We start from the raw sequence: 57671 nt of genomic DNA, 5'->3' as shown, positions 1-57671 counted from the left end.
CCTTCGTCGGTTGGCAGCGTGCGCCAGTAGTCGACGGCTTCGTCCCACAGGTCGCCCTGTGGTGCGTGCGGACGACCCTTGAGGTACTCGAATGTCGTCTCGTCGGGCGCGACCATACCGGCGCGTGCACCCGCTTCAATCGACATATTGCAAATGGTCATGCGTCCCTCCATCGAGAGGGAACGAATTGCGGAGCCGCGGTATTCCAGCACGTAGCCGGCACCGCCACCGGTGCCAATCTTGGCGATGACCGCAAGAATGATGTCCTTGGCCGTAACGCCTTCGCGCAGCGTGCCCTCAACATTGACCGCCATGGTCTTGAAGGGCTTCAACGGTAGCGTCGACGTGGCCAGCACGTGCTCAACTTCACTGGTACCGATACCGAACGCCATAGCGCCGAACGCGCCGTGCGTCGAAGTGTGCGAGTCACCGCAGACAACGGTGATGCCCGGCATGGTCAGGCCGAGCTGCGGGCCCACGACGTGCACGATGCCCTGTTCGCGGTCGCCGAGCGAGTGCAGTCGCACACCAAACTCCTTGGCGTTGCGGCGCAGCGTGTCAATCTGCGTGCGCGAGGTTTCGTCGGCGATGGTGTTGAGGATGTTCACCGTCGGAGTGTTGTGGTCCTCGGTCGCGATCGTCTGCTCGAGGCGGCGCACCTGGCGTCCTGCCTGACGAAGCCCGTCAAACGCCTGCGGGCTGGTGACCTCATGCATGATGTGGAGGTCGATGTAGAGCAGGTCGGGATTTCCGCTCTCGCCACGGGTGACGACGTGTGCATCCCACACTTTTTCGGCCAACGTTTTCGGCGCTGCAGCCGCTGGTTGTTCAGTAGTCATTCGAGGTCTTCCTACACATTGTCGGTGTCCGTCATGGTACCAACGTGCATCCCGCTACTGACGGGGCGGAGCCTCTACCCCTTCGGCAGCCTGCACGCTGGATTCAACGATGACGACGCTGATGTTGTCGCGTCCGCCACGGGAGATGGCTTCGTTGACGAGTTCTTGCGCGAGCGAGACTTCGGGTGCAGATTCGGCCAGATATTCGCGAATGATCGCAGCGATATCGGCATCGACGAGTTCTTTGTTAAGACCGTCGGAGCACACGAGAAACAGCTGGTGGCCTTGGACCGGCATGAGCCAAAGATCCGTCTCAACGCTTGGCTCTGATCCTACCGCGCGGGTGATGACGTTGCGGTCGGGGTGCTGTTCCGCTTCGTCTGGGGTGATGATCCCGAGGGCAACCAGTTCTTGTACTGCCGAGTGGTCGACCGTGATCTGCACGAGGTCGCGGCCGTTCCATCCGTAGACGCGCGAGTCACCGACGTTGTAGATCATCCAGTGCGGCGCACTCGACTCGCCATCAGCCGGTGCAACATCGACCAGCGCCATACCGGTGAGCGTAGTGCCAGCAACGGCGCCCGGGCCGTCGGCTTCATTAACGAGTTCTTGGATGCGCTGGTTCGCGACGTCGATGGCGCCGAGCACAGCTTCGGGCTCTGCCAGCGTTTCGTCGGCGAAGGCCTCCGCAAAGGTCTCGACCACGGTTTGGCTGGCGCGGTCACCGTAGGAGTGACCACCCATACCGTCGGCCACAAGGAAGATTGGGGATTGGGCGAGAACTGCATCTTCGTTGACGGCGCGTACATTGCCGACGTCGGTTACCGCATCCGCGCGAATGGCAATTTCACCAGCGCTGGTTTCTACCAGACTCGTCAACTTATCCCCCGATTCCGAAATACGCCGCAAAACGGCGCCCCCAAACTGTATCGCCTTTGCCTGGTCGGACGCACGCATTTAGCTGCAGTTTGCGTAGTCCTTTCGCGGGATTTTCGCCGCGCATTTCTTGCGCGCCGGAACCCTAGTGCAATGCAGGACAGCTTGCGACCACCCGGAACGCGCACGACGACATAGCTGAAATGCGAAACACCCCCGCCGAAGCGAGGGTGTTTCGTGTTGTTCGTGGTGACCCCAGCGGGATTTGAACCCGCGCTGCCGCCGTGAGAGGGCGGTGTCCTAGGCCGCTAAACGATGGGGCCGCGATGACAACTCACCTAGTCTGCCACAAGCATTTTCTTGTTGTCAACTCATCCACGATATTTTTTGCGATGCAGCCTGACCCGGCGCGCTTATTGCTCACCGTCTTCGAGGTCGAGCGGGTGCGCCACGGTCGGAATCATGCCGGTGATGGGGCGCCCCTCCTTCTCGAGGGTGCGCTTACGCAGCTGCCACAGCACCGTCAGCACAACGAACCAGATCGGTGCGCACAGGAACGCCATTCGCGTGCCCTCTGCTGACACCAATAGCACGGCAATGAACACAAAGAACGCCAGTACGAGCCAGGGTGCGACCGCCGCAATTGGCGTCTTGAATCCCGAGTTTGCGTGCTTTTCGGGGTGCTTGCGCAGGTAACAGATGAACGAAACGCAGATCATGCCCCAGGTGAACAGCACCAGGGTGGCGCAGATCGACGAAACGAAGATGAATCCCTGAATGACCGAGTCACCTGCGAGCAGCACCGGAATCGACAGGAACAGGAACGCACACGTGAACAGCACCGCCTTGCGTGGAATACCGTTCTCGGCAAGGTCCCCCATCCGCTTTGGTGCATGGCCGTCGTGCGCGAGCGCAAAGAGCATGCGGGTGTCTGAGTACAGACCCGAGTTTGCACTCGATGCCGCCGAAGTCAGCACAACCAGGTTGATCACGGCAGCCGCAATACCGAACCCGGCAAGCGAGAGCGTCGAAACGAACGGGCTGGTTTCGGGGTCAATATCGACCCACGGCGTCACCATCATGATGACCAGCAGCGCACCGATGTAGAAGATCAGGATGCGGACCACGATCGAGTTGATCGCCTTCGGCAGGGTCTTGCGCGGGTTCTCAGTTTCTGCAGCCGCGGTGCCAACGAGCTCAACGCCAATGAACGAGAAGATGCCCATCTGGAAACCGAGCAGCAGGCCACTGATTCCCATTGGCAGGAATCCACCGTATTCCCAAAGGTTTGAGACCTTTGCCTGCACGCCATCAGGGTTCGTGAACCCGGTGATCACCAGGTAGATACCCACGGCGATGAGCCCCAGAATGGCCACGATCTTGATGATCGCGAACCAGAATTCGGCTTCACCGAACCACTTCACTGGCAGCAGGTTGAGGCCGGTGAGCACGAGGCACGAAATCAGCGCCGGAATCCAAACTGGCACGTCGGCGTTGAAGAACTTGACGTATCCGGTGATCGCGATGATGTCTGCAATACAGGCCACGACCCAGCTGAACCAGTAGTTCCACGAAACAAAGAACCCGGCCCAGGGCCCGACCTGGTGTTTGGCGACGTCGCCGAAGGTCTTGTAGTGCAGGTTCGAGAGCAGCAGCTCACCGAGCATCCGCATGATCAAGAATACGAACAGGCCAATTGCCAGGTACACCAGCACGATTCCGGGGCCGGCGTTCTTGATGAGTTCACCAGAACCCATGAATAGACCGGTACCGATCGAGCCACCGATAGCAATGAGTTGCAGGTGGCGATTCTTGATGCCGCGTTCCATCTGCGGTGGTTCCGTGGTGACCGAATCAACGGCACCAGCTAATTGTGGCGACAAGACTTCACTCCTTTGTGACAAAACAGGTTTGTGATCATCAGCCGTGCTCGTACCTGACGGATACAAGCACGGCTACGAACGCCGAGCGCAATGGCTGGTAGCGAGGCAGTCGGCGCTCGAAGTACTACCGCAGCACGCGGAAGGTGTCGAGCTTTGGGTCGTTTGCCCCGCGCACATAGCCCGATGGCGCAGCACCGGCAGAACGCAGAAAATCAACGACTTCCTGCGTCAGTCGCTCTCCAGGAATCACATTGGGCACACCCGGAGGATACGCCGCCAGCGAGTCGGCAGACACCCGTCCGACCGCCTCAGCCGCCGAAACGATCTCAATCGGCGCAAAGAATGCATCCGACGGCTTCAACACGCGCTCCCCCTGGGCTGGGATCGGGCGCATCGTGGATGCATCCGTACAGTTCGTCCGGGGCAACGCATGGAGCGCGCGCAATACTCGCTCCGAGTCAATCGGCGAAGTTGCACCCACGAGCAGGATGATGGCACTCGCGGTTGCGAGCTCGATCACGACGCCGTGGTCGCGAGTCAGCAGATAGTGCGCTTCAGTTCCAGTGATACCCGAGTTGCGCATGTCGATGACGATCTTAAACGGGTCGTGATCAACCGCATCCGCCAAACCGCGGATTGCTGGCGTCGCGTCACCGAAGCGTCCCTGCTCACGAATGCCGCGACGGACAGCCTCAGCTGATTCCAACGCAAGCGTGATCCGCTCGTGCCCCGAGGTCATGAGGTTGCGTCGCGCCTCGTCGATCGAAGCCAGCAAGAGCGATGAGCAGCTCGTTGACTGGTAGGAGCGCACGACGCGGTCAACCAGGGACTCCATCTGTTTCGCCAGCGGACCGTGGCCAAGCTGCAGCATGGCGGTCTGGGTGAGCGAGCCGGCAGCCTTGTGCGTCGACGAGATCACCAGGTCGGCGCCAAGCCGAACCGCATTGGTGGGCAGCCCTTCGTGAAACCCAAAATGCGATCCCCAGGCTTCATCAACAATAAGCGGCACACCGTGATCGTGCGCGACCCGCGCAATGCTCGAAACATCGGCAACAGCCCCGAAGTAGCTTGGCGTGACAATAAACACCGCACTTGCCTGCGGGTTTTCGCGCAGGGCCTGTTCGATTTGGGCGGCGGTCACACCATTGGCGGCACCGAGTCCAGTGTCGACGGAGCCTTGCACAAATACCGGGTCAAGACCGACATGAATCATGCCGTCAATAACACTTGAGTGCACGCTTCGCTGCGCAATAAATTCCTCGCCCAAACCACGGATGACGTTGGTCGCAATGTGATTACAGCCGGATGCACCATTGGTTACGAACCAGGTGCGGCTGGCTCCCCACGCATCGGCCGCAAGGTATTGAGCCTGCTCGAGCGGTGTCTTTTGTCCGGGGCCTACACTGCGCCAAGTGTGCTGGTCGATCCCGCTGAACAGCATCGGAAAATCCAAGCGGAGGGCTTCTTCTCCAACGATGTCAACCAGTCCAGGCACGTTTTCCGGGTTGGCCTGGTGACCTGGAACGTGCAGTCGCTGCCAATTACGGGCGGCGAGCGAGCGAAGCGCCTCTGCATACGGCGCAACACTGTGGGGATTTCCCACCGAACGCTGTGCTTCATCGCACAGCGCATTTACTGAAGTAACACGCATATCTAGCACGGTAATCCCGAGCCGCGCGCTGCGGAATATCAAGTATTCGAGCACAGCGGCATAGCCAGTATTCCACTCGCAACGACCGAGCAATTTAATTACAGCTATTCATTTTCAGATGAATTGTATTCATTTGTCGTGCGATATCGCGCGCAATCATGCAGGTGATTCCATGCCAGACTGACAGCGTGCTCACGATTCAACAATTACGCGTCCTGACCGCCGTCGCTGACCACGGAAGCCTCGCCCGTGCTGCCGAGGCGCTCAATTACGGAACGCCGACCATGACTCACCACTTGAACGCACTCGAACGCGAGCTCGAGGTTCAACTTGTGGAGCGCACACCCCGCGGTGTCAGACTCACCGAAATGGGAAACGTCGTGCTCCAAGAAGCACACGGAATTCTTGGTCGCGCCCAGCACCTGCACAAATCAGTCGCCCAGTTAAAAGATGCGGGAGTCGCGACCCTACGAATCGGCACATTTGCGTCAAGCGGCTCACGACTACTGCCTTCGGCAATCCGCCAATTGCAATCACAATTCCAAGTGCAGGTTGAAGTAATCGAGGCAGAACCGACCACCGTTGTTTCGATGCTGCAGCGACAAGAAATCCACGCCGGACTCATTTACGACTTCGCTGACGATCCCTCTTTTTCTGCTACTGGGCTGCAATTGACGCACTTACAACGCGAGCCATACCAAGTCCTCATTGCCAAGAATCATCCGCTGGCACAGCGCAGCCAACTCGATTTCACGCAGTTGCGCGATGTGAGCTGGATTTGCGCTCGCCACGAAGACGAATCGCCCGGACGAGCACTACAGCGCGCTTGCCGCGGCGCTGGGTTCATCCCAAAAGAGCTCATTCGCACCGATGATCTCCTCATGATCCACGGGCTGGTCGCGGCCGGGTTGGGGATGGCCGTCATCACCGAATCCGCCACGGTTCCGCAGCTTGAGGTCACGCTCCGACCCGCAATCCAGCCCCTCGGAGAGCGCCTGGTTGCCCTCGCATCCCACCCCGAGCACACGCCGCCGGCGGTGCACGAGCTGGCCCGCATCCTCACCCAATTGAGCGCCCGATAGCGGGGTGCAGCGTCGAATTGCTGCCCCGGTGCGCGCCTCTGCCCGACATCGTTAGGCATCCGTTAGCGCGTTTCGCGCACCCGTATGGATTCCGTTAGGACGGGCACACAGCCCTGTCGCGCTCGACTTCACTCGAGACATGCGTCAACCGACGCTCGACGAAGGATCCCTCGTCGATGACCCCCTCAAGTGGAGCTCAACATGATCGATGCCGTTTATTTCCTCGGCGTGATTGCACTCTTCGTTTGCATCGGCCTCATTGGTAAGGCGGTGGACAAGCTGTGATCGTCATCCAAGCCATCGCAACCGTCCTCGCCCTCGGCGCCATCGCGTACCTCGTCTACGCCCTCGTGAAGCCGGAGAAGTTCTAAATGACCTGGCTATTTGCACTGCTTACCCTGCTCACGGTCGCGCTCGCGCTGGCCGTTATCCACCGCCCGTTTGGTGACTACATGGCGTGGGTGTACACCTCCAATAAGGACCTGCGCGCCGAGCGCGTGGTGTACCGCGTCTTTGGGGTGGACCCCGAGTCGCCACAGACCTGGCAGGCCTACCTGCGCAGCGTGCTCGCGTTCTCGGCCGTGGGTCTGCTGCTGCTGTACACCATTCAACGCATCCAGCCGATCCTGCCCTACTCGCTGGGTCTGGATGCACCCTACGAACCGCTCGCGTTCAACACCGCCGCCTCATTCGTGGGTAACACCAACTGGCAGTCCTACGCTCCGGAAACCACGCTCGGCTACACCGCCCAGCTGGCCGGTCTGACGGTGCAGAACTTCGTCTCGGCCGCGGTTGGTATGGCCGTCGCGGTCGCACTCGTGCGCGGATTCGCGCTACGCCGTACCGGCACGATCGGAAACTTCTGGGTCGACCTCACGCGCGGGCTGTACCGCATCCTGCTGCCGCTGTCGATCCTCGGCGCCATTGTGCTGGCGCTCGGCGGTGTGATCCAGAACTTCAACGGATTCACGAGCGTCGAAACCCTCACGGGTGCCGCACAGACCATCCCGGGCGGTCCGACCGCATCCCAGGAAGTCATCAAGCTGCTCGGAACCAACGGTGGGGGATTCTTCAACGCGAACTCGTCGCACCCCTTCGAGAACCCGAACGCCTGGACCAACCTCTTTGAAGTACTGCTAATGCTGGCGATTCCGTTCTCGCTGCCGCGCACCTTCGGCACGATGGTCGGCGACCGCCGCCAGGGCTACGCGATCCTCGCGGCCATGGGCATCCTCTACATCGGCTCGTACAGCGCGCTCGTCGCCTTCGAGTCGATGGCGCACGGCACCGCCCCGCAGCTGGCCGGCGGCGCCATGGAGGGTAAGGAAGCGCGCTTCGGTGTCATCGGCACCGCGATCTTCGGTACCACCAGTACCGGCACTTCGACCGGTGCCGTCAACGCGATGCACGACTCGTTTACCGGCCTGGGCGGAATGATGCCGATGCTCAACATGATGCTCGGTGAGGTCTCCCCCGGTGGTGTGGGATCGGGTCTGTACGGCATCCTCATCCTCGCGGTGATCTCGGTGTTCATCTCGGGCCTGCTCATTGGCCGCACCCCCGAATACCTCGGTAAGAAGATCGGCCCGAAGGAGATCAAGCTCGCTGCGCTGTACATCCTCGTGATGCCGACGCTCGTGCTCTCGGGCACCGCCCTCAGCTTCGCGCTGCCGGGCATCAGCGAGGACGTCATCAACAACGCGTTGAACAACACCGGTTCGCACGGTATGTCGGAGGTGCTGTATGCCTTCACCTCGGCCGCAAACAACAACGGTTCGGCGTTCGCCGGTCTCACCGCGGACACCCCGTGGCTGGCGACTGCGCTCGGTGTGGCCATCCTGGTGGGCCGCTTCCTGCCCATGGTGTTTGCCCTGGCGCTGGCCGGCGCTCTTGCCGCTCAGGACAAGGTGCCCGAGACCTCGGGCACGCTCCCGACGCACCGACCGCTGTTTGTCGGCATCCTGACCGCCGTCACCCTGCTGGTTTCGGCACTCACCTTCTTCCCTGTACTTGCTGTGGGACCGCTCGCAGAAGGGCTCATATAGATCAATGTCAAACACATCCTCACTCCAACGCGACCGCGAACGTCTCGATAAGAAGACCGAACGTCGCAACGCCGCTCGGAACCAGAGCGGATTTAGCTGGGCACAGTTGCGCGAGGCGCTGCCGGATGCGGCGCGCAAGCTGAACCCCACCGAACAGTGGCGTAACCCCGTCATGTTCATCGTGTGGGTCGGTGCCGCGCTGACCACCCTGCTCGCCATCGTCGAACCCATGCTCGGTGGCCCGACCGCTTCTGGCGGCGCCGAGGTGCCGTGGTCGTTCACCCCGATCATTGCGCTGTGGCTGTGGGCGACGGTGTTCTTCGCCAACATCGCCGAAGCGGTCGCAGAGGGCCGCGGTAAGGCACAGGCCGAGACGCTGAAGCAGACCCGCAGCAACACCATGGCGACCCTCATCGAACACTACGACGCCACCGGCGACGCCGCAGCCGAACGCGCCACCTCCATCCAGGTGAGCTCGGCCGAGCTCAAGATCGGCGACATTGTCACGGTGACTGCCGGTGAGCTCATCCCCGGCGATGGCGACATCATCTGGGGTATCGCCTCGGTGGATGAATCGGCCATTACCGGTGAGTCCGCGCCGGTTGTGCGCGAGTCCGGTGGTGACCGCTCCGCCGTCACCGGTGGTACGCGCGTGCTGTCCGACCGCATCGTCGTGCGCATCACCTCGAAGCCCGGCGCCACCTTCGTCGACCGCATGATCGCCCTCGTTGAAGGGGCCGCGCGTCAGAAGACGCCGAACGAGATCGCGCTGAACATTCTCCTCGCCTCGCTGTCGATCATCTTCATGGTGGTCGTGCTCACTCTCAACCCGATGGCGACCTATGCCGCCGCGCCGGTGAGCGTGACCGTGCTGGTCGCCCTGTTGGTCTGCCTCATCCCCACCACCATCGGCGCGCTATTGAGCGCGATTGGTATCGCGGGTATGGACCGCCTCGTCCAGCGCAACGTACTCGCCATGTCGGGCCGCGCGGTCGAGGCCGCCGGTGACGTGACGACGCTGCTGCTCGACAAGACCGGCACGATCACGTACGGAAACCGTCGCGCCAGCGCCTTCCTGCCGGTCGACGGCGTGAGCGAACAGGAACTCATCCGCGCCGCCGCGCTCTCATCGGCTGCCGACCCCACCCCCGAGGGTGTATCGATCGTCGAGCTCGCTGAAAAACAGGGCTGGACGCTCGATGCCGATGTCGACGGCGAGGTCGTTCCGTTCACCGCCGAAACCCGCATGTCTGGTCTCGACTTGCCCGACGGCACGCAGATCCGTAAGGGTGCCGGCTCCACCGTCAGCGCCTGGGTGCAGGATGCGGGTGCCCACGTGCCCGTATCGATCTCGATCCAGCTTGACCGGCTCGTGTCCGATATCTCGCAGCAGGGTGGTACGCCCCTGGTGGTGGCCCAGCGCTCCGCCGAGGGCGAAACTCGACTCCTCGGTGTCGTCCACCTCAAGGACGTCGTGAAGGAGGGGCTGCCGGCGAAGTTTAAGGAGCTTCGCGCCATGGGTATCCGCACCGTCATGATCACCGGTGACAACCCGCTCACCGCGAAGGCGATCGCCGAGGAGGCCGGCGTGGATGACTTCCTCGCCGAGGCCACCCCGGAAGACAAGCTCGCCTACATCAAGAAGGAGCAAGAGGGTGGCAACCTGGTCGCGATGACCGGTGACGGCACCAACGACGCGCCCGCACTGGCTCAGGCCGACGTGGGTGTGGCGATGAACACCGGTACGTCGGCAGCGAAGGAGGCGGGCAACATGGTTGATCTCGACTCCGACCCGTCGAAGCTGATCGAAATCGTTCGCATCGGTAAGCAGCTGCTGATCACGCGCGGTGCACTCACTACCTTCTCGATCGCGAACGACGTGGCGAAGTACTTCGCCATCATCCCCGCGATGTTCATGGGGGTCTTCCCGCAGTTGGGCGCGCTCAACATCATGGGCTTGCACTCCCCCGCCTCGGCGGTGCTGTCGGCGATCATCTTCAACGCGATCGTGATCATCTTCCTCATCCCGCTCGCCCTGCGCGGCGTGAAGTACCGGGCCACGGCCGCATCCAACATCCTGGCCCGTAATCTCACGATCTACGGCCTGGGCGGCATCATCACTCCGTTCATTGGTATCGGGCTCATCGACCTGCTGGTCCGCCTGATCCCCGGCTTCTAACAGCGCTTAGGAGAAGCAATCATCATGCACAACTCAGCACGCCAAACCTGGCGCATCGTGTGGGTCGCCACCCGCTCGATGGTGTTCCTCACCCTTGTCCTCGGCGTCGGCTACACGGCGCTGATGACCGGGATCCTGCAGCTGACGCTGCCCGCGCAGGCAAACGGTTCGATGGTCACCACCACCGACGGTCGCGTCGTGGGCTCGTCCCTCATCGGCCAGAACTTCACCGACGAGCAGGGCAATCCGCTGCCGGAGTACTTCCAGTCGCGACCCTCTGCTGCCGGTGACAACGGTTACGACGGTGGCGGTTCATCCGGCACCAACTACGGCCCGGAGAACCCGGATCTGATTGCCTCGGTGACCGAACGCAAGCAGCAGATCGCCGAGTTCAACGGGGTGTCGCCGGATGCAGTTCCCGCGGACGCGGTCACCGCCTCGTCCTCGGGTCTCGACCCGCACATCAGCCCCGAGTACGCCGAAATTCAGGTCGCCCGAGTCGCCAAGGCTCGCGGAATCGACGAAGCAACCGTGCGTACACTCGTGGCCGAACACACCTCCGGTCGTGACCTCGGATACGTGGGCGAACCGGTCGTCAACGTCCTCGAACTCAACGTCGCGCTCGACGAACTGAAGGGATAGTCATGGGCGAACGCGGTCGGCTCCGAGTCCTCCTCGGAGCGGCTCCAGGTGTCGGCAAGACGTTCACCATGCTCGAAGAGGGCCAACGCCTCCTTGCTGAGGGCAAGGATGTGGTGGTCGGCTTTCTCGAAACACATGGACGGCAGGCCACTGCCCGCATGGCCGAGGGCCTGCCGTCCGTCCCCCGGGCGCGGGTGACGTATCGCGGTGTCGAAGTTGAGGAGATGGACCTCGACGCCGTGCTCACCCGCCGACCCGAAATCGCGCTGGTCGATGAGCTGGCGCACACCAACACCCACGCCGATGACGCCACCGGCCCGCGCCACAACAAGCGCTGGCAGGACGTAGAGGAACTCCTCGCGGCGGGCATCGACGTCATCTCGACGCTCAACATTCAGCACATCGAATCCCTCAACGATGTGGTCGAGCAGATCACCGGGGTGCCGCAGCGCGAAACCGTACCCGACTCGGTGCTGCGCACCGCCGATCAGATCGAGCTGGTTGACCTCGCCCCGCAGGCACTGCGCGACCGGCTCACGCGCGGCGTGGTCTACCCGCCCGACCGCATCGACGCGGCCCTTTCGAACTACTTCCGCCTCGGTAACCTCACGGCACTGCGCGAATTGACGCTGATCTGGCTCGTGGATGAGGTCGATATCGCCCTCCAGCGGTATCGCGAAATGTACGGCATCGGCGCGACCTGGGAGGCGCGCGAGCGGGTCGTGGTCGCCCTCACCGGCGGCCCCGAGGGTGAGACGCTGCTGCGTCGCGGCGCGCGGATCGCCGCCCGTGCCGGTGGCGAGCTGCTCGCCGTGCACGTCACCAGCCAGGATGGCCTGCGCTCCGGGAACCCGGCGGCCCTCGCCATGCAGCGGGCGCTGGTGGAACAGCTCAACGGCAGCTACCACCAGGTTGCCGGGAACGATATCCCCGCCGCGCTGGTCGAGTTCGCGAAGTCCGTGAACGCCACCCAGCTCGTGCTCGGCGCGAGTCGACGCGGCTGGCTCGTCTCCGCCCTCACCGGGCGCGGAATCGGCGCCACGGTCGTGCGCGAATCCGGCGATATCGACGTGCACATGGTCAATATTGCCGGGGCCGCCGAGCGCTGGACCCTCCCCCGCATCACCGGCGCACTCACGCGACTGCGCCGCATCCTCGGTTTTGTGCTCGCCCTCATCGGTGGGCCGCTGCTCACCGCCGCGCTCTTCCCGTTCCGAGGGCCGGATGCGGTGTGGAGCATCGGTATTTGCTACCAGCTGCTGATTGTGGTTACGGCGCTGGTCGGCGGCCTGTGGCCGGCGCTCATCACCGCGGTGCTGTCGGGCGTGACAATCGACTACTACTTCATCGAGCCGTACTCGACAGTGCACATCTATCAGCCCGAGCACTGGCTGGCCCTGCTCATGTCGGTGGTTGCCGCAGCGCTGGTGAGCTTCATCGTGGACCGCGCCGCGCGCCGCACCCGCATCGCACGGCGCGCCGCCGCCGAGTCGGAGCTGATTCAAACCGTCGCCGGTAGCGTGCTGCGCGGCGATAATGCGATCCAGGCGCTCGTGGATCGCACCCGCGAAGCCCTGCAGATTCCCGGGGTGCGGCTAGTGCGAACCGACGCTGCGAACGCTGGGGGTTCCGGGGAGGCGGGCGACACGGTGCTCGCCACCGCGGGCGAACCGGTGCGCGATGAGCGATTCACGAGCATCCCGATCGGCGAGACCGCCGTGCTCGAGCTGCACGGCGCCGAGCTGCACGCCTCCGAGCAGCGCTTGCTCGCGGTCATCACGGCGCAGCTGACGGCCGCGATGGAGTTCGAGGAGCTGAGCGAAACGGCAAAGAGCATCGAGCCGCTTGCCGCATCCGACCGCATCCGCGGTGCTTTGCTGTCGGCGCTCAGTCACGATCTGCGCAAGCCGCTGGCTGCGGCCACCGCCGCGATCGGCGGGATCCGGCTCGCGGGCCCGCAGCTGTCGGAGGATGATCGCGAGGAGCTGCTGGCCACCGCGGAGGAGAGCCTGACCTCGCTTGGCGCCCTCGTGACGGACCTGCTGGATGTCACCCGCATCCAGGCGGGCACCCTGCGATTGCACTGTTCGCCGAACGACCCGGCCGAGCCGATCGCCGCGGCCCTGGATGAACTCGGTGCTGGCCCCGACCGCGTGACCCTCGGCCTCAACCACGACGGTGCGCTGGCGATGATCGACCCGGTGCTGTTGCAGCGCGCGCTCGTAAACCTGCTCACCAATGCCGAGCGGCACAGCCCCGTGGACGTGCCGGTGCACGTGAGCACGAGTGTGTTCGGCGATACCGTCGAGATCCGCGTCATCGACCGCGGACCGGGTGTGGAGCCCGAGCGACACGACCAGATCTTTGTGCCGTTCCAGCGCCTGGGAGATACTGATAACTCGACCGGCCTCGGTCTTGGATTGGCGCTCTCGCGCGGCTTTGTTGAATCGATGAACGGCACGCTGACACCCGAGGCGACCCCGGGTGGCGGGTTGACCATGGTGATCACGGTGCCCCGCGCCGCCGCCGCGACGGGCACCGACGCCGGTGACGATACGCTGTAGGACCAATGATGAATATCCTGATCGCCGACGATGACCCGCAGATTTTGCGGGCGCTGCGCATTACCCTCACCGCCAAGGGCTACCGTATTTTCACGGCCGCCGACGGTGCGGAGACCATTGCGGCCGCGATCGAGCACCATCCCGACCTCGTGCTGCTCGACCTGGGGATGCCCCGGCTCGACGGGGTCGAGGTGATTCACGCAATTCGGGGATGGTCGCAGGTGCCGATCCTGGTCGTCTCGGGCCGCGCGGGTGCCGCAAATAAGGTCGAGGTGCTGGATGCGGGTGCGGACGACTACATCGTGAAACCGTTCGCGATTGAGGAGCTGCTCGCCCGGGTGCGGGCGCTGACCCGTCGGCTCCCGAAGGACGAACCGGTGAGCGCCGCACCGCAGGTGCGTTTCGGCGAGGTGGCCGTTGATCTTGCTGCGCATAGCGTGACGCGCACGAGCAACGGTGAGACTCGTTCGGTGCGCCTCACCCCGACCGAGTGGCAGTTCCTGGAGATTCTGGTGCGGAATGCCGGGAAGCTCGTGACGCGCCAAACCATTCTGAAGCACATCTGGGGTACCGATCACGCCGAAGACACCGGGTACCTGCGACTGTACGTATCGCAACTGCGCCGCAAACTCGAGGTGGACCCGGCGAGTCCCGAACACATCCTCACGGAGCCGGGGATGGGGTACCGGCTCGTGGGTGCTCAGTAGCTGAGATTTGCCGCGCGGTAAGTGGCCCCGGGGTCGAAGATCTCCAAGGTGGTGCAGCCTGCGGTGCCTCGAGGTGAATAACACCCCGAGACCCCGAATCCTGCACCACCCTCGAGACGCCCGACCTCCAATACCTCAGCAATGCATCACCTCGACAGTTCGACGCTTCGAGGTGGCCCCACTCAACGGGTTGCTGCACCCGACAGAACCCCAAGAGTCGAAAATCTCCAACATGGTGCAATCCGCAGCGCTGCGAGGTGAATAGCACCTCCAGACCCCGAACTCTGCACCAGCTTGGAGATCCTCCACCAAATGCCCGAGGCGGCTCCACCCGAGGATTTGCGGTGTGAGGCGCTACTGGGCGCGGCGACACCGCAGAAGAGTCCCGGAGGAAAATCTCCAAGATGGTGCAATCCGCAGCGACCCGAGGCGAATAACACCCCGCCACCCCCGAATCCTGCACCAAACCGGAGGCGAGCCAGGTCGGAGGCGAACATGTCGGCAGGGTGCATCACCGGGCCGCAAGCAGCAAAGAAACCAGACGCTCAGAGGCGGCCCGTATAGCGGGCAACAAAATATCCCAACCAAATCGGTTGGGATTGTTGGCTGGGGTACCTGGACTCGAACCAAGAACAACTGAACCAGAATCAGCCGTGTTGCCAATTACACCATACCCCATGGCGCGTAAACGCTTGCGCATTCACAGCACCAGAAAAGCTTAACGCATTGCACCCAACTCGCGCAACATGTTGACCCGCGCACGGTCTTCCCAAGCCGAATAGCCGTGTGCCGTGTGGAAAATTCGGTCGCGCTCGAGCAGCCCGCTGAGCTGCCGCTGACGCCGCGAACGCCACTGCGCTTCGCTCAGATGCGGCAATTCTGCCCGAATCCCGGCAACGTTTTCGAGGTACGCATCCCAATCGAGCGCAAGCCCCGCGAGGTCAGCATCCGAAATGCGTGCGCCGGCATCGTCACCTGCCGCGGGCGCATGTTTGATCGTAATGAGGATGAGCCGGGTCACTTCGTCGAGTTCCACGTCCGAGATCCTCCCCCAGAGGAGCTCTTCGGTGAGATCAACGGATGCGTATTCGTCACGCGGCGAGGTGTTGGTGTGCACGATGTCGTGACACCAATAGGCAATGCGCTCGAGCCGCTGACCGCCGAGCTCATCCAGCACCTGCAAGCCGTATTGCAGGTGAGCAACACCGTGGTACTTGCGGTGCGGTTCTTGCCACCGCTCCAGCAGGCGACGTCGCACGCCACCATCCAGCTCAGTCGCACCGGGCAGATCATCGAACGATCGACCAATTGATTCCACTACCACCAGTGCATCACTCCCACTGCAATTCCAGCGAATGCCGCCGCCCAGAGCATGCTGGCAAACGTACCGATGATGAACAGCTCCCCTACGCGCGGGTTTTTCTGCGCACGAAGCTCTGGATATCGCCCGAGCCCCTTAATCGCAATCACGAATGCGAGACCAGCAGGGAATGCCGCCACCAGGCTGGCATAGACGGCGATGCGCTCAAGAATGCCGATCCAGCGACCACCCGGCAGCTCGCGTTCCGCATCAAGCAGCTGCGGGCCGCGCGCATCCACCGCTGGCGCGGGCGCAATTCGCTGCAACAGGAAACGGATCACCGGATTCGCAAGGACCGCGCCAATGCCACAGATGGCAATGGTCGCCACGTCAATGAGCACCGTCGTATCCACGCAACCCCCGAACAACTTCCCAAGCACTGTGCGGCACGCTGACCACAACCGCATCCGCTACCAAACCCAAGCCAGCACCAGCAGTGAACGCAACGGCACCGATTGTAGTAACCCCCACCGACATCAATCCCAACAGACTGCACACCCCGCTGCGCAACAACCGAGCAACTTCACTTCAACAACATTAAGATATTTCTTTCATGTTGCAGATCTTTCGATACTATCTACATATGTCGGATACGTATCCATCCTGCGTCGCCCTGCTCGTCGACATCATCGGGTCGCGCGGCGACCACCGCGCGCGCAACCACCAGGCCATGCTGCGCGCGATCGACCAGGTCAACGAGACCCATCCCGCGCTTGATCCGCTGCGAACCACGGTCGGCGACGAAGTACAGGGCATTTACGCAACGCTTGGCGACGCCCTAACAGCGGCCTTCGCGCTGCGGTTCGCAGCCGCATCCCCCGAACAGCACGAACCCATTGCACTGCGCTTCGGTGTGGGTGGTGGCGAAGTCACGGTGGTCGACGCCGACCGCGGCATCCAAGACGGCTCGGCATGGTGGGCCGCTCGCGACGCCATCAACCAGGTCGAATCCCTCGCCGAACTCACGCACTACGACTGCGTGCGCACGCTCGTGATCGACCGCCGCACCGAGGCTGCCAACGGCACGGTGAACGCCGCACTGCAGCTCATCGACGCCCAAATGGATGCGCTGCGGCCAGCTTCGCAGCACAGTCTCGGGTACATCGTGGCCGGGCTTTCGAATCAGGATGCGGCAACAAAATTGGGCATCTCGGCGTCAGCAAACTCGCAGCGCGCGGTACACAACCGGCTCCGCATCCTTGCCGATGCGATCACACAGCTTGGCGAACTCCCCTAGTTCGCACCTACTCGCCTAGAGCCCGACGGCGTCGCGGTGTGCGGCGATAGCGGTGCGCGCACCCTTGCCAGCCGCGATAATCAGCACCTCGGGGCCGGGAGCCGTGAGCTCACCCGTGGCATAGAGCCCAGCGACCGACGTGCGGCCGAACTCGTCGGCAGCAACGAGCCCCCGCGCATCCGTATCGGGGCGAATATCGTCGTCGAGAAAATCAAATTGTGCCGCAAAGTCGGGGAGCACAAACGCGGCGTCAACCGGGGTGATTTCGCCATCAACGGTGCGAACTCCGGTGAGCGTGGCGCGCTCGCCAACAACGTCGTCGATTTCGCGACGGTCAACGACGATACCCCGCGAGCGCAACTCGTCCGCATCCGCGGCAGAAATCTGCGTCTCGTTGGCGAACACGGTGACGTGCGAGCCAATTCGCGAGAGCTGCGCGGCGCGGTAGGCCAGCGTGGCGGCACCCGGCGCACCAAACACGGCGATGCGCTCATCACGTTCGTTCCAGGCATCGCACACCACGCAAGAGTGGATGTCGGTGCCGTAGAACGCACGCAGCGACGGTAGCTGTGGCAGCAGCTCCTTGAGCCCGGTCGCCAGAATCACCCGATCAGCGAACACTTCACGGTTCGGCGTACCGCGCACGCCCCTCGCCGACACCACAAATCCGTCACCTTGGCGTCGGATCCGCTGCACCTGCGCAAATTGCACTTCGGCGTTCTCGTACGCCTGCACCGATTCGCGCCCGGCGGCACGCAACTCGTTGGGCGGGATGTTGTCGCGCGAAAGGAACCCGTGCGCCTCAAGCGTGGCCGAATGCCGCGGACGGTTGCTGTCGAGCACGAGCACGCGGCGAAGCTGGCGGGCAAGCAGCAGCGCTGCCTGCAACCCCGCCGGCCCACCGCCCACAACGACGACCTCATATCGGTCGTTTTCAGCAAATTCCGTCACTGCGGTCATGAAGGCCCCTAGTGGTTGATGCGGTTGCGTCGTGTGCGCGAACGTCGCGCGGTTCGCTTACTTAGTGGTGATGGCGCGCAGCTTAGCCAGGCGCGCGAGCGTCTCGGTCTTGCCGAGCAACTCCATCGACTCAAACAGTGGCGGCGATACGCGGCGACCTGAGATCGCCACCCGTCCAGGGCCAAAGGCCAGGCGCGGCTTGAGTTCGAGTTCGTCAAGCAGCTTGGCACGCATGGCTTCTTCGATGGCTGCGGTGGTCCAGTCGGTCAGCGGCTCCAGCGCCGCGGTGGTTGCGTCGAGCGTTGCCCCGGCGCCGTCCTTGAGCGTCTTGAGCGCGTCTTCGGCGTATTCGAGGTCGTCGGTCGCGGTGAACAGGAAACCGAGCATGCCCGGTGCTTCGCCGAGCAGCTGCATGCGCTCCTGCACGAGCGGCGTGGCCTGACGCAGGGTCTCGAGCTGCGCATCCGTTGGGGTGCCGCCAGCGAAGAACTCGACCAGGTACGGCACCATGCGCTGGGTGAACGTCTCGGGGTCAAGGCGACGCATGTGCTCGCCGTTGATGGCTTCGGCCTTCTTGAGGTCAAAGCGCGCCGGGTTGGGGTTCACGTCGGCAACATCGAAGGCGGCCGTCATCTCGTCAATGGTGAACACGTCGCGGTCGGCAGCGATCGACCAGCCGAGCAGTGACAGGTAGTTCAGCAGGCCCTCAGGCAGGAAGCCGCGGTCGCGGTGGTGGAAGAGGTTCGACTCGGGGTCGCGCTTCGAAAGCTTCTTGTTACCCTCACCCATCACGTACGGCAGGTGACCGAATTGCGGGATGAACTCGGCCACGCCGACTTCGATCAGCGCGTGGTAGAGGGCGATCTGACGTGGCGTCGACGAGAGCAAGTCTTCGCCGCGCAGCACGTGGGTGATGCCCATGAGCGCGTCGTCGACGGGGTTGACCAGCGTATAGAGCGGCTTGCCGTTCGGGCGCACGACGACGAAGTCGGGGAACGATCCGGCCTTGAACGTGATCTCACCGCGAACCAGGTCGTCGAACGAGAGGTCGGTGTCGGGTACTCGCAGTCGCAGGCTCGGGATGCGGCCCTCGGCACGGTAGGCCGCCTTCTGCTCGTCCGTCAGGTCGCGTTCGAAGTTGTCGTAGCCCTGACGTGGGTCGCGACCGTTGGCGATGTTGCGAGCTTCGATTTCTTCGGCCGTTGCGAACGACTCGTAAAGGAAACCGCCGTCCTTGAGCTTCTCGATGACTTCGGCGTAGATGTCGCCGCGCTGCGACTGGCGGTACGGCTCGTGGGGGCCACCCACGCCGACGCCTTCGCTCCAGTCGATGCCGAGCCAGCCGAGGGCTTCGAGGATCATTTCGAAGCTCTCTTCAGAGTCGCGTTCCGCGTCGGTGTCTTCAATGCGGAACACCATCGTGCCGCCCACATGCTTGGCGTAGGCCCAGTTGAACAGTGCGGTTCGGATCAACCCGACGTGTGGGGTGCCCGTAGGCGATGGGCAGAAACGAACTCGAATATCAGAGCCGGTAGCGGATGCGAAAGGCGCAGTTGAAGCAGTCATGGTGCATTCCATTCTAGTGCGCCTGACGCGGCGGCACCGCCGGTTCGTCCAGGCATCCCGAGGCTGCTGCCCAAACACGGAACATCATCATCCGGATATGGCCCATTCATCCAGTCGAACGACGCGGATCGAGTCACCGAATCCATACGCTGCTTGCGTGACTGACGCATCCACATCCGCATCCCTGCCCTGGCCGCCAAACCCAAACGCCCGCGGTTGGCGTCGAAAACTGGGCGAAGTCGTGCTCAGCGACCGGGTGCAAGGCGCAATCATTTGGTTGATCGTGTTCAATGCCATCGCCCTCGGCCTCGAAACCATTCCGGCGGTCATGGATCAATACGGACCGGTATTGCATGCGCTCGACACGATCGCGCTCGGCATCTTTGTTGTAGAGATCGTGTGCAAGCTGGTGGTGCTCGACGTTCGCTTCGTGCGCGATGGCTGGAACATCTTCGACTTCATCATTGTGGCAATCTCGCTGATTCCGGCGACCGGGCCGCTCACGGTGCTGCGTTCGCTGCGCATTCTGCGCGTGCTCCGACTCATCAATCGCATGCCGCAGCTTCGCCGCATTGCGGCCGCAATCATCAGCGCCGTGCCCGGAATCGGTGCCATTGCCGCGCTCATGTGCATCATCTTCTACGTTGGCGCGGTCATGGCGACCATGCTCTTCGGGCAGGAATTCCCGGAGTGGTTCGGCGACATCCCGGCTTCGCTCTATTCGCTGTTTCAGGTGATGACCCTCGAGTCCTGGTCGATGGGCATCGTGCGCCCGGTAATGGAGGTCTTCCCGCTGGCGTGGGTGTTCTTCGTACCGTTCATCTTGGTGTCGGCATTCGTCATGCTGAACCTATTCGTCGCAGTCATGGTCGACACCATGTCGAATCTCACGGCCACGCAGACCGGCACCGCTTCGGCACCGAACCCGCAGGCAGCTCAGGAATCCGACGGGGTGCGCCCCGAACACGCCCTGTTCGGCACCGATTCGGAGCTCACGAAGGTGCGCGCCGAGCTTGCCGAGATCAAGCAGTTACTGCTGGCGCAGCAACGCAACGATTCCGACAACTAGCACCCGCCGTGCAGACGATTTATTACGCCTCGCGTCACACGCTTTTTGTGGATGGATTATCACTTGGTTGAATAATGCCTATACGAAAGGCAGCCCAATGATTTCCGTCACCAACCTCGTCAAGGAGTACCGCACCGCGTCTCGCGATGTGCGCGCGCTCGATGGCGTCACGCTTACGGTGCCAGCGGGCGAAATCCACGGCATCATCGGCCACTCCGGCGCTGGTAAGTCCACGCTCGTGCGCTGCCTCGCCGGACTCGACCGCCCGACCTCGGGCGACATTACGATCAACGACGCCAATCTGACGACCGCAACCGCGAAAGACTTGCGCAGCGCTCGCCGTCGCATCGGCCTGGTCTTTCAGCACGCCAATCTCTTTGACGCACGCACCGTGCTCGACAATGTCGCGTATCCGCAAGAAATCGCGGGCGTCAAGAAGTCGGAACGTCGCGCTCGCGCTGCCGAGCTCCTCGAGCTCGTCGGACTCGGCGACGCCACGCAGGTGTATCCGTCACAGCTTTCGGGCGGCATGCGTCAGCGCGTTGGTATCGCTCGCGCGCTCGCCGTGAACCCCGACGTGCTGCTCTTTGACGAGCCCACCTCGGCGCTCGACCCGCGCACGACCGACGAAATCCTCGACCTTATTACGCACCTGCGTCGACCTGACCTCGCCATGATCGTGATCACCCACGAGATGCACGTCATCAAGCGCATTTGCGATTCGGTATCGCTGCTCGAACGCGGGCAGATTGTCGAGTCGGGGTCGTTGACCGATGTGGTCTCGACGCTCAGCGGCAAGTTGAGCCAGCAATTGCTCGGCATCAGCGCACACGAGTCGGTCCCGGGCACCCTCGTCGACGTTCTCAGTCGCGGTTCGGATGCGGCGCGTCCCGTTATCGCACACACATCGGCAGCCGTCGGGGCCGAGCTCGCGATCATCGCCGGCAGTGTCGAACACCTCGCTGGCACCACGTTCTCGCACTTGCGCCTGGCGGTACCGGAAGGTACCGACGCTGCCGAAGTCATCCGCATCCTGAAATCGCAGGGAGCCGACGCCTGCCTCACGTCTGAGTTGCAGGGTGCCGACGCACAGGAGGCAGCCGCCTAATGTTTGCTTCGATTACTCCGCAGATTTGGGATGCCATTCTTCTTGGCCTCGGCCAGACGTTGGCCATGGTCGGCATCTCTGGCGTCGCCTCGGTGCTACTCGGTTTCCCGCTGGGCGTGCTGCTGTTTTCGCTCGCTCGACGTGGCCCGTCCGGTCGCCTGGTCAACCTGCTCGTTGGATTCCTCGTCAACGTGGTGCGGTCCTTCCCGTATGCCGTGCTGATGGTGTGGTTGCTGCCATTTACCAAGGCCATTGTGCAGACGACGTTTGGCCCGGTCGCCGCGAGCGTTTCGCTCACCGTTGCGGCCATCCCGTTCTTCGCCCGCCTCGTTGAGCGCGCGCTGATCGATCTGCCCGCAGGTAAGACCGATGCCGCATTGGCGATGGGCTCTTCACCCTGGCAGCTCGTGACCAAGGTCTGGCTGCCAGAGGCCCTCCCCACGCTCGTATCCGCGGTCACGACCACACTGGTCACCCTCGTTGGGTATTCGGCGATGGCGGGAATCATCGGCGGCGGCGGGCTGGGACGCCTGGCATACAACTACGGCTACCAGCGCTTCATGCCCGAAGTCATGCTCGCGACCATCATCATCCTGATCGTGCTGGTTCAAGCGATTCAGTTCATTGGCGATGCCATCGCAAAGGCGGTCGATCACCGATGATGCGAATGCGCTAGGTGCCGCGGCACCCACCCAACTTTTGCCTACCACTGAGCCCCGCGCATCCAGCTGATGCGCCGCTCAGCTTTCAACTGCACCGACACCTCAGCAACAATGAGGTGTCACGCAACACCGTTTTGCTGTACCGAGTCATTGCACTCACGGCCGCCGATCGCACGGCGCTATCGGCCGACCACCCCAACACTCAAGGAATCACATCATGCGTAAGTTCATTGCTGCCTTTGCCGCCACCGCCGCGGCTGCCCTCGCCCTCAGCGGCTGTGCCGCCACCGGCGGTCAGGATGCGGGCGCCGAAAACGAGATCATCGTCGGTGCCAGCCCGGTACCACACGCACAGGTGCTCGAGTTCGTTCGAGACAACCTTGCCGAAGACGCCGGCATCAAGATCACCATCAAGGAATTCGACGACTACGTGCTGCCGAACCAGGCGCTGAACGATGGCGAACTCGACGCCAACTACTTCCAGCACCTCCCCTACCTCGAAAGCGAAATCGCTGAAAAGGGCTATGCCTTCGAGCACGGCGAAGGCGTGCACATTGAGCCGATCCGTCTCTACTCCTCGAAGGTAAAGTCGCCGGACGACATCAAGGACGGCGCCACGATCGCCATCACGAACGACGTGTCGAACCAGGCACGCGGCCTGCTGCTGTTGCAGGAAGCTGGCCTACTCAAGGACATCACTACCGAATCGTCGGTGCTGAACCTCGCCGCCGAGCAGAACCCGAAGAACCTGAAGTTCGAAGAAACGCAGCCAGAGATCGTGGTGCAGCTCATCGAAGACCCGAAGGTTGACGCCGCAATCATCAACGCCAACTTCGTACTTTCGGCCGGACTCAAGCCAGAGGACGCCATCTTTGCCGAAACTGTCGAGAACAACCCGTACTCGAACGTACTCGTGTGGCACAAGGACTCGACCGACCCGAACATTCAGAAGCTCGAAGAGCTGCTGCACTCCCCCGAGGTCAAGGAATACATCAAGCAGACGTGGCCAAACGGTGACGTCGTCGCCGGTGAGTAGACACCATTGCGGTGAGTCTCGGCCTCGCCAACTAACCAGTTCGCCCCGCACAGTCCGCTGCTCGTTTGCAGCACTGTGCGGGGCGAATTCGTTGTCAGCAGCGAGGCTACTGCGCGGCCACGACCGGGTTAGTGAGTCGGCCCAGTGACTCGATGGCGCAGGTCACCTCATCGCCAGCCTGCAGCGCGCTCACACCGGCTGGCGTACCGGTGAGCACCACATCGCCGGGCAGCAACGTAAACACGCTCGATGCGTACGACACGAGCTCGCCAACCGAGCGCTCCATGAGCGAAAGGTTGCTCTCCTGACGCGTGACGCCGTTCACCTGGCAACCAATTCCACCCGACGCGATGTCGTAATCGGTGTCAATGTACGGGCCAAGCGGACAGAACGAGTCAAAGCCCTTTGCACGCGCCCACTGACCGTCACGCTGCTGCAGGTCACGGGCCGTGACGTCATTGGCCACGGTGTACCCGAAGATCACTTCGTCAACGCGGTCAGCAGGCACATTACGCGCGACCTTGCCGATCACCACGGCGAGCTCAACTTCGTGCTCCACCTGCTGCGACTCGGCCGGCAGCACGATCGGGTGGCCGGGGCCCACGATCGCGGTGTTCGGCTTCAAGAACATGAGCGGCTCACCCGGCACCTCATTGCCGAGCTCTTCGGCGTGCGCCGCATAGTTGCGACCGAACCCGACCACTTTGGAACGTGGGATTACGGGGGCGAGCAAACGCACCGCATCCACTGGGATGCGCGTGCCGTCACTCGCAAACCCGCCGGTGTCGCTGTTCGGGTCGGTGGCGTTCGCGAGCGAGTAGAGCGGATCACCTTCGATGGTGATGAACTCATTGGTTTCTTCGTCGAGAACACCGAACGAGAGCTGACCTTGGTATTCGAAGCGCGCAAGTTTCATGGCGCCCACCCTAGTCGGATGAGCGCCATGAAACTTGTGGTTATGCGTGCGCGGATGCGGTTAGGCGTCCTCAGGAAGGATCTCGACGCCCTCAGCCTGGTCGCGTTCGTATTCCGAAACCTCGATGGTTTCCTGACGGAAGAACTCGGGCTGACGGAAGCGCATGACGACCATGATGATCACGCCGAGCAGCAGCACGCCGATACCGAGCACGAATACGAGACCCAAGCCATCCTGTGCCACGCCATCGGCGTCGTACGAGGTAGCGAAAATTGCCGAACCCGAACCGTAGCTCGGCGACATCGAGTCAACGCAGGTGAGTACGAACATGTACATGAGTGCCAGGCCACCGAGCAGTGGCAGCAGCAGACGCATGAAGAAGTTGCGAACGCTGGTGAACCAGCTCTTGCGGAAGTACCAGACCGCAGCAAGACCGGTAACACCGTAGTAGAAGCAGACCATCATGCCGAGCGCGGTAATCGTGTCCCAAAGCGCGTTCTCGCTGAGCAGGCGCATGACGATGTAGAACACGATCGAGGCACCGGCAGCCCAGAACGTGGCCACTGCAGGCGACTTGTAGCGAGGCGAGATCTTGGCGAACGACGGCGGCAGTGCCTTGTAGTAGCCCATTGCCAGCAGCGTACGAGCGGGCGAGACCATGGTGGCGTTCAGCGACGAGAGCGACGAGGTCAGGATCGCGACCGACATCATGATGGCGAACGGCCCCATGATCTGCGGTGCGAGCACCGCGAAGATCGACTCCTGGTTCTCGGGGTTACCCGCGCCAAGTTCGCCGGTACCAATACCCGACCACATGAGCGTACCGATGGTCACGAGCAGGTACAGGGCGATGATCGAAACGATCGTCACCACCGACGCCTGCGCCGGGGTGCGCTTGGGGTCGCGGGTCTCTTCGTTCATGGTGATAACCGTGTCCCAGCCCCAGAACATGAAGATCGAGAGCGATACACCGGCAACGATGATCGAGAGGTCGCCGACCGCAGCCGGGTTGAGCCACTCGAGTTCGAATGGCGTGTAGTCGTAGGCGTCACCGTTGGTCGCCGAGATGATGGCGGCAATGCCGTACCAGACCATGACCACGAGCTGCAGGATGACCAGACCCCACTGCACGCGCTCGGTGGCTTCAATACCGCGGTAGCCGACGTAGGCAGCGGCAACGACGAAGAGCGTCGTAACCAGGATGTTGATGAGCAGGTTTTCCGCCGGAACCGTCGCGAGGTCCGGGTTGTGGAACACCTGGCTGATCAGAATAAAGAAGAAGTCCGTCGCAACCGCTGCGAGGTTCGAGAGCACGAGCACGGTGGCCGAAATCAGGCCCCATCCGCTCATCCAACCGATCCACGGACCAAAGGCGCGCGAACCCCAGGTGAACGAGGTACCCGAGTCGGGCAGTGCGCTGTTTAGTTCGCGGTAGCCGAACAGGACGAGCAGCATCGGGATGAAACCGATGAGCATGATCGCCGGAGTCTGCAGGCCGACTTCCGAAACCGTCGGGCCAAGACCCGAGGTCAGTGTATATGCGGGGGCGACGGTCGAAATACCGATAACGGCACCGCCGAGAACACCGACCTTACCGATGCTGAGGCCCTTTGAACCGGGCGCCATCGCAGCAGTGCGAGTGTTCGTCTTCGAATCGGACATTACCTAAGCTCTCTCAAATTTTTGGGGTCGGGCAACTAATCGTCGTTGCTCAGAACGATGGGCAGAGCACCGGTCGGGCTCTCGTGGTAACGCGGTCCCTGGTAGCTGCTTGGCAGCACGATTGCGGGAACCGGAAGTGCGCCGAGGATTCGGCGGGCACGCTGGCCAAGGAACACACTGCCCTGCTTGGCCAGGCGGCTTGAGCCGAGCAGCGCAACTTCGCTGTCGACCCACTCAACGTTGCGGAGTGCATCCTCGAAGCTTTCACCCTCGGCGATTTCGATCGTTGCGCGACCGGAGTCGAGCATGCCGATCGCGATCTCCTGCAGGTGGCGGCCACCAAAGTCACGAACTTCATCGCTGACTTCGCGCTGGTCACGCGGGGCAGTCTGGTCGACCTGCACCAGCGAGAGCAGGCGCAGCGGCACCTTGCGCTCAACCGAACGCTGCACGGCACGGCCAATAACAACCTCGGAACCCGGGTGCGCGCCGTAAATACCAGTGATACGCGTAACCTTCGCAGCTGGCGCTTCGTAGCCGTTCGGCACCAGTGCGACCGGAACGGATGCCGCGTGCAGCAGTGCGTTTGCAACGCTACCGATCGTGAAGGCACGCAGCAGCGGGGATGCTTTAGCACCAACGATGATCATCGATGCGTCGTGTTCGGCAACCGCATCCAGCAGGCCGTGCGCCTCGCCGTGCGCGTACCGCAGCTCCATCTTGGCATTGACACCTTCTGGCAGGCGCGACAGGGCGTCGGTTTCCCACGCCTGCAATTGCTCCGCCAAGATCGGGTCTTCGGGGGTGAACGGCCCGATGTGTCCGCCTGCGTACAGGCTAGGAACCGGCATCACCATGGTGATAATGAGATCGAGGTTGCTTTCCCGGGCAAGAAACCCAGCAAACTCAAGCGCATCGTATCCGCGGCCGTCGGCAACGTAGCCAACGATCACGCTTTCCCGATGCGATTGGGGGTTCGTCATTTGCAGACTCCTGTCAGCTTTCGCGACTATGCGTGCCCAATAATCCTACCCCCGTTGGGTTACTTCGTGAACCTCAATCATTTTCGATACCCTGGCATGAATACAAAGTCGTATTAGTGGCAGGAACTCCCCAAATGACCAGCACTCGCCGGCCCGCAGGCCGACCAAAAACTCGCATCCTTGACCGCCAAGTGATCACCACCGCCGCACGAAACCTTGTCGCCGAATCCGGTGTAGATCGCTTCACGATGACGCACCTTGCCAGTGAGCTCGGCGTTACGCCATCGGCGGTCTACAACCACGCCGAGTCCAAGCAGGAGATCCTGCGCTGGGTCGAAGACGACATCATGGGCGAAGTCGACACCTCCGCGTTTGGTGAGCAGCCGTGGCGGGATGCGCTGCGCACCTGGGCGCGCAGCTACCGCGACATCATGGCCGACAACTTCGGACTCATCACCTCGATTGCCACCACCGAGGTACGCGATTCGCCGCGCACGGTCGCGATGTACGAAGCGGTGTCGAAGGCGCTCGTGGATGCGGGCTGGCCGATGGGTTCGATCGTTCCGTTCGTCACCGCGCTTGAGTCATTTATCTACGGCAACGCGGTGAACGAGTTCGCGCCCGAAACGATCTTTGAAGTGGGCCAGCTCGCCGAGCTCGCCCCAACCTTCCAAGCCGCGGTGGATGCGCAGCCACGACGTGCACAAGAAGAAGTCAACAACGAGCTCTTCGACCTCGGCTTTGACGCCATCGTCGCGTGGAGCGCCGACCGCCTCGGTATCGCGTAGCGAGCACTGCGCACCCCCGCGCACCCGACGCATCCACGCGCATCCGCAACAACAAAAACTGCCCCGAGCCGAAGCCCGGGGCAGTTTCTATTGCATCCAATTACCGCGGATGCGTTACGCATTCATGCGCTTAGGCAGCAGCCTTGCGGATTGCGTCGATGAGGACCTGCAGACCGTCGCGCAGGAGCTCTTCGGTCATAACCAGCGGAGGCAGCAGACGGATGACGTTGCCGTAGGTACCGCAGGTGAGGAACATAGCGCCCTGTGCGAGAGCGTCGTCGACGATCTGCTTCACGACAGCAGCGTTAGGCTCCTTCGAGCCGTCCTGTACGAACTCGATGGCGAGCATGGCGCCGCGACCGCGGATTTCACCAACGATGCCAACTTCAGCAACAACTGGCTCGAGCATCTCGCGGAAGATTTCCTCGATGCGCAGTGCCGCGTCGAGCAGGTTCTCTTCTTCGTACGCCTCGATGGTTGCGAGCGCCGAAGCGTTCGAAACTGGGTTACCCGAGTAGGTACCGCCGATGCCACCAGGCTGAGGCGCGTCCATGATTTCGGCGCGACCGATGACAGCCGAGATCGGCATACCGCCACCGAGGCCCTTGGCCGAGGTGATGAGGTCTGGCTCGATGCCCGACCATTCCGAAGCGAACCACTTACCGGTACGTGCCATACCCGACTGAACCTCGTCGGAGACGTAAACGATGCCGTTGTCCTTAGCGAACTTAACGAGCGACGACATGAAGCCGTCAGCAGGAACGATGAAGCCGCCTTCACCAACCACTGGCTCGAGGATGATGGCAGCAACGTTCTCGGCGCCAATCTGCTTCTCGATCATGGTGATGGTGCGCTTTGCAGCCTCTTCACCGGTCATGCCTTCTGGGTCGCGGAACGGGTAGCTCAGCGGCATGCGGTAGACCTCAGGAGCGAACGGACCGAAGCCGATCTTGTATGGCGCAGCCTTTGCGGTCATTGCCATGGTGAGGTTGGTGCGGCCGTGGAATGCGTGCTCGAACACAACGATTGCCTGGCGGCCGGTGTACTTGCGGGCGATCTTGACGGCGTTCTCGAGTGCTTCAGCACCGGTGTTGAACAGTGCAGCCTTCTTCGGGAAGTCACCAGGGGTGAGTTCGGTGAGGCGCTTGCAGAGCTCAATGTAGCTGCCGTAGGGAGCGGTGTTGATCTGCAGGTGGGTACCAGCAGCCGCAGCGTCCTGAACAGCCTTAACTACCTTCGGGTTCGAGTTACCGACGGTGGTAACGCCGATGCCCGAACCGAAGTCGATGAACTGGTTGCCATCAACGTCGCGCAGGATTGCGCCGTCGGCGGCCTCGATGTAGCCGGGAAGCGACGAACCAATCGAGTTGCTTACGTACTTTTCACGGTCGGCCTGGAAAGCCTTCGACTTTGGGCCTGGAATCTCGGTAACAACTTGACGCTTCTGCTCGAGACGGAACTCCATTGCTCTGCCTTTCTATTGATCGGTATTGCGACGACGAGCTGACTGCCGCACTGGAATAACCATACGACTCCCACCCCCTGCCGATTATGTGACCTTGCACGGAGTTCCCTGAAGCCATTGTGCGTTCGCATGAACGAGTACGATGGGTTCATGTCAACGACAATTGCCGAGCTGCTCCGTCAAACCGAACTGGGGCTCCGCATCCGCCATGCCAGTGCCGATGCCATGCGCCAGCGCATTGACTGGGCTACGGTGAGCGAGCTCGTTGACCCGTCGCCGTCACTAACCGGCGATGAGCTCGTACTCACTGCCGGCGTGCAGCTTCGTACCGCTCGCGCCTGCCGCACCTACGTCGCGGCAGCGGCACAGGCAGGATGCGCGGGCATCGGTTTCGGCACCGGCGTCAGCCACGATGATGTCCCCCGCGCGCTACTCGAAGCGGCGAAGGCTGCCGGCGTTGCCGTGCTCGAAGTGCCCATGCACGTCTCGTTCGCCGAGATCACTCGCTATATCGCCGAAACGAACGTGAGCGCACGCCTCGCGTCACTCGAGTCGCAGTACCGCCGCCGACACCACCTGGTCGAGCTGCTGCTTGGCGATGGCGGGCTGGATGCGATGCTCCACGAGCTCGGGCGTCTTTCGCACGCGCACTTCGCGGTTTCGGTGAACGGTGAAGTTGTTTCGGGCGCACTTGAGATCGATGACGACTCGGTGACCGGTTGGGATGCGCTGCCGATTGCGCTCGCTGACTCTACCCAGGCGACGCTGCACGCATCGCGCCCGCGCGACGACTCGGCCGTCAACACGGCCCGATCCCTGGTTGGCCTGCACCTCTCGCAGACCGCCCGCCGCCTGCACACCTCCCGCCAGGATGCCGGGCACGTCATCGAAGAACTCAACCGGGGCAATATCGCGCCCGATGTTGCCGTCTCCCGACTCGAATCGTACGGGTTCAATCCAGGCCTGCGCTACCGCACCTTTGTGGTGGCGAGTCAAGCCAGCAGCCGTGATGAGATCGGCCGCATGCACATGCCCTCGGGTATCGATGCCCCACTGACCGCGCTCGTCGAAGGCCGTCTCGTCGTGTTTGTGCCCCGCGACGGCACCGATGGCCGCATCAAGGCCGAGTCGATCAGCGCGGCCTGCCGCGCAATCGGCCACTCGACCCGCATCGGTATCGGCGGCGTGTATCCGGCGGCCGATGCACTGCGGTGGGGTTGGTTCGAAGCCAAGGACGCACTCACACGCTTGGCAGACGGCGAAGAGATCGGCGAGGCACCAGCCCTATCGATGGCGTCGCTGATTCTGAGCGCCGAAGGCGTGCCGGTCGGAGAACTCGCTGAACGCATCCTCGAACCGCTCGAAGACGCCGACACCCAGGGCACCCACCTGATCGAAACGCTCGAGGCCTGGATCTCGCATTCGGGTGCGGTGGCCGAAGTCGCCACCGCCCTCGGCACGCACCGCAATACGGTGCGCTACCGCATCGGGCAGATCGCTACCCTTACCGGCTTCGACCCGCGCGTGACTAACGACGTGGTGCAACTATCGCTCGCGCTCATGGCTCGTAAGCTGTCGCCCGCGATTCACGCATCCGACGACTTTCAGTCCTAAGCACAACATCCAAGCACAACAACCAACACGAAACCGCGCCCCAACCAAAGTCAGGGCGCGGTTTATTTAATCTAGCTACTTGGTCGCAACCATCCAGCCGTGGGTGTCCACAACATCACCGTTCTGAATACCGGTGAGCTGCGCGCGCAAACGCATCGCCACCGAGTCTTCCGTTACCGGCGGGTTTTCAATCGTGAAGTCCTGCGACTTGAGCAGGCCGATTGGCGCCACCACTGCCGCGGTACCAACGGCAAAGGCTTCAACGATGTCACCGGTTGCAGCACCCTCGCGCCACTCGTCGATCGTCACCTTGCGACGCTCGACGCGCATCCCGGCATCGGCAGCCAGCTGCAGCAGCGACTTGTTCGTGATGGATGCGAGGATCGAGTCTGATTCGGGCGTCACGATCGTGCCGTCGCGGTAGGCGAACACGATGTTCATGCCACCGAGTTCTTCGATGTACTTTCCCTCGCACGAGTCAAGGAACAGTACCTGCTCGCATCCGTTGGCGTAGGCGGTTTCTTGCGGCAGCAGCGACGCGGCATAGTTACCGCCACACTTTGCAGCACCGGTACCACCGCGGCCAGCACGAGCGAGTTCGGCTTCAAGCCAAATGTTGACCGGCTGCGTTGGGTCGCTGAAGTAACCGCCTGCTGGGCAGGCAATCACCATGTAGGTAGCCCGCTGTGCAGCGCGAACACCAAGGAAGTCTTCATTCGCGATGATGAACGGGCGCAGGTAGAGCGACTTGTCTTCACCGTGCGGGGGTACCCAGGCTTCGTCAAGAGCCACGAGCTGGCGCAGCGATTCCACAAACAGCTCGGTTGGCAGTGCTGGCAGCGCAAGGCGCTTCGACGAGCACTGCAGGCGTGCGGCGTTTTCGTCGGGGCGGAAGATGTGCGTCGTGCCATCGGCGTGACGGTACGCTTTGATGCCCTCAAACACTTCCTGGCCGTAGTGCAGCACGGCATTCGCCGGGTTGAGCGAGATCGGACCGTAGGGCACGATGCGGGCGTCATGCCAGCCTGCCTCGCGAGTCCAGTCGATGATCACCATGTGGTCGGTGAAGTAGTTACCGAATCCGGGGTTGGCGTGCGCCTCGGCGATCTTCGCTGCATCGGCGGGGTTGGGGTTTCGTTCGATTGCGAAATTGATGTTGTCAGTCATTGACGTACTTTCTGCGTGGCAGATGCGCGATCTGCGTTCAAATGTTGAGTCGTGGTGGCGGCCACCGGCCGGGCGTGCCGCCGTGTGAACGCGGGCCTAGGCCTGTAGCTGCGCCAGAATCGCGTCGCCGATTTCGCTGGTGCTGCGAGCGTTTCCGTCGCGCATCCGCATATCAGCTTCACAGGCGGCTTCGACACGGTCTGCGGCTTCGTCGTGGCCGAAGTGGCGCAGCAGCAGTGCGGTCGACAGGATGGCCGCGGTCGGGTCGGCCTTGCCGGTTCCGGCAATGTCGGGGGCCGAACCGTGGACGGGTTCAAACATGCTCGGGAAAGCGCCCTCGGGGTTGAGGTTTCCTGAGGCTGCGAGGCCGATGCCGCCAGTTACGGCGCCGGCGAGGTCGGTGATGATGTCACCAAAAATGTTGTCGGTCACGATCACGTCAAAGCGCTGCGGATCGGTGACGAAGAAGATTGTGACGGCGTCGATGTGCAGGTAGTTGACTTCGACGTCCGGGTACTCGGCGGCGACCTCGTCGACGATGCGGTTCCACATCAGGCCTGCGTTGACGAGCACGTTCTTCTTATGCACGAGCGTGAGCTTCTTGCGACGAGTGCGCGCGAGTTCGAAGGCGTAGCGCACGGTGCGCTCCACACCGTAGGCCGTGTTCACCGAAACTTCGGTGGCAATTTCGTGCGGGGTACCGGCACGTACGACGCCGCCGTTACCGGTGTAGAGGCCTTCGGTGCCCTCGCGCACGACGACGAAGTCAATGTCGCCGGGGTGTTTCAGCGGGCTGGATGCGCTCGGCCAGAGCTTCGATGGGCGCAGGTTGATGTAGTGGTCGAACGCGAAGCGCAGCTTGAGCAGCAGGCCACGTTCGAGGATGCCGCCAGCCAGGCGCGGGTCGTTGGGGTCTCCCCCGACCGCGCCGAGCAGGATTGCGTCGTGTGTGGCGAGTGCGTCCAACGAGTCGTCCGAGAGCACTTCGCCAGTTTCGAGATAGTGGCGGGCGCTGAACGGGTACTCGGTTTCGGTGAGCGCAACCGATGCGGGTAGTGCGGCACGAAGCACCTTGCGCGCCTCGGCAATCACCTCCGGCCCGATACCGTCACCGGGAATTACCGCGAGATTGATTGCTTCTGCCACGAGCGCATCCTTTCGTTGAGAATTCGTAATAGCCTACGCCCGCCCGAAGCCCGGTTGCCCTGGGCAAGCGCACAAGCGCTGTCGGTGCGGTTTAGCACGCCCACAATTGTTGGTGGGTACGCAACAGCGCGGTGGCAATGACTCCACCGCGCTGTTGCGTTGTTGCGTTCCGTGCCGAAATATCGACGGCGGGATGCGATTGGTTACGCGTCGAGGTCCGCGAAGCGACCGATGGGAAGGGTTCCGCCCGGGACGGCTTCGATGAGTTCGCGCGTGTAGTCGGTCTTCGGGTTGGCGAAGACGTCCGATGCCTTACCGTGTTCGACCAGCTTGCCGCGTTCCATCACGACAATGTCGTCGGCGTTCTCACGTACGACGGCGAGGTCGTGCGTGATGAACAGGTACGAGAGACCTAGTTCGCGCTGCAGCTCATTGAGCAAATCGAGAATCTGGTCTTGTACCAGCACGTCGAGCGCCGATACGGCCTCGTCGAGCACGATGACCTCAGGCTTGAGCGCGAGCGCACGGGCGATTGCCACACGCTGACGCTGACCACCCGAAAGCTCGTTCGGGAAGCGACGCATTGCCGACTTCGGCAGCGACACCATCTCGAGCAGCTCAGCAATCCACTTCTCGCGTTCCTTGCGCAGCTGGCGACGGCTGAGCTTCTGCGCACGTTCAATGGCTTCACCTTCGGCGCCGGTTTGTTCTGGCACGGCAGCGAATCCGTGCGTGCGCAGCGGCTCTTCGACGACGCGGTACACCGAGTAGGTGGGGTCGAGCGAACCGTATGGGTTCTGGAAGACGACCTGCATGCGGCGGCGCATCGCGAACAGTTCCTTGCGGTTCATCGAAGTGATGTCGACACCATCGAACTTCACGGTACCGCTGGTCGGTTCGAGCAGGCGCAGCACCATATTGGCGACGGTCGACTTTCCCGAGCCGGACTCACCAACAACGGCGAGCGTGGTGCCCTTTCGCACGTCGAACGACACGTTGTCGACCGCGCGGAATGACTCCTTGCTGCCGCGTACCGGGAACTCCTTGACCAGGTCGCGCACCTGAATGATGGCGCTGGATGCGTCACCCAGTTCGGTGTGCTCGGCGGCGGCCGGGCGATCGGTCGCGTCCAGCGCAGCCTCGGTGTTCTCATCGATGACCGGGATGCGCTGTGTGTAGTCAACCTTGACGCGGTGCGAGGCAATCGATGGTGCGGCCGATACGAGGCGCTTGGTATACGGGTGCTGCGGGTTAGTCAGGATCTCGAGCGATGGGCCCGATTCCACGACGCGACCGCGGTGCATGACCACCAGGTGCGAGGCACGCTCAGCGGCGAGGCCGAGGTCGTGCGTAATGAACATGACGGCAGTTCCGCGCGAGGTGGTCAGGGTCTCGAGGTGGTCGAGAATCTGACGCTGCACGGTGACGTCGAGCGCGCTGGTTGGTTCGTCGGCGATCAGCAGCTTCGGGTTCGAGGAGAGACCGATAGCGATCAGCGCGCGCTGACGCATACCGCCCGAGAACTCGTGCGGGAACTGTTTGGCGCGACGTTCCGCATCCGGCAAACCCGCCTCACCGAGCACCTCGATGGTGCGGGCACGCGCGGCGGAACCCTTCGGCATGCCGTTCGCAACGAGCGCCTCTTCAACCTGCGTGCCGATACGCCACACCGGGTTGAGGTTCGACATCGGGTCCTGCGGAATCATGCCGATTTCGCTACCGCGAAGCGCGATCATTTCGCGCTTCGAGAGGTTGGTGATGTCCCGGCCATCGAACTCGATGGTGCCGCCGGTGACCTTACCGGTGCCGGGCAGCAGGCCGATGACCGCAGACGCGGTGGTCGACTTACCCGAACCTGATTCACCAACAATGGCGATCGACTGGCCCGGGTAGACCGTAAGGTTCACGCCGCGAACGGCGGGAACGGTTCCCGTCGACGACTCAAAGGCGACTTCGAGATCGGTCAGGCGCAGCAGTGGTTTCAGCTCACCGCCAGTGGTGGCCTGGGTTTCGTTGTTCTTCTGTTCGGCCATTAGCGCTTGGCCCCCTTCGGGTTCAGGGCGTCACGGATGACGTCACCCATCATGATGAAGCTGAGCACCGTCAGACCAAGCGCGATCGACGGGTAGAACAACGTCATCGGTGAGGTACGAATGGTCTGCTGAGCCGTGGCAATGTCGCCACCCCACGAGACTTCACTCGAGGGTAGACCCAGGCCGAGGAACGAGAGCGTTGCTTCGGCAACGATAAAGGTACCGAGTGCGACGGTCGCGTAGACGATGATCGGCGCGGTGGCGTTCGGCAGAACGTGACCGAGCAGGATGCGCCACTCGGGAACTCCGATAGCGCGCGCGGCTGCGACGTACTCACCGGACTTGGTTTCCATGACCGCACCGCGAGTAATGCGGGCAATCTGTGGCCAGCCAAAGACCCCGAGCACGAGCATAACCATCCAGATGTTTCGGCTGTCCTTGAACATCTGCATGAACACGATGGCACCGAGCACGAACGGCACGGCGAAGAAGATGTCGGTGAGACGCGAGAGGAGCGAGTCCATCCAGCCTCCGACATAACCAGCGATAGCGCCAAACGCCACACCGATCAGGACAACGAATGCGGTAGTGAGCACGCCCACTGCAAGCGAGTTTCCGGCACCGTGAATGACGCGTGCGTAGATGTCACATCCCTGCTTGTTCAAGCCAAAAATGTGGCCAGCCGAAGGCCCCTCAAGCGAACGACCCGTTTCACAGAAGTTGGGGTCAACGCCTGTGAAGAGCTTTGGCAGGAGCGCCATGAGGAGTACGAGAAGGATGAGCGCGGCCGATACCCAGAACATTGGGCGACGTCGCATAGCGACCCAAGCTTCACCCATGACTGATCGCGGTGCGCTTTCGTCGCGTACCGCGTCAACCGCGCCGAGCCCGGTTTCGTCGATTTCGGCAACCCAGCGTTCCTGGCCAGGAAGATGCGTGATTGTCTTATTCATAACGGATCCTCGGGTCGAGTGCGGCGTAGAGCAGGTCTACTAGCAGGTTGGCGATGATGTAAACCAGCACCAACACGGTCGTGAAGGACACCACGGTCGTTGCTTCGCCACGAATAATTGCCTGATACAGGGTTCCGCCAACACCGTTGATGGCGAAAATACCTTCGGTAACAATGGCGCCAGCCATCAGCGTCCCAAGGTCGCCGCCCAAGAAGGTCACGACCGGAATCAACGAGTTACGCAGCACGTGACGGCGGAATACCTGACCTTCCGGAAGACCCTTAGCGCGCGCAGTGCGCACGAAGTCACTCGAGAGGTTTTCCGATACCGACTGACGAGTGAGCCGCACCACGTAAGCGAGCGATACGGCACCGAGCACGATCGCCGGCATGAGCAGCGACGTGAATGTCGGTTTCGGCCCGACGGTGGTGGGCAATATTCCAAGTTTCACACCGATGAAGAACTGCAGCACAAAACCAATAACGAACGTCGGTACTGCGATGACGGTGAGGGTCGCGACCAGAACGGTGGAGTCAAAGATGCCACCGCGGCGAATACCCGCCCAAACACCAAACAGGATGCCAAAAACGGCTTCAAAGACCAACGCCATGACGGCAAGTTGGATCGTTACGGGGAACGCCTTGGCCATCACGTCGAGCACTGGACGGCCAGAGAAGGTCATTCCGAAGTCAAGTGTGACAACACCCTTGAGATACAGCAGGTATTGCATGATCAGGGGTTGATCGAGGTTGTAGCGTTCGCGAATTTGATTTGCCGCGGCTTCGGAGAGTCCGCGGTCACCGCCGAGTGCTTGCACGGGGTCGCCGGGCATGAGGTAGACCAACGAGAAAATGAGGAAGGTCGCCCCGAAGAACACCGGGATGATTTGTAGGAGTCGTCGTCCGAGATATCTCAGCATGATGTGGGGTTTTCAGCTATCGACGCGGTAAAACGGGCAATGATCGGGGGCCGGTTTGCGGCCCCCGATCACGCACTAGGTTATCGCGAAGGTTGCTTACTCCTTCGTGATCTTGTGGTAAGCCGGAATCGAGTTGTACCCAATCTCAACGTTCTGGACCGTGCTGGCCCAGCCCGCTACCGAGTTCTGGTACCAGAGCGGAATTGCGGGGAGGTCTTCCAGCAGGACTTCCTGTGCCTGGTTGTACTTCTCGTTTGCAGCGTCAACCGAGGCTGCGGCGTCGCCTTCGGCGATCAGCTTGTCGACCTCAGGGTTCGAGTACTTACCGTCGTTCGAGCTACCGGTCGTGGTGTACAGCGGAGCGAGGAAGTTGTTGAGTCCCGGGTAGTCGGCCTGCCAACCCGAGCGGAAGGCAACCTGAATCTTTTCTTCGGTGATGTCGGTGCGCAGTTCGGCGAACGAAGCGTAGGGCTTGCCCTGCGCCTCGATGCCGAGGTTGTTCTTGATCTGGTTGCTGACTGCGTCAACCCAAGGCTGGTGTCCGCCGTCCGAGTTGTAGGCGATTTCGAAGGTGCCGTCCCATGGGCTGATTGCGTCAGCCTTGGCCCAGAGTTCCTTAGCCTTTTCTGGGTTGAACTGAACGTTCTCGACGCCCTTGAGGTCATCGCTGTGACCGTCAATTACCGGCGAGGTGAAGTCGGTTGCCGGGGTACGGGTGCCCTGGAAGATCTTGTCTGTGACTTCTTCACGGTTGATCGCCATCGAGATTGCCTGGCGACGGAGCTTGCCCTCTTCGCCACCAAAGTGGTCGAGGCGCTCTGGAATGATGAAGGCCTGGAAGACGGCGCCCGGCTGGTTAACCGAGTTGCCACCGAGTTCGCTCTCGTAGGTACCGAACGAAGCGTCCGGGATAGTGTCGAGAACGTCAAGGTTGCCAGCAAGCAGGTCCGAGTAGGCAGCGTCAAGCTGTGCGTACAGCTTGAAGGTCAGGCCATCGTTGGCCGGCTTGCGAGGTCCGTCGTAGTTTTCGTTCGCAACGAGGCGAATCTCAACGTTGTTGTCCCAAGCCTCGAACTTGTACGGACCCGAAACAACCGTGGGGTTCTTGCCGTACGCATCCATGTCATCGAACGCAACATCAGGCAGCGGCGCATATGCCGAGTAGCCGAGGCGCATTGCGAAGTCGGCGGTTGGGGCGGTCAGGGTGACCTTGAAGGTCTGGTCGTCGACCTTTTCGAGACCCTTGAGCTCCTGAACGTCCTTGCCCTCTTCAACGCTGTAGCCCTCGATGAGCTCGAAGAAGTACGAGTTCAGCTGAGCATTCTTCGGGTTCGCACCGTAGTTCCACGCCTTGATGAAGTTGTCGGCGGTGATTGGCGAACCGTCGCTGAACTTGATGTCGTTGCGGAGCTTGATGGTCCAGACCTTGTTCTCAGCGTCTGGCTCAATCGACTCGGCGAGCTCGTTCTCGGTCGAGCCGTCCGCCTTGTACGAGACGAGGCGTGCGTGCAGCTCGTCAACAACGTGACCACCACCGGTCTCGTTGGTGTTCGTTGGAATCAGCGGGTTCTGTGGTTCCGAACCGTTGACCGAGATGATGGCAGCTCCATCGCTACCAGCGTCGCCACCGGCGCAACCGGCGAGGGCGAGCACCGCAGCCGCCGAGGCTGCGATTACCGAAAGGATACGTTTGGTTTTCACTCTTTCTCCTTTGTGAGTGAGTGCCGCGATTCGTGACGAGCCCGGTGCTCGGAACGTATTCGCAAACGTGGGTTATTAGGGTGTTAATTTACCCGCAAACATGACAAGTTGAAAACATCCTGCACAAAACGTTGTAATGCCCTGATGTTTCACCTCATATTTCCGCGCAAATTGTGAGGTGCACTACAAGCTGTTGGCTTACAGCGCCAAACCAAATACCGAGACCAGCAACGTTGCTGAGCATGCGGTGATGACCACAATACCGATCAAATTCAGCCAGAGTCCACCCCGGACCATTTGACCGATCGTCACGTAGCCCGAACCGTACGCCACCGCGTTCGGCGGAGTTGCCACCGGCAGCATGAACGCACAAGTTGCCGCGAGCGCGACGGGAGCGGCGAAGGTGAGCGGGTCCACGCCCATCCCCATTGCCAAACCACCGGCAACTGGAATGAACGTAGCTGCGGTGGCAGTGTTCGAGGTCAGCTCAGTAAGGAAGAGGATTGCGGCGGTGAGTGCGGCCATGATGAGGATGACCGGCAGCCCTTCCATGCCACTGGCGAACTCGGCAATAGATTCGGTTAGGCCAGTTGCCGAGAACATGCTCGAAAGGGAAAGCCCGCCACCAAAGAGCAGCAGCACATCCCACGGCAGTTCTTTGGCGCTCTGCCAGTCGAGCAGCTTCACACCGCGCTGGGCGCCGCCCGGGAGCAAGAACAGCACCAGGCCGGCAGCCATCGCAATGCCTGCGTCAGAAATGTAGGGCTCTCCCCCATTGGATTCTGGGTAGATAAGTGGAATAAGCGGGATGACGATCCAGGCGATTGCGGTCAGTACGAATACGGTGATGACGCGAAGCTCACCCTTGGATACTGGACCGAGTTTCTCGAGCTCGCTTTCGATGAGCTGACGGCCACCCGGGATCTCGGTGATCTCCGGCTTGAAAATGACCTTCACCAAGAGGAACCAGCAGACGACCATCATCACCACCGAAATCGGAATACCCACGACCATCCACTGAGCGAAACCGATGTCGACACCGTGCGATTCGCTCATGTATCCGGCCAGGAACGCGTTTGGCGGGGTACCGATGAGCGTGCCGAGCGATCCGAGCGATGCGGCGTACGCGATACCGAGCATGAGTGCGGTACCGAAATTCGTGCGGATGAGGTCAACCGCACCGGCGACGCCGTCGCGACCGGATGCATCCGGGTGCGTGATCTGGTTAACGAGACCGAGCACCGACATACCGATCGGCAGCATCATGACTGCGGTTGCGGTGTTCGACACCCACATCGAGACGAAGCCGGTGGCGATCATGAACCCGGCAATCATGGCGCCGGGCTTGTTCGGCATCACTCGCAGGGTGAGCAATGCGATGCGTCGGTGCAGGTTCCAGCGCTGCATCGCCAGGGCGATGAAGAACCCACCCATGAACAAGAAGATGACATCGCCCGCATAGGGTGCGGCGACGTCCTTGAAGCTGACGGGTACGGCTTCGCCGGCATCGTCAACGATCGGAACGCACAGGAGCGGGAACGCGACCAGCGGCACCAGTGCGGTTGCCGGAATCGGTAGCGCTTCGGTCATCCACCAAGCGGCCATGAGCACGGCAACCGCTGCGGTTACGCGCGCATTGTGTGGCATTTCAGCCGGCAGCAAGAAAAACACCGCGGCAGCCACCGCGAGTCCTACGAAAAACCCGACCCAGCGGGTCGTGTTCGCCTTTGGTTCGATACCGGGCGCGAGCTCACCCGGTGATTTGTGGTCGACCTCAACCCCGCGATTGGGGTCGGGCCGTAAGTCTTCGAGGTAGTCGGGCACGTGCGGGTCAGACATAACGCCTCCTTGCGTCGGGTGCCCGCATCCGGTGCAGGCGCCGTTGCGAGTGACTATAGCCCAGGCCGCAATACCCCCGCGAGCGCTATCGGCGGTGTGGCTAGGTGGTGATGCCGAACCGTTTCTTGAGCTGTGCCTTGCTCTTCGCACTGCCGTCGAGCTGCAGTGCGAGCAGTTCCGCGTAAATGCCGCCGGTCGTCGCCAACTCATCTGGTGATCCAACTTCGTCGACTCGGCCATCGCGAATGGTTACGATGCGATCGACGCTGGCGATGGTCGAGAGCCGGTGCGCGATGATCAGGCTGGTGCGTCCGAGCATGAGTTCGTCAATGCCCTGCTGCACCAGGCGTTCTGAACGCGTATCGAGGGCGCTCGTGGCTTCATCCAGAATCAGCACCGGGGCGTCCTTGAGCATGGCTCGCGCCACCGCGATGCGCTGCTGCTGCCCGCCCGAGAGCTTCAGCCCCTGTTCGCCGATGAGTGAGTCGAGACCTTCCGGCGCGCGTTCGATAAAGTCCCACGCGTTCGCGCGTTTGGCCGCCGCGATGATTTCCGCTTCGTTCGCGTTCGGATTCGCGTAGGCGATGTTCTCGCGAATCGTGCCCGAGAACAGTGCGGGGCGCTGGAACACGACGCCGATCTGCTGCCGGACCCCGGCCATCCGCTGCTGCGCGATATCGCGGCCAAACAGTTCTACGCGCCCGCTGGTAACCGGGTAGAACCCAAGCAGCAGGCTCACGATTGTCGACTTGCCACCGCCCGATTCACTCACGAACGCAACGCGCTCACCGCGGCGAATCGTGAAGCTCACGTCTTGCAGGACTTCGCGATCGGTTTCGTAGGCAAAGTCCACATTGTGGAATGCGATTGCGTCGCGTTCGGTATCAACGGCTCCGCTCAGTTCGGCGGATGCGGTGGGTTCGTCGTCGCTCTCGCTCAGGTACTCGCGCGGGTCGGGCTGCAGCGCCATCACTTCGAAGTAGTCCTTCGAACCGGCGATGGCGTGCTGTGCCGTGTCGATGATGTAGCTCATCATCGTGACCGGAGTGCGCGCCATAGAAACGAGCTGAATGAGCAGCACCATCGAGCCGAGCGAGAACACGCCCGTGGCCGTCTGCCAAAAAATGATCAGGTAGATGGCGAAGAACACCACCGCCAGCACTATCCGGCGCAGCGCGTCGAGGCGGTGCCAATGCGTGGACTGCTGCTTAGTGAGGTCGATGGTGGCGCCAAAGTGGCCGCGGAACACCTTGCGCTCGTGGCGTTCTTGCACGAACGACTTAACCACCTGCATTTGCTGCATGACTTCGCTGAACCGACCGCGGGCCGCATCCACATGCTCATTCTTGTCGCCTTCGTACCGCTGCCAGTGCTTCGAGGTGAGGGCGGTGAGCCAGATGTAGACCGGAAAAATCAGCGCTAGCAGGAGTGCGAGGGGCCAGGCATAGAGGGCTGAGATCACCAGCACCGCGGCGGTGGTGATCATCATGGTGAAGAAGTTGTTCGAGAACGCTTTGATGAAGTGCGTGACTTCGGTAATGGTGCGGTCGAGTCGCGAGACGATGGTGCCGGTAAGTTCGTCGTCGAAGTACGACTGCGGCAGCTGCAGCAGCTTGTCGTAGTACCGGTTCGACATCGTTGCCCGCATCCGTGCCGACATGACGTCGCCGAAGTAGCCGCCGATCGCCGAAGCAATCACGGCGAAAATCTCGGCGATGAGGAATGCCACCGCAAACCAGATGACGGTGACGATGCCCTGCTCGAACGGGGTCTTACCGTTTGCTACCGCGACGATGTGGTCGGTTGCCGCACCAATAAGAAACGGTACGACCAGACCAGCAATTGCACCGATAACCGCACACACCACAATGGCGATGTAGTACGGGGTGAGTTCTTTAGTGAACCGAAACAACCGAATAAGCGCAGACACCTTCCTAACCTATCTGGTTCGGGTAGCGCAGCCGAGGCTGTTCGCGCCGGGCATGACGGTTGCGTTCCGGTTGCGTTCCCTGCCCCGTGGCACGGCGCCTGCGTTCCAGCGAGACGTACGCCCACCACGCCATTACGCTCGCCCACTACACTGCTACTACACTCGGCACATGCCTTCCGTGCGCTTGTTCGAACACACAGCCCAGTCCGAAATGGAATCTCCACAGGAGTTGGTGCAGCGGCTTCGCGCAAACAGCGATGCGTTCGGATGGATTGACCTGACGGTCGAAGAGGTAACACTCCTGCACGAACTCGCGGAGTTGCTCGATCTGCACGAGCTCGCCGTTGAAGACGCGCTGAGCGAATACGAGCGCCCGAAGCTCGGCCGGTTCACCAGCCACCAGGTGTTGACGCTGTCGGCGTCGACGCTCGACGAATCCACTCATCACGTGTCGTTACAGCGATTCACCGGTTTCGTTTTCCCGCAATTGCTGGTGTCAGTGCGCGAGCCCGACTTCCCCATAGACGATGTTGCTGAGCTCATCACCGCCAATCTCGAATTGTCCGATTCCGGCGTTGCATTCCTGCTGTGGGCAGTACTCGACACCGTGGTTGATGACCACGCAGAAACCCTCGAGCTCATCGACGACGCGACCGAAGACCTCTCGGTGGTCCTCTTTGCCGCCGATCGCAACACGGTCGATGTACAACACCGTGCCTATACGCTGCGTCGTTCACTCGCGGTGCTGCAGCACGCAACCTTCCCGCTGCGCGACGTCGTCAACGCGATCCTGCGACGCGCACCAGGCCTGCGGGTAAATGGCCTCGAGCCGTACTTTTCCGATGTCTACGACCACATCGTCAACACCAGCGACTGGGCCGACTCAGTGCGCGAACATCTCTCATCGGTGCTCGACACCAACCTCGCGCTCCAGAGCAATCAAATGAACGAGACCATGAAGCAGGTCACCTCCTGGGCCGCGATCATCGCGGTACCGACGGCAATCACGGGGTATTTCGGGCAGAACCTCGACTTCCCCGGGTTCGGTTCGGTCGAAACCTGGTGGGTATCGAACGCGATCATCGTCGCCATGGGCGGCGTGCTCTACGCCATCTTCAAGCGCAACAAGTGGCTCTAACCCCGCGGCCGAACAACGTTCTGAACCGGCGCCGGTCAACATGAAACGGGCACCCAACCTTTTGGCTGAGTGCCCGTTTTCGTATGGATGCGATCAGTCACGCTGACCGCAACACGGTGCGTTAGCGTGCGGCCGAGCCCTCGGTGTAGTCCTCGTCCTGTGGACGCCATGCGAAGAGCTTGCGCAGTTCGCGACCGGTGGTCTCGATCGGGTGCGACTCGCCGGCTTCGCGCAGCTTCTTGAACTCCGGAGCACCTGCATCCTGGTCGTCGATGAAGCGCTTGGCGAAGGCACCGGTCTGGATGTCCTCGAGTACGGCCTTCATGTTCTGCTTGACGCTGTCGTCGATAACGCGCGGTCCCGAAACGTAGTCGCCGAACTCAGCGGTGTCCGAGATGCTCCAGCGCTGCTTCGAGATGCCGCCCTCCCAGATGAGGTCAACGATGAGCTTGAGCTCGTGCAGCACCTCGAAGTAGGCGATCTCGGGCTGGTAGCCGGCCTCAACGAGGGTCTCGAAACCAGCCTGGATCAGGCGCGAGGTACCACCGCAGAGCACAGCCTGCTCACCGAAGAGGTCGGTTTCGGTCTCTTCGGTGAAGGTGGTCTTGATACCACCGGCACGCAGTGCGCCCATGGCCTTGGCGTAGCTCCAGGTGGTGTCCCAAGCCGAGCCCGATGCGTCAACCTCAACGGCCCCGATCACTGGCACGCCGCGGCCAGCTTCGTACTCACGACGAACCGTGTGGCCAGGGCCCTTCGGCGCAATCATGATGACGTCGACGCCCTCAGGAGCGGTGATGTAGCCAAAGCGAATGTTGAAACCGTGCGCGAAAGCAAGGGTCTTGCCCGGGGCAAGGTTTGGCTCGATCTCGTTCTTGTAGATCGTGCGCTGCACCTGGTCTGGGGCGAGGATCATGATGAGGTCGGCCCATGCCGCGGCGTCGGCGTTGCTCATGACCTTGAAGCCAGCCTCTTCGGCCTTGGCAATCGACTTCGAGCCTTCGCGAAGCGCGATAACTACCTCAACGCCCGAATCACGAAGGTTCATTGCGTGGGCGTGACCCTGCGAGCCGTAGCCCACAACAGCAACCTTCTTGCCTTGGATGATCGAGAGGTCGGCGTCCTTGTCGTAAATGATCTCAGCCATGCGTGAGGTTCTCCTTGTTTCTTGTGGTCTAACTGCGTTGGTCTGCTACTGGCGCGCGCTACGAGCGCTGCACACGCTCGGTGATGGAACGGGGTCCGCGGCCAATCGAAATCAGTCCCGATTGCACGAGTTCGCGGATTCCATATGGTTCAAGCATCTTCAATAGCGCCTGAACTTTACCCGTGTCACCGGTGGTCTCGATGACGAGCGAGTCCTGGTCAACATCAACCACGCGCGCGCGGAAAAGGTTGACGGCTTCGATGACCTGCGAACGCGTCTGGTTGTCGACGCGAACCTTGACGAGCACATGCTCGCGCTCAACCCGGTTGCCGGGTTCGAGCTCAACGATCTTGATGACGTTTACCAGCTTGTTCAGCTGCTTCGTGACCTGTTCGAGCGGGAAATCGTCCACGCTCACCACGACCGTCATGCGCGACAGTCCGGGGACTTCGCTCACACCCACTGCGAGCGAGTCAATGTTGAAGCCACGACGAGCGAACAGGCCCGCGACTCGGGTCAGCAGACCCGGTTTGTCTTCGACCAGCAGCGAAAGGATGTGTTGTGACATGGTCTACTCCCCCTCGTATGCCGGGCTGGCGTCACGTGCGTATTGGATAAAGCTGTTGGAGACTCCCTGCGGCACCATCGGCCACACCATCGAGTCGGCCGAGACGACAAAATCAATCACGACCGGACGATCATTAATCGCGCGCGCCTGCTGAATGGCCGCATCCACGTCTTCGGCGCGGGTCACGCGAATACCGACGGCGCCGTAGGCTTCGGCGAGCTTGACGAAGTCCGGGATGCGGCGGGATTCGTGGCCGGTGTCCAGGTGCGTGTGCGAGTAGCGGCCGTCGTAGAACAGCGTCTGCCACTGGCGCACCATGCCGAGCGACGAGTTGTTGATGATGGCGACCTTGATCGGAATCTCCGAGATCATGCAGGTCGCGAGCTCCTGGTTGGTCATCTGGAAGCAACCGTCGCCGTCGATCGCCCAGACTTCGCGATCTGGGCAAGCGACCTTGGCACCCATGGCTGCCGGAATCGAGTAGCCCATCGTGCCCGCACCACCCGAGGTGAGGAACGAGTTTGGCTGGTTCAGCGGCAAGAACTGCGCCGACCACATCTGGTGTTGACCAACGCCGGTCGCATACACCGCGTCGTCCGATGCGAGTTCACCGATGCGTTCGATCACATACTGCGGTGAGAGCAGACCGTCGGTGGTTGGGGCGTATCCGCGCGGGAACTCCTCGAGCAGACCGTTCAGGTGCTGCCACCATTCCTGCAGATCAGGCTTCGGTTGGTCTGCCGCACGAATCGCATCCACGATGTCACCGAGGATGATCTTCGCGTCACCAACGATCGGCACATCTGCAAAGCGAATCTTCGAGATCTCAGCCGGGTCAATGTCAATGTGCACGACGCGGGCATCCGGGGCGAACAGCTCCGCCTTACCGGTCACGCGGTCGTCAAATCGAGCACCAACGGTAAACAACAGGTCGGCTTCCTGCAGCGCGAGCACCGCCGGCACGGTGCCGTGCATACCGGGCATGCCGAGCATCTGCGGGTGCGTGTCCGGGAACACGCCGCGACCCATCAGCGTCGTAACCACCGGCGCACCGGTCAGTTCAGCAAGCAGGCGAAGTTCAGCGGATGCACCGGCTCGACCGACACCGCCACCCGCGTAGATGACGGGTCGCTTCGCGTTCTTCAGTTCGTTGCAAGCCGCAAGAATCTGCTTACCGTGCGCTTTGGTGATCGGACGGTAGCCGGGCAGGTCCATCTGTACCGGCCAGTGGAAATCAAACTCGTCCTGTTGCGCGTCCTTGGTGATGTCCACGAGCACCGGGCCGGGGCGTCCCGACGAAGCGAGGTGGTAAGCGCTCACCAGGGCCTTTGGAATGTCTTCGGCACGCTTCACCAAGAACGAGTGCTTGGTCACCGGCATCGTGATACCAACGATGTCAGCTTCCTGGAACGCATCCGTTCCCATCAGCGTCGAAAACACCTGACCAGTAATCGCGAGCAGTGGCACCGAGTCCATGTACGCATCCGCAATTGCCGTAACGAGGTTGGTTGCACCGGGACCAGAGGTCGCGATACACACACCAACCTTGCCACTGGCCGCGGCATAGCCTTCGGCTGCGTGACCGGCGCCCTGTTCGTGGCGGACGAGGATGTGATTGAGCTCGGTAGCGTCAAGAATTGCGTCGTACGCGGGCAGGATTGCGCCGCCAGGCAGGCCGAATACGTCGGTCACTCCCAGCAGCTCCAGGGTGCGCACGACCGAAGCGGCTCCAGTGAGACGCTCAGGGGCAGCTGCAGTAGTCATCGGATGCTTTCCCATTTCGTAGGACACTCTTCGTTCGTAACGGGTCGATATCAAGGTGGCATACCGCAACCGAACCCGTAACAGGTACGGGGTGCTCGCGGGTACGCCAGATCACCGGACTAACCGGTGATGGCACCTTCGGATGCGGAGCGCACGAGCTTCGCGTACTTCGACAGTACGCCGCGCGTGTACCGCGGAGGGAGCGGCTCCCAGCCTTCACGTCGGGCTGCGAGTTCGGCGTCATCGACAAGTAGGTCGATCGAACGGGCCGCAATATCAACTCGAATACGATCACCGTCGCGCACGAAAGCGATGGGTCCAGCATCTACGGCTTCGGGCGCAACGTGGCCGATGCACAGGCCAGTTGTGCCGCCTGAGAATCGACCGTCGGTCAGCAATAGTACATCCTTGCCGAGACCGGCGCCCTTGATCGCACCCGTGATCGCGAGCATCTCGCGCATACCGGGGCCGCCCTTCGGGCCTTCGTAACGGATCACGACGACATCTCCGTGGCTAATCTTGCCCTCGGTCAGCGCATCCATTGCCTCGCGTTCGCGCTCGAATACGCGAGCGGGGCCTTCAAATACGTCGAGGTCGAATCCGGCCGACTTCACGACGGCACCCTCGGGCGCCAGCGAGCCGTGCAGAATCGAAATACCACCGGTTTCGTGGATGGGGTTGTCAAGCGTGTGCATGACCTCGCCGTCGAGCGGCATTGGCTGCAGTTCTTCGAGGTTCTCGGCAACGGTCTTGCCGGTGCAGGTCATGGCACCGCCGTGGATCAGCCCGGCGTCGAGCAGCGCCTTCATGACGACCGGAATACCGCCAACGCTGTCGAGATCGTTCATGACGTACTTACCGAACGGCTTCATGTCGGCCAGGTGCGGTACGCGGTCGGCGATGCGGTTGAAGTCGTCGAGGGTGAGGTCAACCTGGGCTTCGCGTGCGATCGCGAGCAGGTGCAGCACGGCGTTCGTCGAACCGCCCATGCACATGACCACAGCGATCGCGTTTTCGAACGCTTCCTTGGTGAGGATGTCGCGGGTCGTGATGCCCTTGCGGAGCATGTTGACGACCGCCTCGCCCGACTTGTGTGCGAAGTAGTCGCGGCGGCGGTCGGCGGATGCGGGTGCTGCGGATCCGGGGATCGACATACCGAGCGCTTCGGCAACCGACGCCATGGTGTTTGCGGTGTAGAACCCACCACACGCACCCTCACCCGGGCAGATTGCTTCTTCGATGCGCTTGCGGTCTTCTTCGGACATGAGCCCGGCCTTGCAGGCACCGACAGCTTCGAACGCGTCGATGACCGTGACGTTTTCCTTGACGGTGCCGTCGGTCAGACGAACGCGGCCAGGGTAGATCGAACCGGCGTAGAGGAATACGCTCGCGAGCCCGAGTCGAGCGGCAGCCATGAGCATGCCGGGGAGCGACTTATCGCACCCAGCCAGCAGCACCGAACCGTCGAGACGCTCGGCCTCCATGACCACCTCAACCGAGTCGGCGATGACCTCACGCGAAACGAGCGAGAAATGCATCCCCTCGTGGCCCATCGAGATGCCGTCAGATACCGACACGGTACCGAACTGCAGCGGGTAACCGCCGCCGGCGTGCACGCCTTCCTTGCAGGCCTGGGCCAGGCGGTTCAGGCTGAGGTTGCAGGGAGTGATCTCATTCCAGGAGCTCGCAATACCAATCTGCGGCTTGCTCCAATCGTCATCTCCCATGCCCACAGCGCGAAGCATGCCTCGCGAAGCCGTGGCTTCGAGACCGTCAGTTACCGCGCGGGATTTGGGCTTGATGTCGATGTTTTGCTCACTCATATCCATATCCTAATCAGATATTGACAAAACAACCAGCCAGCAGCTTACAAACTGTAAATACCAGGCCCGATTTTTGTGTCAAAGTGTTGGCGCATTCGGGTTAGGTTCATGCGGTTCAGGCTCGTCGGAGGCGTCGGGCAAGATCGGGCGCTGCTCACGAATCGCTGCCGCTTCTTCGGCACGCTGCGCTCGATCGACTTCGTCTTCGAGTTCATCCACAAACAACGGTACGTGCTCATAGTGACGCGAGCGATAGCCACCACGTGCGAGCACCATGCCCGCCGCGGGGGTGGTGATGAACTGAAATAGCGCCACTGGCAGCAGGAACAGCACGATGCCGACTTCGGTTTGCTGCAGCGCCATGGCAAGGAGCATCAACAACAGTCCGAGCGATTGCGGCTTTGCCTGCGAGTGCAGTCGCCCCATGAGGTCGCCAAAGCGCAACAGCCCGACACCTGCAGCAAACGATAGGAAGGCGCCGAGCAGCACCAGCGCACAACTGGTGACGTCAAGCCAGAGGGTTCCGCTCAATCCGGTCATGCCGCACCTCCAGCGTTTCCTTGCCCGTGCTCATCTTCGGTTGCCGGATTCGTATCAGTGCGCGCGCCGAGAACCGCATCGTGACCGTGCGCCGAATCATCGGGTTCCGGCCCTTGATCGCGCATCCCTTCTTCGGCCAGGGCGGCGGCCGCGCTGATCTTATCGAGCGCGCCGGTCTGCGGGTGTGTGGCCGCAGCCACCCGAGCATCGCCGCTCGTCGCCGTCCCGGGCCGCGAGCGCGATACGAAGCGAGCGACCGCCATAGTGCCGATGGATGCGGTCATCGCCAGTCCCAGCACGAGTGGCAGCGTCGTCGCATGGCCGCGAATCGTCATGTCGGCAAGCAGCGCACAAATCACGATCGTCGCGAGCGTGTCAGAACCGACAACTCGGTCCACGATGGAGGGCCCGCGCACAATGCGCACAATGGCCATCAGCGATGCCGAAGCGAACATGATTCCCGCGAGCACGAGCATCCAGAATTCAACTGTGTTCATTACAGGCTCGCCTCCCATTCGCGTTCGCGGCGCAGACGTTCGGCCTCGACTTCGTCTTCGTGTGCCAATTGACGGCTGGATGCGAGCAAGGCAGGTTGGTCGTGTTCCCGTCGCCAATGGTTGATGGCCGCAATATCGTTGCGGTTGCCGAGCGCGAGCACGACCGCATCCTCAATCCGCAGTGACTGCGCGCGAGCCTGGCGCACCTTGTCGTCGTTGTCGCCGTTGAGCACGTGCAGGTAAATAATGCTGCGCATGCGGTCGACCTCGACCACCACAGATCCGGGCACGAGCATGTTGATCTCAGCGCAAACGGTGAGCAGCCAGTCCGAGTGGGTGCGCAGGCGCACGGCAATGATGGATGCGGTCGGTGCCGGTTGCGGCCGGATCGCGATCCACGCCATCTGGAAGTTCGATTCAACGAGCCACCACAAGGTCTTGCAGAGCAAGACAAACGAATACCAAATGCTCACGCGGCCCGAGAACCGCACCGGTGGCAAGTAGAACATGCGCACCACAATGAGGGCGATGGCCGTACCGGTAATGATGGTCAGCGGTGCTGCGCTGCGCCACAGAACGCACCACAACAGCACCAGCCCGAGCACGAGCGGTAGTTGCGTGAGCAGGGCTACCGGTTCGGGTTCGGGATGCCGTGCCTCGGTTGGGCGCGCGGCTCGGCGCTCCATGCGCACGTTTCCGGGAGCTGGTGGGGTCATGGTTTGCTCCCTTCGATGTCGTCGACCCGTTCGATATACCGTTCGGGAACCGTGAGCCCCTTGGCGGAGCTGTCGGCGTAGTCAAAGAGTGGACCGGCGAACACCGTCATAGCGAGGGTAACGAGCACCATGCCCGCGGTGGCCGAGTTCATCAGCAGCGAGTTGTTGCGCTGCTCCGTCACGATGTCATCGGGGCTCTGTTCAAGTTGGTCGCTCAAGCGCTGCGTCGACTCGCCCACTTCGTCTTGGGTTCGCCAGAATCCGAGGTTCCAAACACGGATGAGGGCATATAGCGTCAGCAGGCTGGTGAGGGCACCGACACCCATTGCGACCCAGACGAGTCCGGTGGGCGCACCGAGCGCGGTACCTTCGGCGCCGGCGATGAACAGGCCGAGTTTGCCGAGGAAGCCCGAGAACGGCGGGAGCCCGCCAAGGTTCAGCATCGGAATAAAGAACAGCAATGCGACGAACGGTGCCCGTTTGAGCATCCCGCCCAGGTGGGTAAGCGTTGCGGTACCGGCGACGCGCTCGATGAGTCCGGTCACGAGAAAGAGCGTGGTCTGCACCAAAATGTGGTGGGCAATGTAATAGACGGTTGCCGACCAGCCAGCTTCGGTGCCGATGGCAATGCCGAAGATCATGTAGCCGATGTGGCTGACGAGCGTGAACGAGAGCAATCGGCGGATGCCGGCCTGGGCTACGGCACCGAGAATTCCCACGAGCATGGTGAGCATCGCCACCACGATGAGCATCGTCGAAATATCGTGTTCCATGAACAGCAGCGATTCGGTGCGCAGAATTGCGTACACACCCACTTTGGTGAGCAGGCCCGCGAACACGGCGGTGACGGGTGCGGGTGCCGAGGGGTACGAGTCGGGCAGCCAGAACGACAACGGGAAGAGCGCCGCCTTAATGCCGAAGGCGATCAGCAACATGAGGTGCAGCAACATCTGGATCGGCTCGGGCAGCTCGACCATGCGCACGGCGATCTCGGCGAAGTTCACCGTGCCGAGGGCCGCAAAGATCGCGGCAATCGCTGCCAAGAAGAGCAGCGACGACACGAGCGACACCACGATGTAGGTGACACCGGCGCGGATGCGCGAAACGGTACCGCCGAGCGTGATCAGCACGAAGCTGGCCACGAGCAGAATCTCGAAGCCGACGAAGAGGTTAAACAGGTCGCCAGCGATGAAGGCGTTGTAGACGCCCGCGGCGAGAACGAGATAGGTGGGATAGAAGATCGACACCGGTGTCTCATCATCACCGTCGGCGGCACCCTGGCCGATCGAGAAGGCCATCACCGCAATTAACACCACGCTGGTGACGGTGACCATGAGCGCGGCCAGACGATCAACAACCAGCGAAATTCCGAAGGGGGCGGCCCATCCACCGACCTGAACCGCGAGCGCTTGGTCGGTGCTGTGCACGGTAACCAGCATCGCGACCGATACGCCGAGCGCGATGACCATCGTGCCGCCGGCGAGTGCGATCTGCAGGCGCTGCCGCTTCGACGCGATCAGGGTAAATGCGGCGCCCAAGAGCGGCACCAACACGATTAGGGGCACGAGCCAGTTCATGGGCGGCCCTCCTCTCGTGCGGGTTCGTGATCGTCATCGTCGAATTCCGTGTCGCCCGAGTCGGACTCGTCAAACACTTCGTCATCGGCTTCGGGATCAACGTCGCGCAATTCGACCGATTCTTGGTCATCCTTGATGCTGTCTTCCCGAGCGATTCGCCACGAGCGATAGAGCAGCGCGAGCATGAATGCGGTCGTCGCGAAGGTAATCACAATGGCGGTCAGGATGAACGCCTGCGGCAGCGGGTCGGTGAAGGTTTCCGGGTCGGCTCCCCCGCCCATGAGCGGGGCGTCACCAACGTTGCCAGCGGTGAGGAACAGCAACAGATTGGTGGCGTTGCCGATCAGCAACGTGCCGAGAATGATGCGGGTGAAGCTGCGTTCGAGCAGCATGTAGACACCGCAGGCGTAGCAAATGATCATGCCGATGAAGCAAACGAGGTTCAGTGTCATTTCTGTTGCCCCCGTTCTCGCATGATTTGGATGCGTTGGGTCATCGGTCGGTCGCCACGGTGCTGCCAACGAATCTCAGATTCGTCAAGCACGACCGCGCTGATGTCATCGCGCCCGAGTTCTTCGTTCTCTGCCCAGCGGTCGAGCTGGCTAGCCAACGATCGCAGAATGTCGATGACCAGACCCACGACCACGAGATACACGCCCACGTCAAAGACCGTGGAGCTCACAAACACGAAATCGCCAAGGAACGGAATTTCGGTATCGATCCACGACGAGGTCAGCGGAGCCTGGCCGAAGAACATCGGTACCAGCGCACTGCCCGCAGCCAGCACCATCCCGATACCGAGCAATCGACCGGCATCAATTCGCACGGCTTCGTCGAGTTCTTGATAGCCGCCCGCAAGGTACCGCGCGGTAAGTGCGAGTCCGGCGACCACGCCGCCCGCGAAACCGCCGCCAGGTTCGTTGTGCCCGGCAAAGAGCAGGAACAGCGAAGTGATGATCATGGCATGGAAGATCAGACGCACGAGCACTTCGACCACGATCGAACGGTGCTCTGGCGCAAGCGAGTGTCCGGCAATCAGCCACATGCGTCGAGATTCATCGGCCCGGCGACGTTCGAGCATCTCCGGCGTCGGCGCCGAAGTTACCAGGCGACGCAGCAGCGTGCGGTCTTGCGAACCGACGCTCGACTGGCTCGTATGACGGCTGCGCTGCTTCAGGTAGATCAGGCTCGCGACGCCGGTCGCCGCCGCGATCAATACCGATAGCTCGCCCATGGTGTCCCAACCGCGAATATCGACCAGGGTCACGTTCACGACGTTGGTACCGTGACCGCCGTGCACCGCCATATCACTGAACGCAAGTCCGTCCGACGGGAAGATCCGGTTACCCATCGCGATAAGGACCGCACCACCAATGACGGTGGCAACGCCGATGGCAATTCCCCATCGCAGCAAACGAGGCAGGTTCGATTGACTTACCGCGTGCTTGGCCGGAAGCCGGCGCAACACGAGCACGAACACAACGAGCGACATGGTCTCGATGAGTGCCTGCGTGGTAGCGAGGTCAGGAGCGCCCGAGAATCCGAAGACGGCCGCCATGGCGTACCCCGTCACGCCGACCAAGACGACGCCCTGGAAGCGTCGCTGGGCACCGGTTGCGGCAATCGCGGCGGCGCACATGGCAATGACGCCGGCGGTCTGCGGCCAGTTCAGGCTGAGTTCGAGGTCCAACGCGCCAATGTCGATGCGCACGAATGACGCAACCATCGCCACGATCAGCACCAGGTAGATGCAGGTCAGATAGAACGGCAGCGAACCTCGCTGTGTGGCCGAGGTGACCTGCGTTGCGGTCAAGTCGACCAGGCGCAGCGTCGCCCAGTAACCACGCGCCGATTCAAATAGTGGTGGTACGAGCGATTGGATCCGCGCGACCGCGCTGCGCCCGACAAACAAGACAATGCCGAGCGCGAGCGTACCCAGCGAGATCCATAGCGCCGGTTCGAAACCGTGCCAAATTGCCAGGTGGTACGGATGCGCGGGGTCAAGTGCAGGAACGCCGTCGGCATAGTGCGCCAACACCGGGTCAACGTTGCTGGCGACAAACGGCAGCGCGACGGTAATGATCGTCAGCACGATCGGAGAAATCAGCTCGAGCGGATCACTGTGTGTTGCCGCTGTCGGTGTACGACCGGGCTTCTGTGCGAACGCGCCGTAGAGTAACCGCGCGGTGTATGCGACCGTGAGTACCGAACCGATCGCCGTGCCAATACAGGCGACCAGTGCCCAGGTGTCACCGTGTGCCATGCCCTGGATGAACGCGGTAAATACCGCTTCTTTGGCGACGAATCCCCACAGCGGCGCGATACCCGCCATGGATGCACCCGAAATGATCGCCGTGGCAGCAAGTACCGGCATGGTCCGGCCGAGGCCGCTGAGCTTACGGACATCGCGCGTACCAAACCGGTGGTCGATGGTACCGACGCAGAGGAAGAGCGCTGCTTTGAACAGTGCGTGGCCGAGCAGCATCGCCATGGCCGCGTGCACGGCATCTCGTGTGCCGAACCCAGCCACAACCATGAGGAATCCGAGTTGCGATACCGTGCCGAACGCAAGAATCAGCTTGAGGTCGAACTGCCGCAGCGACCGCCATCCGCCAACGAGCATCGTCCAGATCCCCAGGACGATGAGCGTTTCACGCACACCAGGAACCTCGGCAATTCCGGGGGCGAGACGAAGCACCAGATAAATGCCCGCTTTCACCATGGATGCGGCGTGCAGGTAGGCCGAGACCGGCGTCGGTGCTGCCATGGCACCGGGTAGCCAGAAGTGGAATGGCACGATTGCCGATTTGGTGATGGCCCCGGCGAGCACCAGCATCACCGCGGTGATCACCAGCGGCGAGTGCGGAAAATCATGCGCCACGATCTCGTGAAGCAACGGGGTTTGCGCGGTTGTCGCCAGGATCACCACGCCGATCATCATCGCCAGACCACCGAGCGTCGTGACCAGCAGCGCCTGCATGGCAGCACCGCGTGAAGGGCGACGACCGGTGTAGTGACCGATCAGCACGAACGACAGCACGCTCGTGATCTCCCAGAACACGAACAACAGGTAAATGTTGTCGGTGGTCACGAGCCCGTACATCACACCGGCAAAGCCGAGCAGTGCTGCCGCGAACCGGCCAAGGCCTGGCTCATCGTTGTCGAAGTATCGGTGGCAATAGCCGAGCACGAGAGTGCCGATACCGGTAACGATCATGGCCATGAGCCATCCGAGCGCATCGATCCGCACGTCCAGGTTCAGCCCGAGCTGCGGTACCCACGGCGCCGTTTCGGTGATCGCGCCGGTGCTGAGAATCTCGGGAAGCTGCAATGCGGTCACGACCGCTGCAGCGGCAGACACAATGGCCGCAATGGCAAAGACGCCAGTGCCGAGCTGGCGGCGAAGAAGTGGCAGCGACACGCTGGTTACTGCAAAAAGCGCGAGTAACCAGGCCACAGGCAACACCTCACACAAGTAACGACGAAAAAATCTTGATAAGTCTAACTGAATGGGATGCACCCATGCAGGCGCATTCATGCGGCCGACCACGTCAACCGGCAGGGTTCGCGGCATCTGGTCACTTCACTCCCCTAGCGTTGGTCGCGATGATCCAGATCGGCATGAGCACCACTTGTACGTTCCCCTCTTCGACCGAGGAAGCGTTTCGACTCGCGTCTCGAATCGGGTACGACGCCATCGAGATCATGGTTTCGACGGCAGACAGCACGCGCGATCCAGATACGCTGCGGCGCTACCGCGACAAGTACGACCTGCCCATCTGCTCGATCCACGCACCGGTGCTCCTGTTCACGCATTTCGTGTGGGGCACGAGCCCCGCGGCGAAACTCCGTCGTTCGGTCGAACTCGCTTCGCAGGTGGATGCGTCGACGGTCGTCGTACACCCACCGTTTCGTTGGCAGTACCGTTACGCCCGCGAGTTCACCCAGTTGGTGCGCGAGCTCGAGGAAACCACAGGTGTCACGGTGGCAGTCGAGAACATGTTCCCCTGGCACTTGGGTGGGGCCCAGCAACTGTATCTACCGGGTACGAATCCGATCGAAATGGATGTGCCCTCAATCACGCTCGACTTTTCGCACGCGGCACTCTCGCACGACAATGCCCTCGAGATGGCCAAGGATGCGGGAGCGCGGCTGAAGCACGTACACCTGTGCGATGGAGACAGCACGGCCGAGAACCCGAAGCTCATCGATGAGCATCTGCTGCCGGGGCAGGGCAGCCAACCAGTAGCCGAGACACTCGAGTTCCTGCGGACGAGTGGGTGGCAGGGTGATGTGGTCGCCGAGATCAACACTCGCGCTGCCGGTGGCGATACAGGGATGCGAGTGCACCAGTTGCAAGAAACCCTCGCGTTCGCGCGCCAACACCTCTCACCCAAACGCTCTTGACACTCCTTCTCATCACTGATTAACCTGCAATCAGCAATGGCGCTAACACAAGGAGATCATCGTGAACTTCAACAAGCGATTCATGACGGCACTCTCAACACTTACGGCAACTGACAAAGTTTGGGGGGGCGAATTCGCCGAGTTGGACGGTTATCGGTGCCTGCAGCGTTTCACTCACATCGTTAAAGAACACCGCCTTCAACACAGCCCGAATGACAATCACGGCAAGCGCATGCGTGCCCTACACGACCACCATGTGGCTACAACTCAAGGTCACCAAGGGTAACCCTGTAGAGAGTTGGGGATAATGTGGACGGAATAATTGGCTGGAATCTGACATCCGCGCTCATTGCAACAGTTGTATTCGCACTATTAATAGTCGCAGTGATGGCATATCGACGCTTCACACGCAAATACAAACCAGATCCTGATAAAAAAACTTCCTGCGCAACCCACCCGAATAGACACACGCCCTCCGAATAGACACACGCCCTATGGTTCGGCAGACCAGCCACCCATAGGACGTGTTATTACTCGATTCCGCGCTACCGATCAAAACACCTTACAGAGCATCAACAGCCTTCGCACCAGTGTGCCTTACAACCGGGGACTTCCTTCCTCGAAAGCTCAGACGATAGCGCAGCCACCAAACCAGCGATACATGAACGAAGAGCATGTGACAACAGCCACAGAACGGACGCGATCGGTCGGGAATACGACTGGAATCCGGCAGGGTGTGGTGTATCTGCGGGCACCGCGGATTCACCACACACCCAACACCAACACACAACCCCAACCACCCCGGAAACCAAAAAACGGGCCCACCCAACAAGGCAGACCCAACACAACCAACAAACCCAACCGACCAAACAATATCGGCCGGAAAACAGTAGAAGGGCCCAACCAAACAGG

General features: G+C 61.7%; 47 protein-coding genes and 2 tRNA genes (1 of these 49 running past the window's edge). 17 read left to right on the top strand and 32 right to left on the bottom strand.

Annotation, left to right across the window (positions count from 1 at the left end; genetic code table 11):
- The 5 genes from leuC to ZBI01S_RS02375 form a co-directional block, all read right to left on the bottom strand.
- On the bottom strand, nucleotides 1-839 hold the 5' portion of the coding sequence (leuC, locus tag ZBI01S_RS02395) for a 3-isopropylmalate dehydratase large subunit (RefSeq protein WP_066055842.1). Its footprint begins 616 nt before the window's first position; 839 of the gene's 1455 nt are visible here — the first part of the coding sequence; the start codon lies at nucleotides 837-839; its stop codon lies off the left edge, out of view.
- 54 nt (nucleotides 840-893) lie between these two features.
- On the bottom strand, nucleotides 894-1718 hold the full coding sequence (locus ZBI01S_RS02390) for a PP2C family protein-serine/threonine phosphatase (protein WP_066056367.1): 825 nt from the start codon (nucleotides 1716-1718) through the stop codon (nucleotides 894-896).
- Nucleotides 1719-1962: 244 nt separating this feature from the next.
- Nucleotides 1963-2038: transfer RNA gene (locus ZBI01S_RS02385), tRNA-Glu, on the bottom strand.
- Nucleotides 2039-2128: 90 nt separating this feature from the next.
- Nucleotides 2129-3598, bottom strand: coding sequence for an amino acid permease (locus ZBI01S_RS02380; protein WP_245610513.1), 1470 nt, complete (start codon nucleotides 3596-3598; stop codon nucleotides 2129-2131).
- A 124-nt stretch (nucleotides 3599-3722) separates the two neighbouring features.
- Nucleotides 3723-5249: an aminotransferase class I/II-fold pyridoxal phosphate-dependent enzyme gene (locus tag ZBI01S_RS02375; protein ID WP_083524438.1), complete on the bottom strand. Its 1527-nt coding sequence runs from the start codon at nucleotides 5247-5249 to the stop codon at nucleotides 3723-3725.
- 188 nt (nucleotides 5250-5437) lie between these two features.
- Here ZBI01S_RS02375 and ZBI01S_RS02370 point away from each other — a divergent pair, with 188 nt between their 5' ends.
- From ZBI01S_RS02370 to ZBI01S_RS02345, 7 genes are all read left to right on the top strand, one after another.
- Nucleotides 5438-6331: a LysR family transcriptional regulator gene (locus tag ZBI01S_RS02370; protein ID WP_066056357.1), complete on the top strand. Its 894-nt coding sequence runs from the start codon at nucleotides 5438-5440 to the stop codon at nucleotides 6329-6331.
- A gap of 281 nt (nucleotides 6332-6612) precedes the next feature.
- A complete protein-coding gene (locus ZBI01S_RS09435; protein ID WP_083524436.1) occupies nucleotides 6613-6702 on the top strand; it encodes a potassium-transporting ATPase subunit F in 90 nt (29 codons plus the stop codon).
- Nucleotides 6703-8376, top strand: a complete 1674-nt coding sequence (kdpA, locus tag ZBI01S_RS02365) for a potassium-transporting ATPase subunit KdpA (RefSeq protein ID WP_066055839.1) — start codon at nucleotides 6703-6705, stop codon at nucleotides 8374-8376. It begins immediately after the preceding gene.
- Nucleotides 8377-8380: 4 nt separating this feature from the next.
- On the top strand, nucleotides 8381-10555 hold the full coding sequence (gene kdpB / locus ZBI01S_RS02360; RefSeq protein ID WP_066055836.1) for a potassium-transporting ATPase subunit KdpB: 2175 nt from the start codon (nucleotides 8381-8383) through the stop codon (nucleotides 10553-10555).
- A 24-nt stretch (nucleotides 10556-10579) separates the two neighbouring features.
- A complete protein-coding gene (kdpC, locus tag ZBI01S_RS02355) occupies nucleotides 10580-11197 on the top strand; it encodes a potassium-transporting ATPase subunit KdpC (protein ID WP_066055832.1) in 618 nt (205 codons plus the stop codon).
- A 2-nt stretch (nucleotides 11198-11199) separates the two neighbouring features.
- The gene (locus ZBI01S_RS02350) at nucleotides 11200-13761 is read left to right on the top strand and encodes a sensor histidine kinase (RefSeq protein WP_066055828.1); all 2562 of its coding nucleotides are present in this window, start codon (nucleotides 11200-11202) and stop codon (nucleotides 13759-13761) included.
- A gap of 8 nt (nucleotides 13762-13769) precedes the next feature.
- The gene (locus ZBI01S_RS02345) at nucleotides 13770-14468 is read left to right on the top strand and encodes a response regulator (protein ID WP_066056353.1); all 699 of its coding nucleotides are present in this window, start codon (nucleotides 13770-13772) and stop codon (nucleotides 14466-14468) included.
- A 603-nt stretch (nucleotides 14469-15071) separates the two neighbouring features.
- Here ZBI01S_RS02345 and ZBI01S_RS02340 read toward each other — a convergent pair.
- The 3 genes from ZBI01S_RS02340 to ZBI01S_RS02330 all read right to left on the bottom strand — a co-directional run bounded on the left by ZBI01S_RS02340 (nucleotide 15072) and on the right by ZBI01S_RS02330 (nucleotide 16181).
- Nucleotides 15072-15146, bottom strand: a tRNA-Gln gene (locus ZBI01S_RS02340).
- A 40-nt stretch (nucleotides 15147-15186) separates the two neighbouring features.
- A complete protein-coding gene (locus ZBI01S_RS02335; RefSeq protein WP_066055825.1) occupies nucleotides 15187-15786 on the bottom strand; it encodes an HD domain-containing protein in 600 nt (199 codons plus the stop codon).
- The gene (locus ZBI01S_RS02330) at nucleotides 15786-16181 is read right to left on the bottom strand and encodes a hypothetical protein (protein WP_066055822.1); all 396 of its coding nucleotides are present in this window, start codon (nucleotides 16179-16181) and stop codon (nucleotides 15786-15788) included. The genes ZBI01S_RS02335 and ZBI01S_RS02330 overlap by 1 nt, the downstream gene beginning before the upstream one ends.
- A gap of 230 nt (nucleotides 16182-16411) precedes the next feature.
- Between ZBI01S_RS02330 and ZBI01S_RS02325 the strand changes: the two genes are divergently transcribed.
- A complete protein-coding gene (locus ZBI01S_RS02325; protein WP_066055819.1) occupies nucleotides 16412-17065 on the top strand; it encodes a SatD family protein in 654 nt (217 codons plus the stop codon).
- Between the two features lie 15 nt (nucleotides 17066-17080).
- On the opposite strand, the gene ZBI01S_RS02320 is transcribed toward ZBI01S_RS02325, so the two are convergent.
- Together ZBI01S_RS02320 and gltX are read right to left on the bottom strand one after the other, a co-directional pair.
- On the bottom strand, nucleotides 17081-18025 hold the full coding sequence (locus ZBI01S_RS02320; RefSeq protein WP_066055816.1) for an NAD(P)/FAD-dependent oxidoreductase: 945 nt from the start codon (nucleotides 18023-18025) through the stop codon (nucleotides 17081-17083).
- 57 nt (nucleotides 18026-18082) lie between these two features.
- Complete coding sequence (gene gltX, locus ZBI01S_RS02315) at nucleotides 18083-19591, bottom strand: glutamate--tRNA ligase (RefSeq protein ID WP_066056350.1); 1509 nt, start codon at nucleotides 19589-19591, stop codon at nucleotides 18083-18085.
- 157 nt (nucleotides 19592-19748) lie between these two features.
- Here gltX and ZBI01S_RS02310 point away from each other — a divergent pair, with 157 nt between their 5' ends.
- The 4 genes from ZBI01S_RS02310 to ZBI01S_RS02295 all read left to right on the top strand — a co-directional run bounded on the left by ZBI01S_RS02310 (nucleotide 19749) and on the right by ZBI01S_RS02295 (nucleotide 23466).
- A complete protein-coding gene (locus ZBI01S_RS02310; protein ID WP_245610512.1) occupies nucleotides 19749-20660 on the top strand; it encodes an ion transporter in 912 nt (303 codons plus the stop codon).
- A 97-nt stretch (nucleotides 20661-20757) separates the two neighbouring features.
- On the top strand, nucleotides 20758-21768 hold the full coding sequence (locus ZBI01S_RS02305; protein WP_066055814.1) for a methionine ABC transporter ATP-binding protein: 1011 nt from the start codon (nucleotides 20758-20760) through the stop codon (nucleotides 21766-21768).
- Nucleotides 21768-22430: a methionine ABC transporter permease gene (locus tag ZBI01S_RS02300; protein ID WP_066055811.1), complete on the top strand. Its 663-nt coding sequence runs from the start codon at nucleotides 21768-21770 to the stop codon at nucleotides 22428-22430. The genes ZBI01S_RS02305 and ZBI01S_RS02300 overlap by 1 nt, the downstream gene beginning before the upstream one ends.
- A 217-nt stretch (nucleotides 22431-22647) precedes the next feature.
- Nucleotides 22648-23466, top strand: a complete 819-nt coding sequence (locus ZBI01S_RS02295) for a MetQ/NlpA family ABC transporter substrate-binding protein (protein WP_066055808.1) — start codon at nucleotides 22648-22650, stop codon at nucleotides 23464-23466.
- A 106-nt stretch (nucleotides 23467-23572) separates the two neighbouring features.
- Here the strand turns inward: ZBI01S_RS02295 and ZBI01S_RS02290 are convergent, their stop codons facing one another.
- From ZBI01S_RS02290 to ZBI01S_RS02280, 3 genes are read right to left on the bottom strand one after another with little or no spacing between them, the layout of a single operon-like run.
- On the bottom strand, nucleotides 23573-24382 hold the full coding sequence (locus ZBI01S_RS02290; RefSeq protein WP_066056344.1) for a fumarylacetoacetate hydrolase family protein: 810 nt from the start codon (nucleotides 24380-24382) through the stop codon (nucleotides 23573-23575).
- A gap of 60 nt (nucleotides 24383-24442) precedes the next feature.
- Entirely contained in the window at nucleotides 24443-26044 is a 1602-nt protein-coding gene (locus tag ZBI01S_RS02285; RefSeq protein WP_066055805.1) for an APC family permease, read from the bottom strand.
- A 35-nt stretch (nucleotides 26045-26079) separates the two neighbouring features.
- On the bottom strand, nucleotides 26080-27027 hold the full coding sequence (locus ZBI01S_RS02280) for a universal stress protein (RefSeq protein ID WP_083524433.1): 948 nt from the start codon (nucleotides 27025-27027) through the stop codon (nucleotides 26080-26082).
- A 134-nt stretch (nucleotides 27028-27161) separates the two neighbouring features.
- On the opposite strand from ZBI01S_RS02280, the gene ZBI01S_RS02275 reads away from it, so the two are divergent.
- Nucleotides 27162-27815 carry a TetR/AcrR family transcriptional regulator gene (locus tag ZBI01S_RS02275; RefSeq protein ID WP_083524432.1) on the top strand — a complete coding sequence of 218 codons (654 nt, stop codon included), beginning with the start codon at nucleotides 27162-27164 and terminating at the stop codon, nucleotides 27813-27815.
- Nucleotides 27816-27945: 130 nt separating this feature from the next.
- On the opposite strand, the gene gabT is transcribed toward ZBI01S_RS02275, so the two are convergent.
- Nucleotides 27946-29280 (bottom strand): 4-aminobutyrate--2-oxoglutarate transaminase, encoded by a 1335-nt coding sequence (gene gabT / locus ZBI01S_RS02270; protein WP_066055799.1) that lies wholly within the window; start codon nucleotides 29278-29280, stop codon nucleotides 27946-27948.
- A 150-nt stretch (nucleotides 29281-29430) separates the two neighbouring features.
- Between gabT and ZBI01S_RS02265 the strand changes: the two genes are divergently transcribed.
- Nucleotides 29431-30894 carry a helix-turn-helix domain-containing protein gene (locus tag ZBI01S_RS02265; RefSeq protein ID WP_159421349.1) on the top strand — a complete coding sequence of 488 codons (1464 nt, stop codon included), beginning with the start codon at nucleotides 29431-29433 and terminating at the stop codon, nucleotides 30892-30894.
- 75 nt (nucleotides 30895-30969) lie between these two features.
- On the opposite strand, the gene ZBI01S_RS02260 is transcribed toward ZBI01S_RS02265, so the two are convergent.
- The 8 genes from ZBI01S_RS02260 to ZBI01S_RS02225 form a co-directional block, all read right to left on the bottom strand.
- Nucleotides 30970-32061 carry a branched-chain amino acid aminotransferase gene (locus ZBI01S_RS02260; RefSeq protein ID WP_066055793.1) on the bottom strand — a complete coding sequence of 364 codons (1092 nt, stop codon included), beginning with the start codon at nucleotides 32059-32061 and terminating at the stop codon, nucleotides 30970-30972.
- Nucleotides 32062-32157: 96 nt separating this feature from the next.
- Entirely contained in the window at nucleotides 32158-33207 is a 1050-nt protein-coding gene (locus ZBI01S_RS02255; protein WP_066055790.1) for a 3-isopropylmalate dehydrogenase, read from the bottom strand.
- A 203-nt stretch (nucleotides 33208-33410) separates the two neighbouring features.
- A complete protein-coding gene (locus ZBI01S_RS02250) occupies nucleotides 33411-35240 on the bottom strand; it encodes a dipeptide ABC transporter ATP-binding protein (RefSeq protein WP_066055787.1) in 1830 nt (609 codons plus the stop codon).
- On the bottom strand, nucleotides 35240-36193 hold the full coding sequence (locus tag ZBI01S_RS02245) for an ABC transporter permease (protein WP_066055784.1): 954 nt from the start codon (nucleotides 36191-36193) through the stop codon (nucleotides 35240-35242). The genes ZBI01S_RS02250 and ZBI01S_RS02245 overlap by 1 nt, the downstream gene beginning before the upstream one ends.
- Complete coding sequence (locus tag ZBI01S_RS02240; RefSeq protein WP_066055781.1) at nucleotides 36186-37112, bottom strand: ABC transporter permease; 927 nt, start codon at nucleotides 37110-37112, stop codon at nucleotides 36186-36188. Before ZBI01S_RS02240 ends, ZBI01S_RS02245 begins: the two co-directional genes overlap by 8 nt.
- A gap of 96 nt (nucleotides 37113-37208) precedes the next feature.
- Nucleotides 37209-38813, bottom strand: coding sequence for a peptide ABC transporter substrate-binding protein (locus ZBI01S_RS02235; RefSeq protein WP_066055778.1), 1605 nt, complete (start codon nucleotides 38811-38813; stop codon nucleotides 37209-37211).
- 198 nt (nucleotides 38814-39011) lie between these two features.
- Nucleotides 39012-40652, bottom strand: coding sequence for an SLC13 family permease (locus tag ZBI01S_RS02230; RefSeq protein WP_066055775.1), 1641 nt, complete (start codon nucleotides 40650-40652; stop codon nucleotides 39012-39014).
- 100 nt (nucleotides 40653-40752) lie between these two features.
- Nucleotides 40753-42582 carry an ABC transporter ATP-binding protein gene (locus ZBI01S_RS02225; protein ID WP_066055772.1) on the bottom strand — a complete coding sequence of 610 codons (1830 nt, stop codon included), beginning with the start codon at nucleotides 42580-42582 and terminating at the stop codon, nucleotides 40753-40755.
- 169 nt (nucleotides 42583-42751) lie between these two features.
- On the opposite strand from ZBI01S_RS02225, the gene ZBI01S_RS02220 reads away from it, so the two are divergent.
- Entirely contained in the window at nucleotides 42752-43720 is a 969-nt protein-coding gene (locus ZBI01S_RS02220; RefSeq protein ID WP_159421348.1) for a magnesium transporter CorA family protein, read from the top strand.
- A 121-nt stretch (nucleotides 43721-43841) separates the two neighbouring features.
- On the opposite strand, the gene ilvC is transcribed toward ZBI01S_RS02220, so the two are convergent.
- From ilvC to ZBI01S_RS02170, 10 genes are all read right to left on the bottom strand, one after another.
- On the bottom strand, nucleotides 43842-44867 hold the full coding sequence (gene ilvC / locus ZBI01S_RS02215) for a ketol-acid reductoisomerase (RefSeq protein ID WP_066055766.1): 1026 nt from the start codon (nucleotides 44865-44867) through the stop codon (nucleotides 43842-43844).
- A 58-nt stretch (nucleotides 44868-44925) separates the two neighbouring features.
- Nucleotides 44926-45435, bottom strand: a complete 510-nt coding sequence (gene ilvN, locus ZBI01S_RS02210; protein WP_066055763.1) for an acetolactate synthase small subunit — start codon at nucleotides 45433-45435, stop codon at nucleotides 44926-44928.
- A 3-nt stretch (nucleotides 45436-45438) separates the two neighbouring features.
- Nucleotides 45439-47199 (bottom strand): acetolactate synthase large subunit, encoded by a 1761-nt coding sequence (locus ZBI01S_RS02205; RefSeq protein WP_245610511.1) that lies wholly within the window; start codon nucleotides 47197-47199, stop codon nucleotides 45439-45441.
- A gap of 119 nt (nucleotides 47200-47318) precedes the next feature.
- The gene (ilvD, locus tag ZBI01S_RS02200) at nucleotides 47319-49022 is read right to left on the bottom strand and encodes a dihydroxy-acid dehydratase (RefSeq protein WP_370664361.1); all 1704 of its coding nucleotides are present in this window, start codon (nucleotides 49020-49022) and stop codon (nucleotides 47319-47321) included.
- 78 nt (nucleotides 49023-49100) lie between these two features.
- Nucleotides 49101-49562 carry a cation:proton antiporter gene (locus ZBI01S_RS02195; protein WP_066055754.1) on the bottom strand — a complete coding sequence of 154 codons (462 nt, stop codon included), beginning with the start codon at nucleotides 49560-49562 and terminating at the stop codon, nucleotides 49101-49103.
- Nucleotides 49559-50059, bottom strand: a complete 501-nt coding sequence (locus ZBI01S_RS09430; protein ID WP_083524430.1) for an MrpF/PhaF family protein — start codon at nucleotides 50057-50059, stop codon at nucleotides 49559-49561. The genes ZBI01S_RS02195 and ZBI01S_RS09430 overlap by 4 nt, the downstream gene beginning before the upstream one ends.
- Nucleotides 50059-50775 carry a Na+/H+ antiporter subunit E gene (locus tag ZBI01S_RS02185; protein WP_083524429.1) on the bottom strand — a complete coding sequence of 239 codons (717 nt, stop codon included), beginning with the start codon at nucleotides 50773-50775 and terminating at the stop codon, nucleotides 50059-50061. Before ZBI01S_RS02185 ends, ZBI01S_RS09430 begins: the two co-directional genes overlap by 1 nt.
- Nucleotides 50772-52352, bottom strand: coding sequence for a Na+/H+ antiporter subunit D (locus ZBI01S_RS02180; RefSeq protein WP_066055748.1), 1581 nt, complete (start codon nucleotides 52350-52352; stop codon nucleotides 50772-50774). The genes ZBI01S_RS02185 and ZBI01S_RS02180 overlap by 4 nt, the downstream gene beginning before the upstream one ends.
- Complete coding sequence (locus ZBI01S_RS02175) at nucleotides 52349-52804, bottom strand: Na(+)/H(+) antiporter subunit C (RefSeq protein ID WP_066055745.1); 456 nt, start codon at nucleotides 52802-52804, stop codon at nucleotides 52349-52351. Before ZBI01S_RS02175 ends, ZBI01S_RS02180 begins: the two co-directional genes overlap by 4 nt.
- Nucleotides 52801-55809, bottom strand: a complete 3009-nt coding sequence (locus tag ZBI01S_RS02170; RefSeq protein WP_066055742.1) for a Na+/H+ antiporter subunit A — start codon at nucleotides 55807-55809, stop codon at nucleotides 52801-52803. The genes ZBI01S_RS02175 and ZBI01S_RS02170 overlap by 4 nt, the downstream gene beginning before the upstream one ends.
- Before the next feature lie 164 nt (nucleotides 55810-55973).
- Between ZBI01S_RS02170 and ZBI01S_RS02165 the strand changes: the two genes are divergently transcribed.
- Both ZBI01S_RS02165 and ZBI01S_RS09790 read left to right on the top strand, forming a co-directional pair.
- On the top strand, nucleotides 55974-56759 hold the full coding sequence (locus ZBI01S_RS02165; protein WP_245610509.1) for a sugar phosphate isomerase/epimerase family protein: 786 nt from the start codon (nucleotides 55974-55976) through the stop codon (nucleotides 56757-56759).
- Between the two features lie 61 nt (nucleotides 56760-56820).
- Nucleotides 56821-57045, top strand: coding sequence for a hypothetical protein (locus tag ZBI01S_RS09790; RefSeq protein WP_159421347.1), 225 nt, complete (start codon nucleotides 56821-56823; stop codon nucleotides 57043-57045).
- Nucleotides 57046-57671: the final 626 nt, after the last annotated feature.

It is taken from the genome of [Zimmermannella] bifida NBRC 103089 (genome assembly GCF_001570925.1).
GTDB lineage: Bacteria > Actinomycetota > Actinomycetes > Actinomycetales > Microbacteriaceae > Gulosibacter > Gulosibacter bifidus.
This window is presented reverse-complemented; position numbering and strand designations above follow the sequence as displayed.

Excerpts from the sequence above, each read along its gene's own strand:
- ZBI01S_RS02375 (WP_083524438.1), bottom strand. The coding sequence starts at position 5,249 with ATGCGTGTTACTTCAGTAAATGCGCTGTGCGATGAAGCACAGCGTTCG.
- kdpA (WP_066055839.1), top strand. The coding sequence starts at position 6,703 with ATGACCTGGCTATTTGCACTGCTTACCCTGCTCACGGTCGCGCTCGCG.
- kdpB (WP_066055836.1), top strand. The coding sequence starts at position 8,381 with ATGTCAAACACATCCTCACTCCAACGCGACCGCGAACGTCTCGATAAG.
- kdpC (WP_066055832.1), top strand. The coding sequence starts at position 10,580 with ATGCACAACTCAGCACGCCAAACCTGGCGCATCGTGTGGGTCGCCACC.
- ZBI01S_RS02350 (WP_066055828.1), top strand. The coding sequence starts at position 11,200 with ATGGGCGAACGCGGTCGGCTCCGAGTCCTCCTCGGAGCGGCTCCAGGT.
- ZBI01S_RS02345 (WP_066056353.1), top strand. The coding sequence starts at position 13,770 with ATGAATATCCTGATCGCCGACGATGACCCGCAGATTTTGCGGGCGCTG.
- ZBI01S_RS02325 (WP_066055819.1), top strand. The coding sequence starts at position 16,412 with ATGTCGGATACGTATCCATCCTGCGTCGCCCTGCTCGTCGACATCATC.
- ZBI01S_RS02320 (WP_066055816.1), bottom strand. The coding sequence starts at position 18,025 with ATGACCGCAGTGACGGAATTTGCTGAAAACGACCGATATGAGGTCGTC.
- gltX (WP_066056350.1), bottom strand. The coding sequence starts at position 19,591 with ATGACTGCTTCAACTGCGCCTTTCGCATCCGCTACCGGCTCTGATATT.
- ZBI01S_RS02305 (WP_066055814.1), top strand. The coding sequence starts at position 20,758 with ATGATTTCCGTCACCAACCTCGTCAAGGAGTACCGCACCGCGTCTCGC.
- ZBI01S_RS02300 (WP_066055811.1), top strand. The coding sequence starts at position 21,768 with ATGTTTGCTTCGATTACTCCGCAGATTTGGGATGCCATTCTTCTTGGC.
- ZBI01S_RS02295 (WP_066055808.1), top strand. The coding sequence starts at position 22,648 with ATGCGTAAGTTCATTGCTGCCTTTGCCGCCACCGCCGCGGCTGCCCTC.
- ZBI01S_RS02290 (WP_066056344.1), bottom strand. The coding sequence starts at position 24,382 with ATGAAACTTGCGCGCTTCGAATACCAAGGTCAGCTCTCGTTCGGTGTT.
- ZBI01S_RS02285 (WP_066055805.1), bottom strand. The coding sequence starts at position 26,044 with ATGTCCGATTCGAAGACGAACACTCGCACTGCTGCGATGGCGCCCGGT.
- ZBI01S_RS02280 (WP_083524433.1), bottom strand. The coding sequence starts at position 27,027 with ATGACGAACCCCCAATCGCATCGGGAAAGCGTGATCGTTGGCTACGTT.
- ZBI01S_RS02275 (WP_083524432.1), top strand. The coding sequence starts at position 27,162 with ATGACCAGCACTCGCCGGCCCGCAGGCCGACCAAAAACTCGCATCCTT.
- gabT (WP_066055799.1), bottom strand. The coding sequence starts at position 29,280 with ATGGAGTTCCGTCTCGAGCAGAAGCGTCAAGTTGTTACCGAGATTCCA.
- ZBI01S_RS02265 (WP_159421349.1), top strand. The coding sequence starts at position 29,431 with ATGTCAACGACAATTGCCGAGCTGCTCCGTCAAACCGAACTGGGGCTC.
- ZBI01S_RS02260 (WP_066055793.1), bottom strand. The coding sequence starts at position 32,061 with ATGACTGACAACATCAATTTCGCAATCGAACGAAACCCCAACCCCGCC.
- ZBI01S_RS02250 (WP_066055787.1), bottom strand. The coding sequence starts at position 35,240 with ATGGCCGAACAGAAGAACAACGAAACCCAGGCCACCACTGGCGGTGAG.
- ZBI01S_RS02245 (WP_066055784.1), bottom strand. The coding sequence starts at position 36,193 with ATGAATAAGACAATCACGCATCTTCCTGGCCAGGAACGCTGGGTTGCC.
- ZBI01S_RS02240 (WP_066055781.1), bottom strand. The coding sequence starts at position 37,112 with ATGCTGAGATATCTCGGACGACGACTCCTACAAATCATCCCGGTGTTC.
- ZBI01S_RS02230 (WP_066055775.1), bottom strand. The coding sequence starts at position 40,652 with ATGTCTGACCCGCACGTGCCCGACTACCTCGAAGACTTACGGCCCGAC.
- ZBI01S_RS02220 (WP_159421348.1), top strand. The coding sequence starts at position 42,752 with ATGCCTTCCGTGCGCTTGTTCGAACACACAGCCCAGTCCGAAATGGAA.
- ilvC (WP_066055766.1), bottom strand. The coding sequence starts at position 44,867 with ATGGCTGAGATCATTTACGACAAGGACGCCGACCTCTCGATCATCCAA.
- ilvN (WP_066055763.1), bottom strand. The coding sequence starts at position 45,435 with ATGTCACAACACATCCTTTCGCTGCTGGTCGAAGACAAACCGGGTCTG.
- ZBI01S_RS02205 (WP_245610511.1), bottom strand. The coding sequence starts at position 47,199 with ATGACTACTGCAGCTGCCCCTGAGCGTCTCACTGGAGCCGCTTCGGTC.
- ilvD (WP_370664361.1), bottom strand. The coding sequence starts at position 49,022 with ATGAGTGAGCAAAACATCGACATCAAGCCCAAATCCCGCGCGGTAACT.
- ZBI01S_RS02195 (WP_066055754.1), bottom strand. The coding sequence starts at position 49,562 with ATGACCGGATTGAGCGGAACCCTCTGGCTTGACGTCACCAGTTGTGCG.
- ZBI01S_RS09430 (WP_083524430.1), bottom strand. The coding sequence starts at position 50,059 with ATGAACACAGTTGAATTCTGGATGCTCGTGCTCGCGGGAATCATGTTC.
- ZBI01S_RS02185 (WP_083524429.1), bottom strand. The coding sequence starts at position 50,775 with ATGACCCCACCAGCTCCCGGAAACGTGCGCATGGAGCGCCGAGCCGCG.
- ZBI01S_RS02180 (WP_066055748.1), bottom strand. The coding sequence starts at position 52,352 with ATGAACTGGCTCGTGCCCCTAATCGTGTTGGTGCCGCTCTTGGGCGCC.
- ZBI01S_RS02175 (WP_066055745.1), bottom strand. The coding sequence starts at position 52,804 with ATGACACTGAACCTCGTTTGCTTCATCGGCATGATCATTTGCTACGCC.
- ZBI01S_RS02165 (WP_245610509.1), top strand. The coding sequence starts at position 55,974 with ATGAGCACCACTTGTACGTTCCCCTCTTCGACCGAGGAAGCGTTTCGA.